Source organism: Bradyrhizobium sp. AZCC 1721, from assembly GCF_036924715.1.
Taxonomy (GTDB): domain Bacteria; phylum Pseudomonadota; class Alphaproteobacteria; order Rhizobiales; family Xanthobacteraceae; genus Bradyrhizobium.
In genome coordinates, this window is the sequence record NZ_JAZHSB010000001.1 from 737,991 (window position 1) to 794,594 (window position 56,604).

At 64.3% G+C, this 56,604-nt stretch carries 53 protein-coding genes (2 of these 53 running past the window's edge); 28 read left to right on the top strand and 25 right to left on the bottom strand.

What is annotated here, in order from left to right:
- The 5 genes from V1273_RS03525 to V1273_RS03545 all read right to left on the bottom strand — a co-directional run.
- A protein-coding gene (locus tag V1273_RS03525; RefSeq protein ID WP_334408731.1) for a serine hydrolase crosses the window boundary here: on the bottom strand, positions 1-1,075 show its 5' portion. 857 nt of this gene lie to the left of the window's left edge; the window shows 1,075 of its 1,932 coding nt (coding positions 1-1,075); the start codon lies at positions 1,073-1,075; its stop codon lies off the left edge, out of view.
- 272 nt (positions 1,076-1,347) lie between these two features.
- Positions 1,348-2,274, bottom strand: coding sequence for a hypothetical protein (locus V1273_RS03530; RefSeq protein WP_334408732.1), 927 nt, complete (start codon positions 2,272-2,274; stop codon positions 1,348-1,350).
- Between the two features lie 13 nt (positions 2,275-2,287).
- Complete coding sequence (locus V1273_RS03535) at positions 2,288-3,616, bottom strand: HlyD family type I secretion periplasmic adaptor subunit (RefSeq protein ID WP_334408733.1); 1,329 nt, start codon at positions 3,614-3,616, stop codon at positions 2,288-2,290.
- The gene (locus tag V1273_RS03540) at positions 3,613-5,346 is read right to left on the bottom strand and encodes a type I secretion system permease/ATPase (protein WP_334408734.1); all 1,734 of its coding nucleotides are present in this window, start codon (positions 5,344-5,346) and stop codon (positions 3,613-3,615) included. The genes V1273_RS03535 and V1273_RS03540 overlap by 4 nt, the downstream gene beginning before the upstream one ends.
- Positions 5,347-5,474: 128 nt before the next feature.
- The gene (locus V1273_RS03545; RefSeq protein WP_334408735.1) at positions 5,475-5,765 is read right to left on the bottom strand and encodes a hypothetical protein; all 291 of its coding nucleotides are present in this window, start codon (positions 5,763-5,765) and stop codon (positions 5,475-5,477) included.
- Between the two features lie 209 nt (positions 5,766-5,974).
- Between V1273_RS03545 and V1273_RS03550 the strand changes: the two genes are divergently transcribed.
- The 7 genes from V1273_RS03550 to V1273_RS03580 all read left to right on the top strand — a co-directional run bounded on the left by V1273_RS03550 (position 5,975) and on the right by V1273_RS03580 (position 14,262).
- Positions 5,975-7,225, top strand: a complete 1,251-nt coding sequence (locus V1273_RS03550; protein WP_334408736.1) for an NAD(P)/FAD-dependent oxidoreductase — start codon at positions 5,975-5,977, stop codon at positions 7,223-7,225.
- Positions 7,226-7,487: 262 nt separating this feature from the next.
- A complete protein-coding gene (locus tag V1273_RS03555; RefSeq protein WP_334408737.1) occupies positions 7,488-8,393 on the top strand; it encodes an ABC transporter permease in 906 nt (301 codons plus the stop codon).
- Positions 8,390-9,271 carry an ABC transporter permease gene (locus tag V1273_RS03560; protein ID WP_334366312.1) on the top strand — a complete coding sequence of 294 codons (882 nt, stop codon included), beginning with the start codon at positions 8,390-8,392 and terminating at the stop codon, positions 9,269-9,271. Before V1273_RS03555 ends, V1273_RS03560 begins: the two co-directional genes overlap by 4 nt.
- Positions 9,268-10,245, top strand: coding sequence for an ABC transporter ATP-binding protein (locus V1273_RS03565; protein ID WP_334383930.1), 978 nt, complete (start codon positions 9,268-9,270; stop codon positions 10,243-10,245). Before V1273_RS03560 ends, V1273_RS03565 begins: the two co-directional genes overlap by 4 nt.
- A complete protein-coding gene (locus tag V1273_RS03570) occupies positions 10,242-11,192 on the top strand; it encodes an ABC transporter ATP-binding protein (protein WP_334366314.1) in 951 nt (316 codons plus the stop codon). Before V1273_RS03565 ends, V1273_RS03570 begins: the two co-directional genes overlap by 4 nt.
- Positions 11,193-11,236: 44 nt before the next feature.
- Complete coding sequence (locus V1273_RS03575; RefSeq protein ID WP_334408738.1) at positions 11,237-12,766, top strand: ABC transporter substrate-binding protein; 1,530 nt, start codon at positions 11,237-11,239, stop codon at positions 12,764-12,766.
- A gap of 452 nt (positions 12,767-13,218) precedes the next feature.
- Entirely contained in the window at positions 13,219-14,262 is a 1,044-nt protein-coding gene (locus V1273_RS03580; protein WP_334412162.1) for a serine hydrolase, read from the top strand.
- Between the two features lie 19 nt (positions 14,263-14,281).
- On the opposite strand, the gene V1273_RS03585 is transcribed toward V1273_RS03580, so the two are convergent.
- Together V1273_RS03585 and V1273_RS03590 are read right to left on the bottom strand one after the other, a co-directional pair.
- Complete coding sequence (locus V1273_RS03585; protein WP_334408739.1) at positions 14,282-15,757, bottom strand: amidase; 1,476 nt, start codon at positions 15,755-15,757, stop codon at positions 14,282-14,284.
- Positions 15,758-15,883: 126 nt separating this feature from the next.
- Entirely contained in the window at positions 15,884-16,060 is a 177-nt protein-coding gene (locus V1273_RS03590; RefSeq protein WP_334408741.1) for a hypothetical protein, read from the bottom strand.
- A gap of 166 nt (positions 16,061-16,226) precedes the next feature.
- Between V1273_RS03590 and V1273_RS03595 the strand changes: the two genes are divergently transcribed.
- Positions 16,227-17,033 carry a transglutaminase-like domain-containing protein gene (locus V1273_RS03595; protein ID WP_334366319.1) on the top strand — a complete coding sequence of 269 codons (807 nt, stop codon included), beginning with the start codon at positions 16,227-16,229 and terminating at the stop codon, positions 17,031-17,033.
- A gap of 62 nt (positions 17,034-17,095) precedes the next feature.
- Positions 17,096-17,344: a hypothetical protein gene (locus V1273_RS03600; RefSeq protein WP_334408742.1), complete on the top strand. Its 249-nt coding sequence runs from the start codon at positions 17,096-17,098 to the stop codon at positions 17,342-17,344.
- 70 nt (positions 17,345-17,414) lie between these two features.
- Here V1273_RS03600 and V1273_RS03605 read toward each other — a convergent pair whose 3' ends face one another.
- Positions 17,415-17,738: a hypothetical protein gene (locus V1273_RS03605; protein WP_334408743.1), complete on the bottom strand. Its 324-nt coding sequence runs from the start codon at positions 17,736-17,738 to the stop codon at positions 17,415-17,417.
- Between the two features lie 268 nt (positions 17,739-18,006).
- Here V1273_RS03605 and V1273_RS03610 point away from each other — a divergent pair, with 268 nt between their 5' ends.
- The 3 genes from V1273_RS03610 to V1273_RS03620 all read left to right on the top strand — a co-directional run bounded on the left by V1273_RS03610 (position 18,007) and on the right by V1273_RS03620 (position 19,304).
- Complete coding sequence (locus V1273_RS03610) at positions 18,007-18,249, top strand: hypothetical protein (protein WP_334408744.1); 243 nt, start codon at positions 18,007-18,009, stop codon at positions 18,247-18,249.
- A gap of 387 nt (positions 18,250-18,636) precedes the next feature.
- On the top strand, positions 18,637-18,834 hold the full coding sequence (locus V1273_RS03615) for a hypothetical protein (protein ID WP_334408745.1): 198 nt from the start codon (positions 18,637-18,639) through the stop codon (positions 18,832-18,834).
- A gap of 335 nt (positions 18,835-19,169) precedes the next feature.
- Positions 19,170-19,304 carry a hypothetical protein gene (locus V1273_RS03620; RefSeq protein WP_334366323.1) on the top strand — a complete coding sequence of 45 codons (135 nt, stop codon included), beginning with the start codon at positions 19,170-19,172 and terminating at the stop codon, positions 19,302-19,304.
- Positions 19,305-19,403: 99 nt separating this feature from the next.
- Here the strand turns inward: V1273_RS03620 and V1273_RS03625 are convergent, their stop codons facing one another.
- The gene (locus V1273_RS03625; RefSeq protein WP_334408746.1) at positions 19,404-20,372 is read right to left on the bottom strand and encodes a VOC family protein; all 969 of its coding nucleotides are present in this window, start codon (positions 20,370-20,372) and stop codon (positions 19,404-19,406) included.
- A gap of 952 nt (positions 20,373-21,324) precedes the next feature.
- Positions 21,325-21,690 (bottom strand): nuclear transport factor 2 family protein, encoded by a 366-nt coding sequence (locus V1273_RS03630; protein WP_334408747.1) that lies wholly within the window; start codon positions 21,688-21,690, stop codon positions 21,325-21,327.
- A gap of 261 nt (positions 21,691-21,951) precedes the next feature.
- Between V1273_RS03630 and V1273_RS03635 the strand changes: the two genes are divergently transcribed.
- Positions 21,952-23,085 (top strand): alpha/beta fold hydrolase, encoded by a 1,134-nt coding sequence (locus tag V1273_RS03635; protein WP_442894059.1) that lies wholly within the window; start codon positions 21,952-21,954, stop codon positions 23,083-23,085.
- A 70-nt stretch (positions 23,086-23,155) separates the two neighbouring features.
- On the opposite strand, the gene V1273_RS03640 is transcribed toward V1273_RS03635, so the two are convergent.
- Together V1273_RS03640 and V1273_RS03645 are read right to left on the bottom strand one after the other, a co-directional pair.
- Positions 23,156-23,506, bottom strand: coding sequence for a RidA family protein (locus tag V1273_RS03640; protein ID WP_028347975.1), 351 nt, complete (start codon positions 23,504-23,506; stop codon positions 23,156-23,158).
- 122 nt (positions 23,507-23,628) lie between these two features.
- The gene (locus tag V1273_RS03645; protein ID WP_334408748.1) at positions 23,629-25,287 is read right to left on the bottom strand and encodes an FAD-binding dehydrogenase; all 1,659 of its coding nucleotides are present in this window, start codon (positions 25,285-25,287) and stop codon (positions 23,629-23,631) included.
- A gap of 287 nt (positions 25,288-25,574) precedes the next feature.
- Between V1273_RS03645 and V1273_RS03650 the strand changes: the two genes are divergently transcribed.
- The 6 genes from V1273_RS03650 to V1273_RS03675 all read left to right on the top strand — a co-directional run bounded on the left by V1273_RS03650 (position 25,575) and on the right by V1273_RS03675 (position 30,928).
- Positions 25,575-26,045, top strand: a complete 471-nt coding sequence (locus V1273_RS03650) for a hypothetical protein (RefSeq protein WP_334383924.1) — start codon at positions 25,575-25,577, stop codon at positions 26,043-26,045.
- 102 nt (positions 26,046-26,147) lie between these two features.
- A complete protein-coding gene (locus V1273_RS03655; RefSeq protein ID WP_334383923.1) occupies positions 26,148-26,399 on the top strand; it encodes a hypothetical protein in 252 nt (83 codons plus the stop codon).
- Positions 26,400-26,422: 23 nt separating this feature from the next.
- Entirely contained in the window at positions 26,423-27,013 is a 591-nt protein-coding gene (locus tag V1273_RS03660) for an SCO family protein (protein WP_334383922.1), read from the top strand.
- A 180-nt stretch (positions 27,014-27,193) separates the two neighbouring features.
- Complete coding sequence (locus V1273_RS03665; RefSeq protein WP_334369124.1) at positions 27,194-28,021, top strand: transporter substrate-binding domain-containing protein; 828 nt, start codon at positions 27,194-27,196, stop codon at positions 28,019-28,021.
- 189 nt (positions 28,022-28,210) lie between these two features.
- The gene (locus V1273_RS03670) at positions 28,211-29,854 is read left to right on the top strand and encodes a lysine--tRNA ligase (RefSeq protein ID WP_334408749.1); all 1,644 of its coding nucleotides are present in this window, start codon (positions 28,211-28,213) and stop codon (positions 29,852-29,854) included.
- 291 nt (positions 29,855-30,145) lie between these two features.
- A complete protein-coding gene (locus tag V1273_RS03675; RefSeq protein ID WP_334383920.1) occupies positions 30,146-30,928 on the top strand; it encodes a class II aldolase/adducin family protein in 783 nt (260 codons plus the stop codon).
- A gap of 317 nt (positions 30,929-31,245) precedes the next feature.
- On the opposite strand, the gene V1273_RS03680 is transcribed toward V1273_RS03675, so the two are convergent.
- Together V1273_RS03680 and V1273_RS03685 are read right to left on the bottom strand one after the other, a co-directional pair.
- A complete protein-coding gene (locus V1273_RS03680) occupies positions 31,246-31,581 on the bottom strand; it encodes a mismatch-specific DNA-glycosylase (RefSeq protein ID WP_334366331.1) in 336 nt (111 codons plus the stop codon).
- Between the two features lie 10 nt (positions 31,582-31,591).
- Positions 31,592-32,242 (bottom strand): S24 family peptidase, encoded by a 651-nt coding sequence (locus V1273_RS03685; RefSeq protein ID WP_334408751.1) that lies wholly within the window; start codon positions 32,240-32,242, stop codon positions 31,592-31,594.
- Positions 32,243-32,427: 185 nt separating this feature from the next.
- Between V1273_RS03685 and V1273_RS03690 the strand changes: the two genes are divergently transcribed.
- Both V1273_RS03690 and V1273_RS03695 read left to right on the top strand, forming a co-directional pair.
- Positions 32,428-32,772 (top strand): DUF952 domain-containing protein, encoded by a 345-nt coding sequence (locus V1273_RS03690; RefSeq protein ID WP_028347984.1) that lies wholly within the window; start codon positions 32,428-32,430, stop codon positions 32,770-32,772.
- Complete coding sequence (locus V1273_RS03695; RefSeq protein ID WP_334366333.1) at positions 32,769-33,866, top strand: quinone-dependent dihydroorotate dehydrogenase; 1,098 nt, start codon at positions 32,769-32,771, stop codon at positions 33,864-33,866. The genes V1273_RS03690 and V1273_RS03695 overlap by 4 nt, the downstream gene beginning before the upstream one ends.
- 170 nt (positions 33,867-34,036) lie before the next feature.
- Here the strand turns inward: V1273_RS03695 and V1273_RS03700 are convergent, their stop codons facing one another.
- From V1273_RS03700 to V1273_RS03720, 5 genes are all read right to left on the bottom strand, one after another.
- The gene (locus V1273_RS03700) at positions 34,037-35,359 is read right to left on the bottom strand and encodes an MATE family efflux transporter (protein ID WP_334408753.1); all 1,323 of its coding nucleotides are present in this window, start codon (positions 35,357-35,359) and stop codon (positions 34,037-34,039) included.
- Positions 35,360-35,361: 2 nt separating this feature from the next.
- On the bottom strand, positions 35,362-36,096 hold the full coding sequence (locus tag V1273_RS03705; RefSeq protein ID WP_334408754.1) for an MBL fold metallo-hydrolase: 735 nt from the start codon (positions 36,094-36,096) through the stop codon (positions 35,362-35,364).
- A 24-nt stretch (positions 36,097-36,120) separates the two neighbouring features.
- On the bottom strand, positions 36,121-36,423 hold the full coding sequence (locus V1273_RS03710) for a DUF6460 domain-containing protein (protein ID WP_334408755.1): 303 nt from the start codon (positions 36,421-36,423) through the stop codon (positions 36,121-36,123).
- Positions 36,424-36,519: 96 nt separating this feature from the next.
- Complete coding sequence (locus tag V1273_RS03715; protein WP_334408756.1) at positions 36,520-38,400, bottom strand: cisplatin damage response ATP-dependent DNA ligase; 1,881 nt, start codon at positions 38,398-38,400, stop codon at positions 36,520-36,522.
- Complete coding sequence (locus tag V1273_RS03720; RefSeq protein WP_334412164.1) at positions 38,397-39,434, bottom strand: ligase-associated DNA damage response exonuclease; 1,038 nt, start codon at positions 39,432-39,434, stop codon at positions 38,397-38,399. The genes V1273_RS03715 and V1273_RS03720 overlap by 4 nt, the downstream gene beginning before the upstream one ends.
- A gap of 150 nt (positions 39,435-39,584) precedes the next feature.
- On the opposite strand from V1273_RS03720, the gene V1273_RS03725 reads away from it, so the two are divergent.
- The 4 genes from V1273_RS03725 (at position 39,585) to pdeM (ending at position 45,390) form a co-directional block, all read left to right on the top strand.
- On the top strand, positions 39,585-40,511 hold the full coding sequence (locus tag V1273_RS03725) for a class I SAM-dependent DNA methyltransferase (protein WP_334408757.1): 927 nt from the start codon (positions 39,585-39,587) through the stop codon (positions 40,509-40,511).
- A gap of 107 nt (positions 40,512-40,618) precedes the next feature.
- Positions 40,619-41,848: an ABC transporter substrate-binding protein gene (locus tag V1273_RS03730; protein ID WP_334408759.1), complete on the top strand. Its 1,230-nt coding sequence runs from the start codon at positions 40,619-40,621 to the stop codon at positions 41,846-41,848.
- 257 nt (positions 41,849-42,105) lie between these two features.
- Positions 42,106-44,667 (top strand): ligase-associated DNA damage response DEXH box helicase, encoded by a 2,562-nt coding sequence (locus tag V1273_RS03735; protein ID WP_334383910.1) that lies wholly within the window; start codon positions 42,106-42,108, stop codon positions 44,665-44,667.
- A gap of 51 nt (positions 44,668-44,718) precedes the next feature.
- Complete coding sequence (pdeM, locus tag V1273_RS03740) at positions 44,719-45,390, top strand: ligase-associated DNA damage response endonuclease PdeM (protein WP_334408760.1); 672 nt, start codon at positions 44,719-44,721, stop codon at positions 45,388-45,390.
- A gap of 194 nt (positions 45,391-45,584) precedes the next feature.
- Here pdeM and V1273_RS03745 read toward each other — a convergent pair whose 3' ends face one another.
- Complete coding sequence (locus V1273_RS03745) at positions 45,585-46,448, bottom strand: LysR family transcriptional regulator (protein WP_334408762.1); 864 nt, start codon at positions 46,446-46,448, stop codon at positions 45,585-45,587.
- A 97-nt stretch (positions 46,449-46,545) separates the two neighbouring features.
- On the opposite strand from V1273_RS03745, the gene V1273_RS03750 reads away from it, so the two are divergent.
- The 3 genes from V1273_RS03750 to V1273_RS03760 all read left to right on the top strand — a co-directional run bounded on the left by V1273_RS03750 (position 46,546) and on the right by V1273_RS03760 (position 49,706).
- Positions 46,546-47,469: a DMT family transporter gene (locus V1273_RS03750; RefSeq protein WP_334408763.1), complete on the top strand. Its 924-nt coding sequence runs from the start codon at positions 46,546-46,548 to the stop codon at positions 47,467-47,469.
- A gap of 11 nt (positions 47,470-47,480) precedes the next feature.
- Positions 47,481-48,263, top strand: a complete 783-nt coding sequence (locus V1273_RS03755; protein WP_334383907.1) for an MBL fold metallo-hydrolase — start codon at positions 47,481-47,483, stop codon at positions 48,261-48,263.
- Between the two features lie 84 nt (positions 48,264-48,347).
- Positions 48,348-49,706 (top strand): NRAMP family divalent metal transporter, encoded by a 1,359-nt coding sequence (locus tag V1273_RS03760; protein WP_334408764.1) that lies wholly within the window; start codon positions 48,348-48,350, stop codon positions 49,704-49,706.
- A gap of 94 nt (positions 49,707-49,800) precedes the next feature.
- Here the strand turns inward: V1273_RS03760 and V1273_RS03765 are convergent, their stop codons facing one another.
- From V1273_RS03765 to V1273_RS03785, 5 genes are all read right to left on the bottom strand, one after another.
- Positions 49,801-50,583 carry a TIGR02186 family protein gene (locus V1273_RS03765; protein WP_057846220.1) on the bottom strand — a complete coding sequence of 261 codons (783 nt, stop codon included), beginning with the start codon at positions 50,581-50,583 and terminating at the stop codon, positions 49,801-49,803.
- Entirely contained in the window at positions 50,580-51,506 is a 927-nt protein-coding gene (locus V1273_RS03770) for a sulfite exporter TauE/SafE family protein (RefSeq protein WP_334366346.1), read from the bottom strand. The genes V1273_RS03765 and V1273_RS03770 overlap by 4 nt, the downstream gene beginning before the upstream one ends.
- A 290-nt stretch (positions 51,507-51,796) precedes the next feature.
- On the bottom strand, positions 51,797-52,456 hold the full coding sequence (locus tag V1273_RS03775) for a hypothetical protein (RefSeq protein WP_334408765.1): 660 nt from the start codon (positions 52,454-52,456) through the stop codon (positions 51,797-51,799).
- Between the two features lie 346 nt (positions 52,457-52,802).
- Positions 52,803-56,183, bottom strand: a complete 3,381-nt coding sequence (locus tag V1273_RS03780; protein ID WP_334408766.1) for a hypothetical protein — start codon at positions 56,181-56,183, stop codon at positions 52,803-52,805.
- Between the two features lie 190 nt (positions 56,184-56,373).
- Positions 56,374-56,604, bottom strand: the final stretch of a protein-coding gene (locus tag V1273_RS03785) for a PadR family transcriptional regulator (RefSeq protein WP_334408767.1). It continues 366 nt past the right edge of the window; 231 of the gene's 597 nt are visible here — the last part of the coding sequence; the start codon falls outside the window, past its right edge; the stop codon is at positions 56,374-56,376.

Consider the following 56,604-nt stretch of genomic DNA (forward strand, 5'->3'; position numbering starts at 1 on the left):
AGCCAGCCTGAGGCCCGACAAGGCCGCTGGCAATGCCGGCGAAGCGGATATCAGGCGGCAGCGAGTTCGTGGTCATCAGCCGCACAGTTGCCGATGAAAGGATGCGGACGCCGTCGAGCTCGCCGCCATTGAGCAGCATCTGGCAGAACCGCAGGTAATCGGCGGCCGTCGACACCAGTCCACCGCCGCCCGAGAACAGTTTCGTCGGCTTGGTGACGTCCGCCATCACGCTGTCCGGCGGACCGCCCCAGCCGCTGGCGGGCGGATCAACCAGGCGGGACAGCTTGGCTTCGGGCACGTAAAAGCCGGTGTCGATCATGTCCAGCGGCTTAAACAGGCGTGCCTCCAGGAATTGGTCGAACGGTTGACCGGAGGCAATCTCGATGACGCGCGCGAGCACATCGACGGAGTGACCGTATTCCCAGACCTCGCCCGGTTGATGAGCAAGTGGAAGCTTGGCCAGCCCGGAGACGAAGTCGGCAAGAGTTTTGTCCCGACGCCAAACGCCGGCATTGCCGTAGAGGCTTTTATATAGTTGGTCCACCTTCGTGCCACCGACGCCGTAGACCAGTCCGCCGGTATGGCGCAGCAGATCCAGCACCGTCATCGGGTGCTTCTGCGGCTCGCGGGCGAGCCCTGTCTTGCCGGTCACCGGGTCTTTCTTCTCGACGGCGACCACCATGTCCTTGAGTTCGGGAATATATTGGTGAACCGGGGCGGCAAGGTCGAGCCTTCCCTCCTCAACCAACATCATGGCCGCGACGCTGGTGACCGGCTTGGACATCGAAGCGATCCAGAAGATTGCATTGGGCTGGAGTGGGATTGTCTTGGCTTTGTCACGAAAGCCGACGGCGCGGAGATACGCGACTCTGCCATTCCGCGCGATCGCCGCGACGCCGCCCGAGAAGGCGCCGGCATCGACCTGCGACTGCTGCCAGGCTGCGATCCGCGCCAGCCGCGATGACGAGAAGCCGAGTGCTTCCGGATCGCTCACCGGCCCAGCGTCGTGTGCACGGGCGGCGGTGGTGAGGCAAAGCATCAACAGTGCGGCGAGAGGGCGGTGCAGGCGCTTCATCGGAGAGCTCCTTTGCGGCAGTGTGCAGCCGGCCGCCACTTCCGGCGTGTCGTTGTATCTACGTATCTACCCAGACTACGACGGCCGGGCGCGCGCTCACGCAAAACGCATCGTTCCGGGATTGGTCGAGAGGGCCGCTGTGAAGGGTAACTGGACCATTCTGCAGAATCACCACGACGTCGGCAAGTGAGTTCGCAGCGTGGGCTCGCAGGCTATCTCGCAGCCGCGGCACCTTGCGAGCTGAGATCGCCGCTTATGGCGCCGTCGCTGTCTCAGAAATGATGGATCCCCAGCGCCGAGAATGCGCCGTCGTGCGGCTCATGGCCGTCCATCGTCGGCTGGCCGAGAAAGCCGAGCTGCAGCGGGATCGGATGTAGCAGCGAGGTCGGAATCGCGCCCGCAGTGTCGAGCAGCGGTATGTCGTGCTGCGCGGCGCCGGAGAAATCCGTTGTGCTGGATGTCGGGCCGGAAAGGTTCGTCGTCGGCGGCTCGATCAGGCCGGTGGCCGGCGCGTCCTGGATCAGGCCGGTGAGCGTGCCGGTCAAGCCGTCGAGGAGATGGCTCGCGGTGCCAGTCACGGTCGTCGTCAGTTGGCCGACGGTGGCACTCACGCTTGCGATCGTACTCGATACCGTTGCAAGCGCGGTGTCGACGATGCCGGTGAGGCTGTCTGCAAGGTTGTGAACGGACGCGCCAAGATCGAGTGACGGTGATGCGATGCTGCTGCCGGACGGCGCGCTGCCTGCGCCTGCCGATGGCGCGTGATCCAGAGCTGCGCTGAAGCTCGATAGCACGGGCGTCGATGTAAAAGCCTGCGCGGCGAGCACGTCGCCTGATGGAGCTTCGGCGAGCATCGCGGTCGTATCTTGCGGCGTGTTCGTTGGCGTGGCGTCGGCGTGGACCGCAGGCGAAAGGTCGGCCGCAGGAGGTTCGATCACGCCGGCATGCTGGTCGTCATGGCCGGGTCCGGGATCGGCCGGCTGCCGCGCGGCCGCGACAATATCTGCCGGAGGCGGGTGCAGGGCAGCCGGCTGCGCCGCGCGGGCTTCCCCCTCGTGCTCCAGGCGGTGCAGCGCGGTGTCGGCATCGTTGAGCAGGCCGAGCAGCATGGTGGCGAAAGCAACCGATTCGGTTGCCGCGAGATGACGGCTGCGCTCGGCTTCGTCAGAGCGGCGGGCGTTCTTGACGGCGTCGGCCATGACCATCTCCTCCTCAGCGCTCGCGGAACGCGCGGGTGATCTCGTCGCGCAACGGACCGAGCAGATATTCGAACAGGGTGCGCGGACGTGTCGGCACGATCACCTCGGCCGGCATGCCGGCCTGCAGATCGATGCGCGACTTCTTGACGTCGTCGGGATCGAGCGCGACCTCGACGGCGTAATAGCCTTGCCCGGATTTGTCGTCGGTCAGGCGGTCGGCGGAAACCGTGTGCACGGTGCCGTAGAGCCGGGGACGCTCGATATAGTTGACGCCGGTGAGTTGCACCTCGGCGCGGTGGCCGACGGCGACGTCGTTGATATCAGAGAGCTTCAGTTTTGCGGAGGCGATCAGCGGATTATCGGTGGGCACGATGTCCATCAGCCGCGCGCCGGGCTGGATCACGCCGCCCTCGGTAAAGACGTCGAGGCCGACCACCGAGCCGGTCGCCGGCGCCGTGATCCGCGTACGGACCAACACGTCCGTGGCGGCGTCGATCTTGGGCGCCAGTTCCGCGAGCTTGTTTTCGCATCCGCGCAACTGGTCAGTGATCTCGCTCATCCGTGCGCGTTCCACCCTGGCGATCTCGAGGTCGTTCTGCGCGATCTGCTGCTGCATGCCGGCGATGCTGGCCTGCTGCGCGCCAATATCGGCCTTCAGCCGGGCGTCCTCGCGCTGCAAAGCAAGGATGCGGGTCTTTGGCGTATAGCCCTGCGCGAACAGATGCTGCGCGCCGTTCATCTCGTCGGTCAGCAGTTCCCGCTGTTTCTCGGTGCCGGCAAGCTGCGCCTGCGTGCCCGCGATCTGCGCTTCGAGCTCCTTGGTCTTGCCGCGCAGCACCGCTGTCTCGGCGGCGAACTGGTGCTTTCGCGCCGCCATCATCGCGGTCTCGTTGGCCATGGCCTGGCGCGCCGCGGATAGTTCGCTGCGCGCGCGGAGATGTTCGTCGAACTCCGGCGCATCTTTTCGGTCGCGCTCGGCGACCAGCCGTGCGCGCGCGGCGAGCGCAGCGTCACGATCGGCCGTGAGCACGTCGAGCTTGGCGCGCGGGTCGCTGTCGTCGAGCCGGATCAGGAGCTGACCTTTTTCGACGCGCGCGCCGTCGCGCACGGTGAGCTGGCGCACGACGCCGCCATAGGGGTGCTGCACGCTCTGCCGCCGCCCCTCGACCTGGAGGTTGCCGCTTGCGATCGCTGCGCCGGAGATCGGCGCGAGCGTTCCCCACATCGTCATCGCGGCAAGGAACGCCGCCACCACGCCGGCACCCAGCAGCGCCGGCCGCGAGGGACGTGCGTAGCGCGCACGGTCGCGCATCGGGGCGAAGCCGTCGCCGATCGCCGTCATGACGCGCGCCCCGCGGCGGCCTGCTGGAGCGCGTGGTAGACCTCACCCGGCGGACCCAGCATGTCGAGCATGCCGCCGCGCAACACCATCATGACGTCGACGATGTCGAGGATGGTGGTGCGGTGGGTGATCACGATGATGGTGGCACCCTCGCTCTTGGCCTGCAGCAGCGCCACCTTCAGCGCCTCTTCGCCGGGAGCGTCGAGATTGGCGTTGGGCTCATCGAGCACGAGCAGCGGCGGGCGGCCGAGCAGCGCCCGCGCCAGCGCCAGACGCTGGCGCTGGCCGCCGGACAGGCCGACGCCGCCGGGACCCAGTCGGGTATCGTATTGCTTCGGCAGGTCGAGCACCATCTCGTGAATGCCGGCGCGTTTGGCGGCGTCGATGATCTCGTCCGTCGAAGCATCGCCGAAGCGAGCAATGTTCTCGCGCACGGTGCCGGCGAACAGGCCGACGTCCTGCGGCAAATAGCCGACATGGCGGCCGAATTCGAGCGGGTCCCAATGGCTGTAGTCGAGCCCGCCGAAGCGCAACCGTCCATCGGCAGGTAGGATGGCGCCCACCAGAAGGCGAGCCAGCGTGCTCTTGCCGGAGCCGCTCGGGCCGACGATGCCGAGCGCCTGGCCGCCGCCAAGCTCGAAGGTCAGGTCCCTGATGACGGGCTCCTTGCGCGCCGGCAACAGGCAGCGCAGTTCGCGGACCTCGATGGTGTTGCGCGCCCGCGGCACGATGGTGTGTGGCGGCGTCAGGTCGATCTCGCCGAGCAGCTCGCGCACTTCCGCATAGGCCTCGCGGGCGCCGATGAACTGCTTCCAGGTGCCGACCGCCTGTTCCACCGGGACCAGCGCCCGGCCCATCACGATGCTGGCGGCGAAGATGGTCGCCGGCGTGATGGCGTGGTCGATGGCGAGCCAGGCGCCGGTGCCGAGCATCAGCGATTGCAACAGCAGGCGGAAGAAGCGGATGGAAGAGGTCATCACCGCGTTCTTGTCGCTGGCAAGCGCCTGCTGCACCAGCATCGACGAGCGCTGGCTCTGCCAGTTGCGCTCCACTGCCGGCTGCATGCCCATCGCGCGGATCACGTCGGCGTGGCGCAGGATGTTTTCGGTGAACACATAGGACTGGTTGCCTGCGGCTTCGGCTTCCTTCATCGGCTCGCGGGTCATCACCTCGTTGAGACCGGCGAGGCCAAGCAGGAGAACCGCGCCAATGGTCGCGACGATGCCCAGCAGCGGATGGATGAAGAACAGCAGCATCAGATAGATCGGAATCCACGGCAGGTCGAACGCGAAATAGATGCCGGGGCCGGTCACGAAGGTGCGGAACTGATCGAGATTGCGCAATTGCTGCGCGCCGCGCGATGCGCCGCGCTGCGCCGAGCGCACCACCAGCGCCTCGAACACGCGTGCCGATAATTCCATGTCGAGGCGGATGCCGCAGCGGATCAGGATGTACGAGCGCACCGCATCCAGCGCCGCCATGGTGAGCAGAGCGATCGCCAGGATCAGGGTGAGGAGGACGAGCGTGGAGACGTTCTCGTTGAGCAGCACGCGGTTATAGACCTGCATCAAATAGAGCGGCGAACTCAGATAGAGCAGGTTGATGGCGCTGGAGAACAGCCCGGCCCAGAGGAATTGCGGCCATAGCGCGACCAGCGCCTGGCGAACGTCATCGATCCGTCGCGCCGGGGCGACGGAGTCGTCAAGGGCGGTCAGCATGCCCGTAGGCATTCGGCAATCACCTTAAGCGAGTTGACACGATGCTGCGCGATCCACTCGTGCAGTGAGGCAATCGAGACGTGGCGTGGGGATGCGCTCCCCACGCCGCGCAGTTTTGAAATGTCCGAACTCAACTGGAGTTAGGCGAGGCCGTGGAGCAGGCCACCGACATCGAGATGGCCGACATCGGCGCTGGCGCCGATCAAGGTCGGTGCGGAAACCGAGGCGTCGACACCGTTGAGCCCTGCCGAGACGTCGATGCTCGGGTTCGTCTCAACTACTGCGCCGAGATCGAGCGTGTGCGACAGGTCCGCCGTGCCGCTGGCGCTGGCAGAAGCGCTACCGCTGGCGCTGGCGCCGCCAAGTACGCCGGTGGCGGTTCCGAGCAGGCCATCGACGGTACCAAGCAGGTTTCCGAGTAGTGCAGCCATATAGTCAACTCCTATGAAGGTTGGCTGGAATGCGACGAACGTCGCGCTGCAAGAAGCCACGGGCGTCAGAAAGGTTGCGGACTCACATGCGGCGTTTTGGTGATGATTTGTTGGGAAGGGAACTTTCCGGTGTTGCCGGTCGGCGGTGGTCCGACCATGATGTGAAGTCTCCTTTGTAAGATCTCCTTGGGAAGGTGTTTGGAAAGGCGATGCTGGAAGATAAAGCGGATGTCGTGGTGCTCGGCGCGGGCATCGTCGGGGTATCGACGGCCTTTGCCGCGCGGCAGCGCGGGATGTCGGTCGTACTCGTCGATCGGCGCGAGCCAGGCAGCGAGACCTCATACGGCAATGCCGGCATCATCAGCAGCGGCTCGATCACGCCGCTCAATAATCCATCGCTGTGGACGTCGCTGCCGAAATACCTGACCAACCGCCATGCGGCATTGCGTTGGAATCCGCTTTGGGCGGTGAAGAACGCGGGCTGGGTTGCGCGCTTCTTGGCCAATTCGGCCGCGTCGCGACTTCGGCCGCGCGCGACCGCGCTGCACGGGTTAATCGATGCATCGGCGAAATTGCATCGGGAATGGATCGTGCAAGCGGGAGCGGGACATCGCATTCGCGAGACCGGCTGGCTCAGGGCGTGGCGCAGCGATGCGGTTCTCGCGGCGAAGCAGGAGCAGGCCAAACTGGCTGAATACGGCATCGCCAGCGAATGGCTCGACCGCCAGGCCATCTCCGCGCTCGAGCCGGATATTGTGCCCGTTTATAAAGCGGGCCTGCTGCACACCCAGACCGCCTCGGTCGACTCGCCAGGCGAGGTGGTCAAGGCCTATGCGCGGATGTTCGCGAACGCCGGCGGCCAGGTGAGGCAGGCGGACATCAAGGCGATCCTACCCGACGGCAATGGCTGGCGCGTGGTGCTGGTCGATGGCGAGATTTCGGCGCGGCATGTGGTGGCCGCGCTGGGACCCTGGTCTGCGGATCTGTTGCGGCCGCTCGGCTATCGCGTGCCACTCGCCTTTGAACGCGGCTACCACCGCGAATTCAAGCCGAACCCGGTGCGTGCGTTGCGGCGTCCGATCTATGACATCGACGGCGGCTTCATCATGACGCCGATGGAGCAGGGCATCCGCGTCACCTCAGGCGTCGAACTGACCGATCGCGATGCGCCCTCCTCGTTCGACCAGCTTGACCAGGTGGTTCCGCTCGCGCGCGGCGTCGTGGAGTTCGGCGACGCTGTCGGCGATGCATGGCGCGGCTCACGGCCGACGCTGCCCGATAGCCTGCCGATGATCGGACCAGCGCCTCGGCATGCCGGCCTGTGGCTTGCCTTTGGCAACCAGCACATCGGCTTCACGACCGGTCCCGCAACCGGCGCCGCCATTGCCGCCATGATTGGCGGCGCGTCGCCGCCGTATGACGTTACGCCGTTCGCGCCGGCTCGCTACATTCGAGACTGAGCTGGCGCACCCGGCGCCAAACTGGACTCGTTCGGACTCTTTTGACCGCAAAAGTTGCACCGGACCGGGTGCTTGTCGCATGATTGCAGCCTGCAATGGCACACACATTGCATCGTCGCAACAGGCAGGCGTCGCGTTGGGAAATCGTTGCAATCGTCCCTTGCATGGGACGACAGTTTGGTGACACTTGCCCTTGCTTCGCCGACCCGAGGCATGCGCCTGCGCGCCGGTCGGCGCTGGAGTTTGTTGATGTTGCGTCTGATTGCCGCGGCGTCTTGCTCTCGGTGTGCTGGTCGCGCTGACCGTCATGACGCTTGCATTCCTGCTGACGCGGCTGTCCGGCGACCTTGCGGTTTCGATCGCGGGCCCGCAGGCGACGCAGGCCGACGTCGAAATCGTGCGCAAGGCCTACGGCCTCGACCGCCCGCTCTATGTCCAGTTCTTTGCCTGGACCGGCCGCGCCATGGTCGGTGATTTCGGCCAGAGCTATTTCTTCAAGGACAGTGTGGCGAACCTGATCCAGAAGCGGCTGCCGATCACGCTGACGCTCGGCCTGGTCGGCTTAAGCCTCGCCTTGCTGATCTCGCTGCCGCTCGGCATCCTGGCGGCGCTGCGCGAAAACACCTGGATCGACCGCGGCGTCACCCTGTTCACGATGGTCGGGCAGGCAGTGCCGAGCTTCTGGCTGGCGCTGATTCTGATGATCGTGCTCGGCCTGCAGCTCGGCATCCTGCCCATATCAGGCACCGGCACCTGGCAGCATTTCGTGATGCCCGGCATCGTGCTTGCCTTCACCGCGATCCCGGCGCTGACGCGGCTGACGCGCTCCGGCATGATCGAGGCGATGGCCTCCGATTACATCCGCACCGCCCGCGCAAAAGGCCTGTCGCGGGCGCGCATCATCTTCAAGCACGCGCTGCGCAACGCCGCCATTCCCGTGGTGTCGATCGCGGCGGTCCAGCTCGGCTTCATGCTGGGCGGCTCGATCGTCATCGAAACGGTGTTCGCGCTGCATGGCGTCGGCTATCTCGGCTGGGAGAGCATCGCCAAGAACGATTTCCCTGTCGTGCAGGCGGTGGTGCTGGTGCTGGCCGTGTTCTATATCGGCCTCACGCTCTTGGCCGACATCCTCAATGCGCTGCTTGATCCGAGGCTGAGGACCGGATGAGCGAGCCGATTGCCATTCAGGCGCCGCAGCCTTCGAGCATAGGTAGCTCGCGCATCGGCGCCGCCGGCTTTGCGATCGGGATTGCCATCGTCGCGATCGTCGTCGCGGCGGCGCTCGTCGGCAACGCGCTGGTGCCGCAGGATCCGTTCACCCAGGACCTCGGCAATCGCCTCAAGCCGCCGTTCTGGATGGAGGGCACCCAGCCGGGCCACTGGCTCGGCACCGATCAACTCGGCCGGGATTATCTCGCGCGGCTGGTCTATGGCGCGCGCATTTCGCTCCTGATCGGCATCATGACGGTGATCACGTCGGGGCTGATCGGCATCACGCTCGGCGTGCTCGGTGGGTTTTTCGGCGGCCGCGTCGACGATTTCGTGCTGTTCGCCATCACGACGCGATTGTCGATCCCTGTCGTGCTGGTCGCGCTTGCGGTGGTCGGGCTGATGGGATCGGGCCTCGGGCTCGTCGTCGCCACCCTCGGGCTGTTGTTGTGGGACCGCTTCGCGGTCGTCGCGCGCGCGACCACCATGCAGGTTCGCAACCACGACTACGTCAGCGCGGCCTGGTGCGCCGGCGCCTCGATGCCGCACATCCTGATCAAGGAGATTTTGCCGAACATCGCGAGCCATCTTGCCGTGGTGGCAACGCTAGAGATGGCGCTGGCCATCCTGCTCGAGGCTGCCCTTTCGTTCCTGGGGTTGGGCGTGCCGCCGCCGCTGCCGTCCTGGGGGCTGATGATCGCCGAGGGCAAGGACTACATGTTCTTTTCGCCCTGGGTGATCATGATCCCCGGCGTAGCCCTGGCAGTTTTGGTGCTCGGCATCAATCTGGTCGGCGACGGACTGCGCAATCTGCTCGGCGCGGAGCGGCTGCGATGAGTGCGCTCTTGGACGTGGAGGAGCTTCAGGTAACGTTCGGCCGCACCGCGGCGGTGCGCGGCGCCTCGTTCCGGGTCGAGAGGGGCGAGACTCATTGCCTGGTCGGCGAGTCCGGCTGCGGCAAGTCGGTGACCGCGCTGGCGGTGATGAGCCTGCTCGCCCGCGGCGGCCAGCGTTCGGCGAAACGGATGCGTTTTGCCGGTACCGACCTCACATCGCTGTCGGACCGCGAGATGGCGCGCCTGCGCGGCAACCGCATGGCGATGATCTTTCAGGAGCCGATGACCAGCCTCAATCCGGCCTTCACCATCGGTTCGCAGATGGCGGAGGTGATGACGCGCCACAAGGGCGGCTCGCGCGCGGCGGCCCTCGACCGCGCCGCCGAATTGATGGGCCGCGTCGGCATCACCGCACCTGGCATGCGGCTCGGCCAGTTTCCGCACCAGCTCTCCGGCGGCCTGCGCCAGCGCGTGATGATCGCGATGGCGCTGATGTGCGATCCGGAACTGTTGATCGCCGACGAGCCGACCACCGCGCTCGACGTCACCGTGCAGGCGCAGATCCTGCGGCTGCTCGCCAATCTCAAGCGCGAGCTCGGCCTCTCGATCCTGCTGATCACCCATGACCTCGGTATCGTCGCGCGCGTCGCCGACCACGTGTCGGTGATGTATGCCGGCGAGGTCGTCGAGCGCGCGCCGACTGCGGACCTGTTCCGCGCGCCGCAGCATCCCTACACCCGCGGTCTTCTGTCCTGCGTGCCGGTGCCCGGCCGCGTGCAGCGCGACCGGCCGCTCGGCTCGATTCCCGGCGTTGTGCCGGCGATCGGGCCAGGCTTTGCCGGCTGCGCCTTTCGCTCGCGCTGCGCCCACGCCAATGAAACGTGTACACGCGCGATACCGCGGCGTCGGACGGGCGATGCGCACGATTATCTTTGCCGGCTCGAGCCGGACTGGGCGGAGCTGCAACCCGCATGACCGCCGCGATCGAGGTCGAGAACCTGCGGTGCGAATTCCGCGTCCACACCGGACTGATGTCGGCGGAAAAGCGCGTGGTCGCGGTCGACGATGTCACGTTCAGCGTGCCGGCCGGTAGCGTGCTCGGCATCGTCGGCGAGTCCGGATGCGGCAAGTCCACGCTGGCCCGCCTGATCCTCGGGCTGCTCAAGCCGACGGCGGGAACCGTGCTGGTCGATGGCAAGCGGCTGTTCGACCTCGACCGCAAGGCGCGGGCGCGATTGATCCAGCCGGTGTTCCAGGATCCGTTCGCCTCGCTCAATCCGCGCCGGCGCATCAAGGATATCGTCGCGCTGCCGCTTGCAGCCCAGGGCACTTTCTCGCGCGGCGAGATCGAGCGCCGGGTCGGCGGCATTCTCGAGCGCGTTGGCCTGTCGGCCGCGATGGGCGAACGCATGCCGGCGCAACTCTCCGGTGGGCAACGCCAGCGCGCGGCGATTGCCCGCGCATTGGTGCTGGAGCCGCGGATCGTGATATGCGACGAGCCGACCAGCGCGCTCGACGTCTCGGTGCAGGCGCAGATCCTCAATCTCCTGGCCGACCTGCGCCGCGACCTCGGGCTCACTTACCTTTTCATCAGCCACAATCTCGCCGTCGTCGAGCATGTCGCGAGCGAAGTCGCGGTGATGTATCTCGGCCGTTTCGTCGAGCGGAACGAAACCGACGCGCTGTTTCGCAAGCCCCGCCACCCCTACACCCAGGCGCTCCTGGAAAGCGTGCTGACGCCGGAGCCGGGCAAGGGCGTGCCGGACATTGGTCTCGGCGACGCCATGCCGGATCCGTCCAATATTCCGCCGGGCTGCCGGTTCAACCCGCGCTGCCGCATCGCGGTCGAGCGCTGCCGCCATGAGGCGCCAATGCCCATGGTCCGCCCGCCCCAGGGAATGGTAGAGTGTCATCTGGCATAGGGCGTGCTTCACGCCGCCTGTAAACGCGAATGATGGAGGGCAATATGCGTATGCAAAACAAGCTCGGCGCGGCCATTCTGGCCGTGGTTCTATCGGGAGCCGGTGCGTTGCCCGCTTCCGCGCAGAAATCCGCCGACACGCTGCGGATCGTGATGCGCGACGCGCTGCCCAACATCGATCCCTTCTACAACAATTTGCGCACCGGCGTGGTGATGCACCACCAGGGCTGGGATGCGCTGGTCTACCGCAATCCCGATACGTTCAAGCTGGAGCCGCTGCTCGCAGCCGAATGGAAGCTGCCGGATCCGACCACGATCGAGTTCAGCTTAAGGCCCGGCGTCAAGTTTCATGACGGCAGCCCGTTCACGGCCGACGACGTCGTTTACACCATCAATATCGTCGCCGATCCGGCGAGCCGCGTCTCGACCCCGTCGAATTACAACTGGATCGACAAGGCGGAGAAGACCGGCGACCTTTCGGTGCGCGTCAAGCTGAAGCGGCCGAACCCGGCGGCGCTGGAATATTTCGCGCTGGTGCTGCCGATCTATCCCAAGGCCTATCGCGAGAAGGTCGGCGCAGAAGGTTACGCCAAGGCGCCTGTCGGCGCGGGTCCCTACAAGGTGACGAAGGTCGAGCCCGGCGTCTCCATCGACTTCGAGCGCTTCGAGGACTACTGGGCCGGCAGTCCCAAGGGGAAGCCTGCGATCAAGAAGATGAGTGTGCGCTTCGTGCCGGATGCCGGCACCGAGATGACCGAATTGCTCGCCGGCCGCGCCGACTGGATCTGGAACATGAACCCGGACCAGCTCGAGCCCGTGAACCGGATGCCGCATCTGCAGGCGGTGCGCAAGGAATCGATGCGGATCGGCTTTCTCTCGATGGATGCGGGCGGCCGCACCGGCGCCGACAATCCCCTGACCAAGCTCAAGGTGCGGCAGGCGATCTGGCACGCGATCGACCGCAAGGCGATCGCCGACAAGCTCGTCACCGGTGGTAGCCGCGTTCCGGCTGCGCCCTGCTTCCCCTCGCAGTTCGGCTGCGATGCCGAAGCCGCGGTGGCCTACACCTACGATCCGGCCAAGGCCAAGCAGCTTCTCGCCGAGGCCGGTTATCCCGATGGATTCGACGTCGAGCTTGCCAGCTACGTGCTGCCGCAATGGGGCTCCTCGGTGCAGAACTATCTGCACGCGGTCGGCATCCGTGCCAAGCTCAACCAGCTCCAGACCGCGGCGCTGATCCAGCGCGCCAAGGCCGGCGAACTCAGGATGTATCTCGGAAGCTGGGGCAGCTATTCGATCAACGACGTCTCGGCCATTCTGCCGAACTACTTCGATGGCGGCGCCGACGACTATGCGCGCGATTCCGATGTGCAGAAATGGCTGCTTCAGGGCGGTTCATCCATCAACCCGGAGGTGCGCAAGGAGGCCTATTCGGCGGCGATCAAGAAGATCACCGAGCAGGCCTACTGGGCGCCGCTGCACACCTATGTAACGACCTACGGCCACTCCAAGCAGCTCGATTTCACGCCATACCCGGACGAACTGCCGCGGTTCTATCTGGCGAAGTGGAAGTAGAGCTGGCGGGTTGCCCGGAGAAAGCAGCGATGGAGCGGGATGACGATTCGAAGATCAGTCATCCCACTCCACACCATCAAGCGGGCAGCACGCCCAGACTGACTGCAACGAACGCAGGTCCGTTGACGGCGGCGTGCAGGGCGATGTCCACGGTGGCGTTCCTTGAAAACTTCGGAGGGCGCTTCATCAAATGACCGTGTCCTTGAGGAGCGATTGCAGGAACAGCGCGTTTCGGTTGGGAGCATAACCCGGGGATCACCACTACCGCGCGGACCTGTCATGTTGTTTCCATCAATCATCGCATCGCTCGGCTGACAACAGCGGCTGGCGATTTCGCGGTACATCTCCAAATGGCAACGGCTTCGATCAGATGGTGGTGTCGCGCTGCAGGGCTGACCTTTCTGCTTGCCTGCCTGTCCGGCTCGGCGCCAGTTGGCATTGCCGACCCTGATATGGAATCGCGGGTTCGAGACCTCGTGGCAGGCCACCTCGCCCCCGAAGCGACGGCTGATCATCCGGGCGGGGCCGCATCCGCAGTTTACATCGCAGGCCGCGTGGAGTTTTTTAATTACGGCTTCGCGGATCAAGCCAGGAAAACGACAATCACGTCGGACTCGCTGTTCAATATCGCGTCCATGCGCAAGGTGTTTGAAGCTACGCTGGTGGCGCTCGGAACGCTTCGTGGCGAACTGAGGTTGGACGATCCCATCGACAAATACGTCACCGAATTGCGGGGGGACTATATTCGTCGGGTCACGATCGGCGAGCTTGCAAGCCATACGTCCGGCCTGCTGCTGGCAACGGATCATCCGCCCTGGCCCAACGAGACGTACTCGTTGGCCGAGTTTCTCGACATGCTCAACGCCTGGACTCCCCATGCGGGCGAGCAGCCGGGCAGGCAGCGCGTCTACACGCACGCCGGCTATGTGCTGTTGCAGCTCGCGCTCGAGCGTCGGTATGGGCTTCCAATCAAGGAACTGGTCGAAACCCGCATCCTGAAGCCTCTCGGCATGAACTCGACGCTGCTTCCGGACCGCGGGCCGGACAATCGCGCCATCATGAGTCCGGAGTTCATGCAGCGCGCCGTCCAGGGCTATTCCGAGGACGGAACGCCAATCGGGCCGCCGGGTAACCAACAGAGCTATTATCATTTCGCCGGGACCGGACAGATGTTCTCGTCGGCGAGGGATCTGGCGATCTTCCTTGCTGCCTGTGTCGACGGCAGAGCGATCGATCCGCAGTTGCGCGAAGCCTTGCAGATCACGCAGCGCGAGATGTTCCGTGTGAGCGAGATGTTTGGACAGGCGATGGCCTGGGAGAATGTCGACGTCGACGGGATAAGCATCGTCGACAAGCCGGGCGGTCTCAACAACGCATCGGCCTATATGGGGCTGGTCCCCGCGCGAAAGATCGGCATGCTCCTGCTCGCCAACCGCGCCAACTTTCCGACAGAAATGGCTCGCTACCGTATACTTCCGGCGCTATCCCGAATGTAGATGGTGCCGAGCGCGCCGTTCAATCGCTCGTCACATGCACGCCAGCCCTTTGCCCCGCATTCCACTTGCCGCCGATCGCGCGCTCGATCTGCGCCGCGAGCTGCAACAATAAGCCGTCATTGGCCTGCTTGGCGATGGCCTGGATGCCGAGCGGCAGACCGTGCTCGTGGGTGGCAAGCGGCAGCGAGATCGCCGGGATGCCGCAGAGATTGGCGAGCGGCGTAAAGGCAAAATTGCGCCAGAGATTGCCGAACCAGTCCAGCACGTCGGGATTGTCGCTGATCGTGAGATACTCGGTCGTGCCGACCTTCGGCGTCGGCAGCGCGGTGATCGGCGTTAGTATAATATCCCACTCCTCGAAGAACGCGCCGAAGCCGCGCGAGGTCGTGTTGAACACCGCCTGCATGCGCGCTCGGTCCGCGTAGGACGTGTGCCGGCCACGCTCCCAGATCCGGATGTTGATCGGCTCGATCAGATCTTCCGGCGGCTGTTCTAGGCCGCGCGCCGCCAGCATGTTGGAGATGACGACGGAAAAGTTGCTGATATAGCAGGTGGTCTGCGCCGCGAAGGCCTCACCATAGTCCAGATCCGGCAGGGCGTAATCGACATCATGGCCGAGGCCCTCGAGAAAGCGCCCGGCTTTCTGCAGCTCGGCTGCGATATGCGGTGTCGCGCGATAATCACCCCACTGATACGACAGCGCGATTTTCAGCCGGGCAGGATCGCGTGTGATCATCCGCGTATACGGCTCCGGCGGACTCCAGAACGGCATGAATTCGCCCGGCGCCGGACCGCGGCAGGCGTCGACGAAGGCCGCGGTATCGCGCACCGTGCGCGACTGGCAGCCTTGAATCGAGACCAGCCCGCTCAAATCGGAGAGGAGCGGCGACAGCGAGAACACGCCGCGCGAGACTTTCAGCCCGATATTGCCGTTGACGCCGGCGGGAATCCGGATCGAGCCGCCGCCGTCGGTCGCGTGCGCGATCGGCACCGCGCCGGCGGCGACCATCGCAGCGCTGCCGGCCGACGATCCGCAGGTGGTGTAGTCGGTATTCCAGGGATTGCGCGTGACATAGACGGCGGGATTGTCGGCCGAGCTGCAGACGCCGAATTCCGGCGTCGTGGTGCGTCCGATCACATTGAGCCCGGCTCCGCGCATCTTCTTGGTCATGAATGTATCGGCCGTGGCGCGATTGCCGCGCATGTAGAGCGAGCCCATCTCCTGCAGCCGACCCTTCAGCGTCGGACCGAGGTCCTTCATCAGGAACGGAAGTCCGGCAAACGGACCATCGAGATTGGTACCGTCGGTGGCGGGATCTGCGACCGCATCCTCGAACACTTCGACGACGGCCGAGAGTGGGGGATCGACCTTGGCGATGGCGGCGGCGGCCTGCGCCGCCAAATCCTTGGCCGTCAGCTCGCCCTTCGCGACACGCGCAGCCAGCGCCACGCCATCGTGCTGCGCCCACTCGTCCCAGCTCATCGGCAAATTCATGCAATCGGTCCCCTCGGAAAATAGCTCGGACATTAGAACATGATTGGGAAAAGGCGGAACTGTTTTTCACCGGCCCGCAGATAGGTTCAATGTGATCTTCCCGCCGGCCGATGAGCGGCTGCGTCTTCAGGAACGGAAATCTATGCTGCGCACGATGATGCCGGGAGGAGTGCCTTCAAACTCTCGGGCCAGGAATTTGCGGGACACGCATGCGTCGATCCGGTCCTGCAGCCGCGCGAACTGTTCCTCGCGCGGATCTGCCGGCGTGCGTGGCACGCGTTCAAGATTGTTGCGGCCGAACATCTGTTTGTTCAGCTCGCCTCTCCCGAGAGCCGGGTGAGGTCGGCAATCTCAGCGCATATCGGTTTCCTTGGCGCCCGCCGCATTTGGTCGAATAAGCCAGTCAACGCCTTGTATTCGCTGGCTTCGTAGCCACTTCGAGCAGGCAGCTGCCGGAAAGGGCTTTCGAGTGAAGATTCGCGTCGGATTCGAAATGATCTACGATTTCCCGCAGCCGACGCCGATGATCATGGTGCTGGGCACGCACTTCACCCGTGCGTCCGACATCATCGTGCCGGATTTCCTCACCACCGACCCAGTCGTTGAGATCACCCCCTACCGCGACATGTTTGGCAATTGGTGCAGCCGCATGGTTGCGCCCGCCGGCCGCGTGCGTCTTGCGGCCGACGGCGTCGTTCGCGACAGCGGTCTGCCAGATCCGGTGTTTACTTCCGCCGTTCAGCACGCGATCGAGGATCTGCCCGCGGACACTTTGGTCTATCTGCTCGGCAGCCGTTATTGCGAGACCGACCGGCTTTCGGAAATCGCCTGGCAATTGTTCGAGAAGAAGCCGCCGGGCTGGGCGCGAGTCCAGGCGATCTGCGATTTCGTCCATCATCACATCGCCTTCGGATATGAGTATGCTCGCGCCAGCAAGACGGCGTGGGAGGCTTACCAGGAAGGCAAGGGCGTCTGCCGCGACTACGCCCATCTTGCCGTTGCGTTCTGCCGCTGCATGAACATTCCCGCGCGCTATTGCACGGGCTATCTCAGCGACATCGGCACGCCAAAGCCATGGGCTGCAGGCGATTTCGCCGGTTGGTTCGAAGCCTATGTCGGTGGGCACTGGCGTACTTTCGATCCGCGCAGCAACGTGCCAAGGATCGGTCGCATCCTGATTGCGCAGGGGCGCGACGCTTCCGACGTGCCGATCACCCAGACCTTTGGGCCAAACACATTGGTCGGCTTCAAGGTCTGGACCGACGAGGTTGCGTGACGACGGTCGCCGCGCATCGACCTGCTTGATTTGAACTGCGACCAATCGGGAAAGGAACTCGGATGAAAACGACTCTCGCCGTGCTGGCACTATGCGCATTTGCGCCGGGCGCTCTTGCCGCAGCGCCAGAGTGCCGCGCGATCGAAAACGCCAATGCGCGCCTGTCGTGCTATGACGCCACGTATCCTCCGAAAATGGAAAAATCCGTAGTCTCTGAAAAAGACTCGTCGCGAGCCGCCTACAAAGATCCCTTCAGCGCAGAAGACGCCAAGACCAACGCCAAGCTGAAGAATATCTGCCGCGGTTGCTGAGATGGAGGCGCCCCGGCCGGTAGAGGGCTTTTTCTTCGCACAGGCGATAACGGCGCGACAGCCAGCTTTGCTAGCTCAACAATGTACGCACCCTCATGGCGGCATCGTGGATCTCGACCTGAAGCATCGGATAAGCGGTCTTTAGCTTTCGACCGGCGACCTCGGCAGCCTCGATCGCGTCAAACTCCGACTTGAAATGGCCGTCGACAATCGTCGCGAATCCTTCGGTCGGAGGCCTGTCGGCCCGCACTGATTTCTTCGGTTCTGGCTCTTCAACTGAAAGCAGGGGTTTCTTCATCATTATTCCTTTCGCGTTCACCGCGATTATTTGATCTGCGTGGAAGCTGGTTTCAAAAGCCGCGGCTGGCGCATCGTGATGCGTGTCCTCCGTCATTGCGGCGTTACCACTGGACAATAACTGCTCCAGCGATCAGGAGACCAAGAACAACTGGTACCAGGATTGGAGGTACCAGCCACTCTCGCAGATCGAATTGTTGGCTGGTGGACACATTAACCGCCCGTCGTGTGGCGGGAGTACAAGACTCTCAGTCACCGATAGCAGCCAATGAAGGGGCGGTGATGCGTATAGCAGACGCTCTTTCCATGACGATGTCGAGGGAAATCCCAACGCGCGGTGCGACCCGCACTCCTAAGGAGAGCCCATGGCTCGCGAAACAAGCTACTTCGTTCAGGCATTCGATGCCGGCCGGGGAGGAAACCTGAAAGCGGGCGTTCCGATAGCCTGCAAAACGGCAACTGGCGCGCTTCGCACCGCGCAGCGGCTGGCCGAGAGCAAGCTCGGTGTTGTTGCCTTCTCATCCACCGGTGACCCTGAGATGGGCGACTATGACGACGAGCCGACGGTCATCTTCCGCAAGGGAGAGCTGCCATCGGCCTTCGACTGAGATAGGTCCGGCAACTTTCCGCGGATCGGGCCATGTAGATCGCCTCGAGTTGGACGCGACGGGACTACGTCAGCGTCCCTTCCGTGGTCGCGCTCGAGGTTGGGATCTCGAGGTTGGGATAAGGTCAAGTGCGAGCATCGCCACCGGCAGGCGCTCGCGGTTGTCTCCGCGGCGTTTTAGCGCTCGCTATTGCCGCGACGCGAGCCTAGAGTTGATTATCACCGCGTTTCCCACGGCGTCTATCGGTGATTGAGGGCTAGCAAAGCTCACGCCCGACGAACGGAGCGCTTTTGTTGTCCCAAGGTTGCTTGGCTGCCGACCGGACCGTCCCGCTGGCAATCGTTCCGCCGCTTCTTCCATTGTTGGTATCGGCCGTGGCATTCCTGCATGGATAGGACGAGCGGACTGCATTACCTGATCAGCGGCAACAATCAGTTTGGCCGGGTCAATCTTAGCCGTGCGGCGGCGCGGGCTGCCGTCAAGAAGGCAAAGGAGCTTTTGCAGGAAGGTTATTTGGACGTGAGGATATCCACGCCCCGGGGCCGGATCCTGTTGTCTGATGAGTTCGATCAGCTTGAAGAATAGCGGGGCGCCCACAACAGGTCCGGGAGGCAAGCCATGAGCAGACCCTTCAAGACCGCCGATGAGCTCCAGGATATGATTGTCGAGCAGGCAAGGATTCTCCATGGTCCCTGGCCTTCGGGGATGACGATGTTTGTTTTCGACGATGCTTACGGATGGAGCGCGAGCATCAGTCGGCCAGCGTCAGAGGGCGACAATTTCTATCGCACCCGCACGCTCGATTTGGTCAGGACGTTGAAGGTCAGATATGATCTAGACGCGCCTCGGCTCTAGTCGACGACGATACCTAGCCGAATCTGCATTGGTTTCGGCATCACCATCAACCCACGGAGATCGACATGGCTAAAGGCGAGCAAAGAGGCAATCGGGAAGCCAAGAAACCCAAGAAGGAGAAGATCAAGGTAATTGCTGCAGCACCGAGTCAGAAGGCCGGAGGCTGGCAGCCAACCTCAGGTTCCGGCAAGAAGAAATAAAGTTCGGTGCTCATTGGTGGGGAGAAACTGGATCTTCTCCCGCGGGTGCATGGCCTATGGGGGCATGCTGAACGGGTTAACCGACGATCGCACCCAGCATCAAACCCTTATCAAACGCACCTTCGTCCCCCAGGGATCGGCCGTCTCGATGCCGTTCGTAATCGCTGCTGCCGGCGCGCCCGCCTGTCGCAGGCGCTGCTGCTGGGCCTGCAGGATTTCCTCCGATGCGACCTCGAGCGAAAACCATGCAAGTCCCGTGGCCGCATCATCCCGCCGGCCGGCGCCGGCGCTCTGCCAGACATTGATGCCGAGGTGATGGTGATAGCGCCCCGACGACAGGAACGCGGCGCCGGTGCGCTTGCGAGTCGGGTCGAAGCCGATGGCGCCGCCATAGAAGCGGTCGGCCTGTTCGAGGTCGCCGACGCGCAGGTGCATGTGGCCGATGCGAAGGCCGTCGGGCGCCCCGGCATAGTTGGAGATGCGCGGATTCGTCAGCGTCAGCAGACCGTCGATATCAAGCGGGTCGGTCGCCATCGCGACCGTGCCGCCATCCCATTTCCAGCTTTCGGGCGCGCGGTCGGCGTAGACCTCGATGCCGTTGCCTTCGGGATCGTCGAGATAGACGGACTCGCTGACGAGGTGATCGGCAAACCCGGAGAGCGGCACCTTATTCGTTGCGGCGTGCACCAGCCAGCGCGCGAGATCCTTGCGGGTCGGCATCAGGAAGGCGGTGTGATAGAGGCCCGCGGCATTCCGCGCCTCGCTGGCAGCGCCCGCGCGCAGGGTGAGATCGAGCAGCGGCACGCCGCCCGCGCCGAGACGGGCGCCGGTAGCCGTGCGCTGCAAGATGGTGAGCCCGATGGCGTCGCGATAGTAATTGGTGACGAGATCGAGGTTACGCACGCGCAAGGTCACCATGCCGATCCGCATCGGCGTACGGTTGGCGAAGGTCGGCCCGGCAGCGCCGTCAGCCGCTCCTTCCGCCAGCGCTGCCGCCGTGGCGGCCGCGCTCAACGACGAGGCGCCGGCCAGGTGAAGGAGGGTGCGGCGGGTCAGGTCGATGCTCATGACAGCTCCGTTTCTCGATCGGCTCAGCGAAGCAAATCCCGCGCCGGTTCTATGCTCCGCAACGTCGCAACAGGGGCCGGCCGGACCATCGTTGCAGCAGAACGTTTTGCTCCGAGCAAGCTATTTTTCAGCCACCCCACGGTGCCTGATTTGCCTAGCGCGCAAGCGCAATCACGATGCACTGCTGCGACAAATCAACACGACAGGCAAATCACTTCCGATTTTCCGAAATCGTGTCAAGCCCGGGAATCAAAAAATATTCCGCTTCACGTGAGAGGCAAATCAGCCGCATAACTCCGCCCGTCTCACCCATTGAGGGGCGCTCGCGATCGTCACGAACGTGCGGTGGGATGCGATGGACGCTGAATGCGCGATAGACGTTGCGCGCCTGACGCGTACGGCGAAGTCGTGTGGTTCGGGCACCGCGGTGCCGGCGTTAAGCTGCGTGAAACTATTTGCGCAGCGACGGAGGCAAAAGAGCCGTTCTCCGGGGAGCACGAAGTAAGCCGTAAAGCCATTGCGCAGGGAAGGCCGGGATGCTCCCGCTGTACCTGTATGCTCGTGTGCGTGTTCTTGATGCGCAATGGCACACGAGACCGCGGGTGCAGCAAGCACCCGGTCTTCCCTGCGCCCTCTGAATGGAGAGGGCGGGAAGTTACAGCAAACCTCGGGCGCATCGTGCCGCGAGAACGCGGAGTCATGTTTGTATCGCCTATCCCCATCTCCGTCGTCCCTGCGAACGCAGGGACCCATACGCCGCGGCGGATATTGTCTTGCGCGGATGGTCGACGACTTTCCCTCAACGATCAGCAGCGGTGGTTATGGGTCCCTGCGTTCGCAGGGACGACAAGTTGAGGGGTTCTCGCCTCTATTGCGTCGTCCCTGCTTCGCGGAGCCTGTCGTCGGGCTTCGCCGAAGGCGACACCCGGTGGCGGAGACGACGGTCGGCCGGCTACGCCGCCGCCGGCACCTGATCGAGGAAGCCGGTGATGCTGCGGATGCGGCCGTCGCGGAGGACTGCGAAATCCGTTCCCTTGATCGGGCTGTCGCCGCCGTCGGGGCCGAGGCCCCAGGAGAAGCGGACGTGGTCGCCAAAGCCATTGGGCTCGCCGATCAGCCTGAACCTGAAATCCGGAAACTTTTGCTGCACGCCCGCGATCAGCGCGTCCACGCCGTCATGGCCATCGCCCGACATCAGCGGGTCGACATAGCGGGCGTCACTGGTCCAGTTCTGGCTGAGAATTTCGCGGCGGCGGCTTGGCGCCCGCTCGTTCCACAGATCGATGTAGCTGCGGGCAATCTTGTTGACGTCGGTCATCATGCTCTCCTTCGTTCCGGCCGAATGGGCCGGCTGACCGACTATCGAAAAATCCGACGCGCCAATCGATTACCTCAGAGGTCAAGGATTTCGATTTTTGGCAATCATGCATCTTGCGGATGCGGTGCTGACCTATTTCCGACGATCGATCAGGCTAGGGCCTGCGCCGGATCTGGCGTAAAAGCATGCGACCTCGGCTCTTGCCGTCCTCACCATGGTGGGACGATCAATCGGGGAACGGGTGTGGCAGAGAAACCCAAGATGCCGGAGACGACGGAGCAGCATGCGGGCGCCGATTGGGCGCAGCAGGTATGGCTGTGGCCGCTGGAAGCGACGCGATTGGCGCTCGACAGCTACGCGCAATGGTTCGCCGATCCCAAGCCCGCGCCTTCCCGCGCCCCGGAGCAGATGCCGCTGGCCTGGACCACGCCAAACGTCGTGGCGCTGCAACTTCCGTCGATGCGGCTGCGGGCGTTTTCGCGAGGCAATGCGGGGCAGCCGGTGCTCGTTTGCGCGCCCTATGCGCTGCACGGCGCGCTGGTCGCGGACTTCGCGCCGGGCCACAGTTTGGTAGGAGCGCTGCAACGAGACGGCATGAACCGCATCTATGTCACGGACTGGCGCTCGGCCACGCCGGAAATGCGCCATCTGTCGATCGACAATTATCTTGCCGAACTCAATGTGGCGATCGACGAGATCGGCGCGCCGGTCGATCTTGTCGGCCTGTGCCAGGGCGGGTGGCTGTCACTGGTCTACGCCGCTCGTTTCCCCGGCAAGGTGCGGCGGCTGGTGCTCGCCGGTGCGCCGGTCGATGTTTCCGCGCCGTCAGAACTCTCGAAGATGGTGGCCGCACTTCCGCATGCGGCTTTCGAGCAGATGGTGCAGCAGGGTGAAGGGATCGTGAACGGCGAGCACATGCTGCGGTTCTGGAACATTCCATTCAGCCAGCATGACGTCGAAGCCGTGCTGCAAAGGAATCTTCGCGATGGATCGGACGAGGCGCGCATGCTGCTGGACCGTTTCAAGCGCTGGGATCGTGAGACGCTGGATCTGCCGGGAGCCTATTATCTCGAGGTGACCGGCCGGGTTTTTCGCGAGAACCAGATCGCTGAAGGGCGTTTCGTCGCGCTCGGCCGCAGGATCGATCCTGCTGAGGTGCGCGTGCCGGTCTTCCTGCTGGCGGGAGAGAACGACATCGTCGTCCCGCCCGATCAGGCGTTCGCAACCGCGCGGCTTTTGGGCGCGCCGCAAGCATGGCTGGAACGGGCCTCCGAGCCATGCGGTCATCTCAGCCTTTTCATGGGGCGCAGGGCCTTGCGCCATTCCTGGCGCCGGATTGCCCGGTGGCTTCAGGCTGATATCGGCGATGTCGCGGGCGCACGGATCAGCGCGTGAGAGGCAGATGAAAATGCCCCGGATTGTGCCTGCAATCCGGGGCAACAAGACGGTTAGCGGCTGACCGACGTTACTTCGCCGCGACGACCATGATCTCGACGTTGTACTGCGGGGCGGCGAGCTTGGCCTCGACGGTCGCGCGCGCCGGCGTGTTGCCGGCCGAGACCCAGCCATCCCACACCGCGTTCATCTCGGGAAAGGTCTTCATGTCGGTGATGTAGATCGTGGCCGACAAGAGCTTCGACTTGTCGGTGCCGGCCTTGGCGAGATGGCCGTCGATGATCGAGAGAATGTCCTGAGTCTGCTCGGTCACGCTCTTGCCGGCGGCCTTGCCGGCAACGACGCCGGCGAGATAGACGGTGTTGCCGTGGACGACGGCCTGGCTCATGCGAGGTCCGGTTTCGAAGCGCTGGATGGTCATATTGTTTCTCCTGATAGGGGGCGGCGGTTACTTAGCGCGCTCGTGTCCCATGCGCCACTGCGTTATTTGCATTGAGATTGGAGCCGCCATGCCGCGACAAGCCCGGCCATCACGTCGAGAAATCAGGAAGCCGCTTTTGCCGCCGCGCGTCCCGCATTCCTCCCCGAGAACAGGCAACCGCCGAGGAAGGTGCCTTCCAGCGAACGGTAGCCATGCATGCCGCCGCCACCGAATCCGGCGGCTTCGCCGGCGGCGTACAGGCCCCTGATAATCTCGCCGTCGGTGCTGAACACGCGCGAGTCGAGGTCGGTCTCGAAACCGCCCAGTGTCTTGCGCGTCAATATGTTGAGCTTCACCGCGATCAGCGGGCCGTGTTCGGGGTCGAGAATTTTGTGCGGCTTTGCGGTGCGGATCAATTTGTCGCCGATGTAGCGGCGCGCATTGTGCAGGTTCATTACCTGCGCGTCCTTGACATAGGGGTTGGTGATCTCGCGGTCGCGCGCCTCGATCTGCGCCTTGATGTGATCGTGCTTGAGCAGGTCGTTGCCGGCGAGCGCGTTCATCGCGCTGACGAGGTCGCCGAGATTGTCGCGCACGATGAAGTCGGCGCCGTTCTGCTTGAATGCTTCCACCGGCGCCGGTGCCCCCTTGTTGGTGGCGCGCTTGATCGTCATGCGCCAGCTCTTGCCCGTGAGGTCGGGATTCTGCTCGGAGCCGGAGAGCGCGAACTCCTTTTTGATGATGCTCTGGGTCAGGATGAACCACGAGTAATCGTAGCCGGTCGACATGATGTATTGCAGTTGGCCGAGCGTGTCGGAGCCGGGGAAGAGCGGCGCGGGCAGGCGCTTGCCCGTGGCGTCGAACCACATCGAGGAGGGGCCGGGCAGGATACGGATGCCGTGGCGCGGCCAGATCGGGTTCCAGTTCCGGATACCCTCGACATAGTGCCACATCCGGTCGCGGTTGATCAGCCGCGCGCCGGCGGCCTCGGTGATGCCGATCATGCGGCCGTCGACATGTTCGGGCACGCCGGAGATCATGAATTTCGGCGGCTCGCCCAGACGCTTCGGCCAGTTCTGCCGGACCATGTCGTGATTGCCGCCGATGCCGCCCGAGGCGACGATCACGGCGTGCGCACGCAGCGTGAAATCGCCGATGACCTGGCGCGATGAGCTCTTGCCGCGCTCGACGCTGTCGGGCTCGAGCACCGAACCGCCGACCCCTTCGACCGCGCCGTTCGCCATCATGAGTGTGTCGACGCGGTGGCGGAACTTGAACGTTAACCGGCCATTTTTTTGCGCTTCGCGCGCACGGCGCTCGAACGGCTCGACGATGCCGGGGCCGGTGCCCCAGGTGACGTGAAAGCGCGGCACCGAATTGCCGTGGCCCATCGCGTCATAGCCGCCGCGCTCGGCCCAGCCGACCACCGGAAAAATACGGTGGCCCATCGCGCGCAGCCATTCCCGCTTCTCGCCGGCCGCGAACGCGACATAGGCTTCCGCCCATCGCTTCGGCCAATGGTCGTCGTCGCGGTCGAAGCCCGCGGTGCCCATCCAATCCTGCAAGGCAAGATCAAACGAATCCCTGATGCCCAGCCGGCGCTGTTCGGGAGAATCGACCAGAAACAATCCGCCGAACGACCAAAAGGCTTGTCCGCCAAGGCTTTGTTCGCCTTCCTGGTCGACGACAATGACGCGTTTGCCGGCGTCTGCGATCTCCGTCGCCGCGACCAGTCCCGCCAAGCCACCGCCGACCACAATTACGTCTGCATCGTCAGCCATCGTTTCCTCCCCCACGCCGTTTTTGATTCAAGCCCGCGTCCTCGCGCGCGGTCAACGGCAAACGGATTCTTGCCTGCGGCTGCGTCGCCATCTCGGCAAGAGTCGTTTGTTCCAGTTTGGGACCTTTACGCGCAGAGGGTGCAGCGGCCAAGCAACACTTAATTTGAATTTGTTTTGACCTGCTGTGGCTGCCTAGACAAAATCACGATCTCAAACGACGCTACACCACGTCTTGCATCACGAAGACGATCAGATTCGGTTTCGATATTTTTGAACTGGGGCGGGATATGAAGCTGGTGACGGGGTTGCTTGCCGCGGTGCTGCTGCTGGCGGGAATGGGGGCGAGCCAGGCGGTGGTGCGGATAGCCGACGATCGCGGCGGCCGGATCGGCACCTATGTTGACAGATACCAGGGCTTACGCACCTCAGGCGAAACCGTGATCATCGACGGCCTGTGCGCCTCGGCCTGCACCATCGTGCTCGGCGCGGTTCCCCATGACCGGATCTGCGTTACCTCGCACGCCAATCTCGGCTTCCATGCCGCCTGGGATTTCGGCGCCAACGGCCGTGCCATCACCAACCCCGAAGCAACCCAGATGCTGTATTCGATGTATCCGCCGCCGGTACGGAGGTGGATCGCGGCGCGCGGTGGCCTGACCCAGCGCATGCTCTTCCTGCGCGGCAAGCAGCTTCAGGCGATGTACAGGCCCTGCTATCTCGACGCCCAGGCCTCCTCGAACAAGCCTGCCTCGCGCTGAACCAGCGCAGCCGTTTCGCCAAAAAGTAACGCGGTGGCCGGGCCCGTCCCGGCCATTTGCTTTTGGTGCACCTCTCGCCCGACTTGCCCTCCGCATGACGTGATGTTGGGCACGGCCATTCCGCTTGCCTGCACCGGGAACTGCCCCTATCTGAATCCCATGGTTCAGCCGATTTCCACGCAAGTCCGAACGATGGCGGCGGCCCCGCGTCAGGGCCGGGTCGCGTCCGTGATCGTCTGGAGCGCTGCCGGCCTCGGTGCGCTGGCCGTGCTCGGCGCGGCTGCATTGTGGTTCCATTACGGCACCACGGTGTTTTTCGAAATGATCGCCGCCGGCATCTCGGCCTGCTTCTGACCGGGCAATAAGGAATTCCTGACATGGACCGGACCATTCGCCCGCTGGTGATTATCGCTGCCTTCGCCGCGAGCCTCGCGGTCGGGCTGACGATCATGCTGTGGGCAATGGGCGGCTTGCGAACCGTCACGGCGCCGGCCGCGATCGGCGGACCGTTTCAACTGACCGACCAGGCCGGCCAGACCGTCACCGAGCAGAATTTGAAGGGCAAGCCGACACTGATCTTCTTCGGCTTCACCCATTGCCCAGACGTCTGTCCGACCTCGCTGTTCGAGATTTCGGAAGTGCTGAAGGCGATGGGCAAGGACGCCGACCGCGTCAACGCCTGGTTCGTCTCCGTCGATCCCGAGCGCGACACGACGGCCGCGATGAAGGACTATCTCTCCAGCTTCGACCCGCATTTGAAGGGGCTGACCGGCAATCCGGAGGCGATCGCAAAGGTGCTCTCGGCCTACCGGGTCTATGCAAAAAAAGTCCCGCTCAAGGACGGCGATTACACCATGGATCACACCGCGCTGATCTATCTGATGGATCGCGATGGCAATTTCGTAGCGCCCTTCAACCTGAAACGGACACCCGAGGAAGCCGCTAAGGATCTGAAGCGCTATCTCTGAGCGGCAAGCTGGCCGAGGAGCGAAAACGGCCTCGCATCGCGGGCCGGATGGTCTATAAGGCCGTGAAATTCCGCAAAGCCATTGCCGCAGATGTCATATCTTAACGTCCAGTTAACCAATGCAAGACTGTATCGAACCATCAGCGCGTGGCTGGTCGGGCTGTCGATCGTGTCCGCGTTGATGGCTGGCGGCGGTAATGCGGCGCAGGCGCAAACCCAACCCCGCACCGCGGTCGAGGCGGCCCCGCAGGCGGTGCCCGGCTTCTGGGACCCGCGGCGGCGCCCGGACCGGCCCGACATGTCGCGCCTCACGGTGATCCGGTTCCTGACCGAGACCGATTACCCGCCGTTCAACTTTACCGGCCCCGACGGCAACCCCGCCGGCTTCAACGTCGATCTGGCGCGGGCGCTGTGCGACGAGATCAAGATTTCCTGCACCATCCAGATGCGCCGGTTCGAGACGCTGGTCGATGCGATCACAAGCAATCGCGGTGACGCCATTATCGCCTCCATGGCGGTGACGCCGGCCTTGCGCGCAAGGCTCGATTTCACCGATCCCTACTACCGCGCGCCGGCGCGCTTCGTGTCGCGGCGCGATGCCGTGATGCCGGAGGTCCGCCCGGAATATCTCGAAGGCAAGAAGGTCGGCGTCATCGCCGGCACTTCGCACGAGGCCTATCTGAAGGCGATGTTCACCGACGCCGAGATCAAATCCTACCCGAACGACGACGCGCTGCGGCTGGCACTCAGGCGGAGCGAGGTCGACTTCATCTTCGGCGATGCGATCTCGCTGGCGTTCTGGATTAACGGCACCGATTCCGCCGAATGCTGCGCCTTTTCCGGCGGGCCCTTCGTTGAGAGCCGCTATTTCGGCGAAGGCATCGGGATTGCGGTGCGCAAGGGCAATGATCTGCTCCGGACGTCCCTGAACTGGGCGCTGTTCCGGATCTGGGAAAAAGGTCGCTTCACCGATCTGTGGCTGCGGTATTTTTCGATTAGTCCGTTTTAGCGGAGTCATTCCGGGACGCGAAGCGAACTATGATGTGCAATTGCGCATCTGAGAATCTCGAGATTCTCAGGGGGGCAAGGGCGCCCCAGAGTTCGATGCTTCGCATCGCCCCGGAACGACGGCTCTGCCGTCATTTTGCATTTTGCCGCGGAGGCGCTAGTTTCCGCAGCTTCCACAGAGAGCCTTTAAATGTCCGTCATCGACCTTGCCGCCAGCCCGAGCGATTTGCGCGCGCTCGCCGAACAATCCAACGCCTGGCCGTTCGAGCAGGCCAAGGCCATTGTCGCGCGGCTGAAGAAGAACCCGAAGGAGGAGGTGCTGTTCGAGACCGGCTACGGTCCCTCGGGCCTGCCGCATATCGGCACCTTCGGCGAGGTCGCGCGCACCACCATGGTGCGCCACGCCTTTCGCGTGCTGACCGAGGACAAGATCAAGACCCGGCTGCTCGCGTTCTCCGACGACATGGACGGCCTGCGCAAGGTGCCGGACAATGTGCCGAACAAGGAGATGCTGGCGTCACATCTCGGCAAGCCGTTGTCGCGCATACCAGATCCGTTCTCCAACGAGCATCCGTCGTTCGGCGCGCACAACAATGCGCGGCTACGCGCGTTCCTCGATACGTTCGGCTTCGACTACGAATTCGCCTCGTCGACCGACTACTACACGTCGGGCCGGTTCGACGCCGCGCTGCTGCGCATGCTGGAACGGCTCGACGCCGTCATGAAGATCATGCTGCCCAGCTTGCGCGAGGAGCGCGCGGCGACTTATTCGCCGTTCCTGCCGATCTGCCCGCGCACCGGCATGGTGTTGTATGTCCCGATCATCGAGCACGATGTGAAGGCCGGCACCGTCTCCTATGACGATCCCGAGACCAAGGAGCGCGTCACGGTCCCCGTCACCGGCGGGCATTGCAAGCTGCAATGGAAGCCTGACTGGGCGATGCGCTGGTTCGCCCTCGGCGTCGACTACGAAATGGCCGGCAAGGACCTGATCGACTCCGTGAAGTTGTCGGGCAAGATCTGCTCGGCGCTCGGCGGCACGCCGCCGGAGGGTTTTAACTACGAACTCTTCCTCGACGAAAAGGGCCAGAAGATTTCGAAGTCGAGGGGCAACGGGCTCACCATCGACGAATGGCTGCGTTACGCCTCGCCGGAATCGCTGTCGCTGTTCATGTATCGCGAACCGAAGGCGGCGAAGCGGCTCTATTTCGACGTCATCCCGCGCAACGTCGACGACTACCTGCAGTTCCTCGACGGCTTCACGCGGCAGGATGCCAAGCAGCAGCTCGCCAATCCGGTCTGGCACATCCATTCCGGCAAGCCGCCGAAGGCGGATATGCCCGTCACCTTCCAGCTCCTGCTGACCTTGGTGTCGTCGTCGAATGCGGAGAACGCTGAAACGCTGTGGGGTTTTATCGGCCGCTATCGTCCGGGCGTCACGCCGCAGACGCATCCGAAGCTCGACGCGATGGTCGGCTACGCCATCAACTACTATCGCGACTTCGTGGCGCCGACCAAGAAGTTCCGCGAGCCGACCGACAGCGAACGCGCCGCGCTGCAGGATCTGCGTGACGCGCTGTCGCAATTGCCGGCGGGATCGAGCGCCGAAGACATCCAGAACGTGGTTTATGAGATCGGCCGCCGCGAGCCGTTCCTCGATCCTGTCAAGAAGGGCAAGGACGGCCGGCCGGGCGTCTCCCTCGACTGGTTCAACATGCTCTACCAGGTGCTGCTCGGCCAGGAGAAGGGCCCGCGCTTCGGCTCGTTCGTCGCGGTGTACGGCGTATCGAATGCGATCGCGATGATCGACGGCGCGCTGGCAAGGAGTGCGTAGCTCTTTCCGTCGTCGCTTGCGAAAGCAGGGACCCATAGCCACAGGCCGATGTTATCGGCTTCGCTGTGGCTCCAGCTTGATGCAAGCAACGAACGTCTGTGGTTATAGGTGCCGGCTCAAGGCCGGGACGACGCCGGAGGGCTTGGCTGCTGCCGCGGACCCGCAAACCGGGATGGCAGGTCCGCCGCAATTTCAGCCATGGCGGCGCCGGATTGCGCTACACTAGTGTGCATAACAGTCGTCAAAGCCTCCACCGAGGGGCGGCAAATAAGCGGATCAGGGAGAAAGCTCATGCAGTTCAGGGTTTCGCCACAGACGCTCAGCGAGTACAGCGCCGAGGAATGGCAGGCGCGGGTCGATCTCGCGGCCGCGCACCGGCTGGCCTTCATCCAGGGATTTTCCGAAGGCATCTTCAACCATCTGACCTTCGTGGTGCCGGGCAAGAGCGACCGCTACTACCAGATTCCGTTCGGCACGCATTGGTCCGAGGTCACCGCGTCCTGCTTCATGGAAGTCGGCATCGACGACGGCGAGGTTAAGAGCGGCGAGGGCGAGGTGGAGCGGTCCTGCTATTGCATCCATGCGCCGATCCACAAGGCGCTGCCGCAGGCGAAAGCTGTGTTTCACACCCATATGCCGCATGCCAGCGCGCTGACGCGGCTAGAAGATCCCCGCATCAAGGAAATCGGCCAGACCGAGGTCGGGCTGTCAGGCGCCATCGCCTATGACGACGAATATACCGGCCCGGCGCTCGATCCCGCCGAAGGCGCGCGGCTCGCAAAAGTCATCGGCGACAAGACCGTGCTGTTCATGGCCAATCACGGCATCTCCACCGTCGGCGCCACCATCGCGGAAGCCTATGACATGCTGTATTACGTCGAGCGTGCCGCCCAGGTGCAGATCTACGCGATGTGGACCGGGCAGAAGCTGAAACAGTTGCCGGCGCCTGTGGTGGAGAAAACCAAGCGCGATTATAAGGACGAGCATCTCTACAAGGGCCCGACCCCAGCGCAGCGGCATTTCGATGCGTTGAAACGGATGCTGGATCGGAAAGAGCCTGATTACGCGACGTAATTCTCCGTCGTCCCCGCGAAAGCAGGGACCCATACGCCGCGGCCTGCGGAAAGGGCAGGCTGTGAGACGCTATTCTTCGCCATGAGCATTTGTGGTTATGGGCCCTGCGTTCGCAGGGCGACGCTGTGGTGAAATCAGCGGCTTGCCCGCGCGCCCACCGTTCTCACCTCATCCGCAAACTGGTGCCAGATCTCCGGGCGCCAGCTTCCATTTGCGGCACCTGAAGTCGACGGTAGTATCCACACCCTGGTATCGCCGATCAGCTCCAACTGCTCGCCATAGTCCCGCTTGCCGTCGAAGAATTTCTGCCCCGCCGTCTAGCTGGTGAACGCAAGGAATTGCGGACGGAATGTCGCGATTGCATTGCGCAGCCGGGCGCGATCCGCTGCCGTCAATTTGGGAAGCGTGGCGCGGTCCATCCCCGCGCCCGCTTTCACCAGATCGGTCAGGCCGATCCCATGTCGCAGCAGACTGCGATATTGATTTGGCCACAGCAGCTCCGGCGTCAGCCCCGTCTCGTGCAAGATCGCCCAGAACTTGTTTTGCCGGTGCGCGTAGTAGGCCCGCTGGGCAGCGGACGTCGTCCCGGCGGCGGTTCCGCACAGCACGATGCGAAGAGAATGTTGCAGGAGGTCGCTCAGCACGTCCGGCACGGCGGCAATCCTACTGGCTCGCCCATACGATCCGGGCGATCCAGGCGACGTCGTCGGCCTCAAGCGTGCGATCGGCATGCGCCGGATTGAGCGACTGCAGTTCCAGGGTCTTGGTGGTCCGGCGCTTCAATTCCTTGACCATCACTTCGCCATCTGACGTCTTGAGTACCACGCGGTCGCCGCGCCGGATCGGTGTGCCCGGCGACACCACGATGATGTCGCCGTCGCGATAGGTCGGCTTCATCGCGTCGCCCGAGATTTCCAGCGCGTAGGCATGCTCGTCGCTGGTCGACGGCAGCGCCACCTCGCTCCAGCCCTTGCCGGCGGGAAAGCCGGAATCGTCGAAATGGCCGCTGCCGGCCTGCGCCAGGGCGAGCAGCGGCAGCGACTGCTGGCTGCGCGCGCCGTCGCCGATCAATTGCACGAAGGTCTCGACCGACGAATTGGTCGCGGCCAGCGCTTTGGAAACTGATTCCGTGGACGGCCAGCGTTCACGGCCGTCCGCGGCGATGCGTTTGGATTTGTTGAACGTGGTGGGGTCGAGGCCGGCGCGCTTGGCAAGACCCGAGGGTGACATGCCGGCACGTTCCGCCAGCCGGTCGATCGCGGTCCAGATCTGGCTGTGGGTCAGAATGCGTTGCGCCTTGGCCTGTCTGGCCATCGAAAATCCCTGAAGCGATCTAGGAATTATTGCCTCATTTGGCCGGTTTGCGCAATTCTTCCAGCCGAAGTCTGTGACCGAAGCGCTTGAGTTAGGCGCGGGCCGCCTTTACGGTCGGCCGCCAGCCCGGCCTTTTCCGGGAAAATCCCAAAAGACTCAACGACAAGCAGGAAGTCCGGATAGCCGTGCCCACGATCTATAAAATCACTCCCGCCTCGGCTTGGCGCGAGGCCGAACGGCAGGGCGTCTACCGGGGAAGTAGCGACGATCTGCGTGACGGCTTCATTCATTTTTCGACCGCGTCCCAGGTCGCCGAGACCGCGCGCAAGCATTATTTCGGCCAGACCGGGCTGTTCCTGGTCGCGGTCGACGCCGACGCGCTGGGGGATGCGTTGCGCTGGGAGCGTTCGCGCAACGACGAACTGTTTCCGCATCTCTACGGCGAACTCGATCTCGGCGCGGTAACCGGCATTCTCGATATGCGCGCGCGGTCCGATGGCACGCACGACATTCCGGAGCTCCTCCCGTGATCCGCGCTTTCGACGCCTTCTCGCTGCCGCTGTTGCGCTGGTTCGACCCGGAGGACGCGCATCGCATGGCCATCCAGGGCCTGCGGCTACTGCCGTTGGTCAAGCCGCGCGCCGACGACCACAAACTGGCGGTACGCGCGTTCGGCCTGAATTTCCCCAATCCGATCGGCATGGCCGCGGGCTTCGACAAGAGCGCGGAAGTGCCCGACGCGCTGTTGCGGCTCGGTTTCGGCTTTGTCGAGATCGGCACGGTGACGCCGAAACCGCAGGGCGGCAATCCGCGGCCGCGGCTGTTTCGGCTCGAGCGGGATGAAGCCGTGATAAACCGCATGGGCTTCAACAATGACGGCGCCGAAGTCGCATTGCGCCGGCTGGCGGCGCGCGCCCACCATGGCGGCATTATCGGCGTCAATGTCGGGGCGAACAAGGATTCGTCCGACCGTGTGGCCGATTATGTCAAGCTGATTGAGACCTTTGCACCTGTCGCGAGCTATTTCACCGTCAACGTCTCCTCGCCGAACACGCCGGGCCTGCGCAATTTGCAGCAAGCGGCAGCGCTCGACGAACTGCTCGCCAAGGTGATCGATGCGCGCGAGCGGGTGCGGAAGAATGCCGGGGATTCGCCGGTGCTGCTGAAGATCGCGCCCGATCTCAGCCTCGCCGAACTCGACGACGTCGTGCACATCGCGCGCTCGCGCCGCGTCGACGGCATGATCGTCGCCAACACCACGCTGGCTCGCCCTTCGATCCTGCGCGAACAGGCCCGTGCGAAAGAGCAGGGCGGATTGTCGGGACGGCCGCTGTTTCGACTATCGACCCGCATGGTGGCGGAGACTTATGTCCGCACCGAGGGCGCGTTTCCGTTGATCGGCGTCGGCGGCATCGATTCCGGCGGCGCAGCGCTGACCAAAATCCGCGCCGGCGCCAGCCTGATCCAGATCTATTCGTCGCTGGTCTACAAGGGACTTGGTCTCGTCGACGACATCAAAAACGATCTCGCCTCGACCTTGCTGCGCACGGGGCGTGATTCGCTGTCGGAGATCGTTGGTGCCGACGCCGCGACGATTACCGCCGAGGACTGGCCGGTGAGATGATCTCGTGCCCCGGACGCAGCGCAGCGCGTAGCGATGCGCGCTGCTGAGCCGGGGCCCATGCGTGCTGCGAAAAAGAGTGGGTCCCGGCTCAGCGACGCGTCACCATAGCGCGTCGAAGACGCGCGTGAACGCGCTTATGGTGCCGCATCGCGTCCGGGACATGAGACAGCCTACCCAAACGACTTTCTCAAGAGTGCCGGATACCGCAGCGCCTCTAACCCACCGCGCGCGGCGTAATGAATCAGTAGCGCGCCCCACAGTCCGGCATTGCCAAACGACCGCAGCGCAAACCACGCGGTGAGGAAGATCACCAGCGAAGCCACCATCAGATTGCGCATGTCGCGCGCCCAGGTGGCGCCGATGTAGATGCCGTCAAAGGCAAAGGCGAACACGCCGAGCAACGGCGCAAAAATCACGAACGGCAAATAGTCGCGCGCGATGCGCCGCACCTCCACGCTTGTCGTCATCATGTCGACAAACGCGGGCCCGAACAGCAGGAAACAGGCGGCGACCGCGAGCGCGAAGCCAAAGCCCCACATGACGACGAGCTTGACGGCGCCGGCGAAGGCCGCCTTGTTGCGGGCGCCATAGGCCCGGCCGCAGAGTTGCTCGGCAGCGTTGGCGAGGCCATCGAGGAAAAAGGCGCCGAACAGCAGAAAATTGTTGAGCACGGCATTGGCGGCGAGCGTCAGGTCGCCGGCACGTGCACCCTGTGCGGTGAAGAACAAGAACGCCGCGATCAGCGAGGCGGTGCGGATCATGATGTCGCGGTTGACCGAGAGCATGCGCATCAGCTTGGCCGGATCGAACAGCATCGCGCGGGAAACCCCGAGTTGCCCTTTCGAAAGCCGGCGGGCGATCTGCAATCCGAGCATCAGGCCTGCGGCTTCCGCGATCAGCGCGGCGATTGCGGCGCCGGCAATTCCGAAGTCGAGCGCCAGCACCAGCACGACGGTTGCCGCCACGTTGATGAGGTTGATCGTGATCTGCGTGCCGAGCGCCAGCTTGGCCCGGGCCTGTCCGACCAGCCATCCCAGCACCACGTAATTGCCGAGCGCCAGCGGCGCTGACCAGATCCGGATAATGAAGTAGGTTTTCGCCGCGCGCGTGACGCCCTCACTGCCACCCATCGTGTTGAGCAGAACGGTGGCGAGCGGGATCTGCAGAGCGATCAGCGCCGCGCCGACCAGTGCCGCCACGATCAGCCCGCGTGCCAGGATGGCGCGCAGTTCCGATGTCTCGCCGGCGCCGAGCGATTGTGCCGTAAAGGCGACCGTGCTCATGCGCAGGAATCCGAACAGCCAGAACATGCAGTCGAACAGCACCGAGGCCAAGGCCACGCCGCCGAGCAGCGTGGCGTCGTCGAGCCGCCCGATGGCCGTGGTCGAGACGATGCCGATCAGCGGCGTGGTCAGGTTTGCGACCATCGCGGGACCCGCGATGGCAAACACCTGTGCTGTCGTGACTTTCGATGGAACTAGCGGCGAGTGCATGCCTAGAGCTCGACGACCATGCCGTCTTCGGCAGCGGTATAGGGCAGTTCGCCCAGCCGCCCGAGCATGTCGTCGCTCATGTGCGTGAGCACCAGCCGTTTCGGGTTGATCTCGGGCAGATGCGCTGCGAGCGTTTTCAGGCTCAGATGGTTCTTGACGATCTTGTCAAAGTAATACGCCTCAGCGATGAACAGGTCGGCGTCGCGCGCCGCTGGGATCAGCGTCTCCGTCCACTCGGTGTCGGCGCTGTAGGCGATGACGCGGTTCTCCGCCTCGACGCGATAAGCCAGGAATGGCCCACCGGATTCGCCATGAACGACGGGATAGGGCGTGACCTTGACCTCGCCGAACGTGCGGCTTTGCTCCGGTTCAAGCGCGACAACCGAGAGATCAAAACGCTGTTTTGTCTTCGATGAATGCTCGAACAGCGCTTCCATCAGGCTGGCGAGTTTTGTCTCGATCCCTTGCGGGCCGGCAATGACGAGCGGGCGGGAGCGACGCGTGAACTGCGCATCCAGCAGCAGGAACGGCAGGCCGCCAAAATGGTCGCCGTGGAAATGCGTGATCAGGATTAGATCGATCGCATCGCGCGCAATGCCGAGCCGCTTCAGCGCCGGCAGCGACGACGCGCCGCAATCGATCAGGAAGTTAACGCGGTTACCCGTGACGTGGAAGCAGGTGTTGTGCCTGCCACCGGACCCGAACGCATCGCCGCAGCCGACAAATCGCAATTGCATCGGCTGCCACCGCCCAATGAGTAACTATCGCCCGCGCGGGGCGCCGAACAGCCGCGACAGCAGCCAGATCGGGACCACGATCACAGCGCCGAGCAGGAAGTAGCGCCACAGCCAGTTGACGGCGTCGAAGCCGAGATCCCACAGCCGCTGGAACAGCATGCGGATGCTGTGCACGATATTCCAGGGATCGAAGCCGATGGCGGCGAGCACCACGCCGACCAGGATCGACAACAGGATCAGCCGGAACGCCACCGACAGCGGCGAGCCGCCGAGAAAACGATACAGGCCGTCATTGTTGGCCGGCAGGTCTCTGACGTCGTTGGGCATCGGTTTCTCCTCGCGGGTCGTGCGCATTATAGGCACGGCGGGGCACATGGGGAACCCGCTCATATCAGTCAATGGCCGCCATGCGCCTGCGGAATGTTAATTTGCCGTCACATCCTTCAACATCCGTTCCAGCGTTTCCAGCCGGTCGGCCTCACGCGGCGGCTTGTCCCAGCGCAGCCGGCTGATGCGCGGAAACCGCATCGCGACGCCGGATTTGTGCCGCGGCGAGCGCGCCAACCCCTCGAACGCCACTTCCAGCACCAGCCCCTGGTCCGGCTCATGCACGACATGGCGGACCGGGCCGAATTTTTCCGTGGTGTTGCGGCGGACGAAGCGGTCGATCTGCAACAGTTCTTCATCGGTGAACCCGAAATAGGCCTTGCCGACCGGCACCAGTTGCTCGCCGTCCTCGCCCGAGGTCCAGACGCCGAAGGTGTAATCCGAATAATAGGACGAGCGCTTGCCGTGGCCGCGCTGCGCATACATCAAGACGGCGTCGATGATGTGTGGATCGCGCTTCCATTTCCACCACTGGCCCTTGGGCCGGCCCGGCAGATAGGGCGCGTCGCGGCGCTTGAGCATCACGCCCTCGACGGCATCGGCATCTTGGCCGGCGCCGGCGCTGGCGGGGTCGGCGCGCGCGGCCATCAGCGCCTGCCAGCTATCGAAGGCAATGGTCGGCGACAGATCGATGCGCGGGTCGTCCAGCTTGCGGACGAACACTTCAAGATGCGCCCGGCGCTCGATAAACGGCAATTCGCGCAGGTCGTTCTCGTCGTCGCCGAGCAGGTCGTAGGCGCGCAGGTGAATCGGAAAGTCCTTGGTCAATTTCGGTGAGACGACCTTTCGATTGAGCCGCTGCTGCAATATGTTGAAGGTCTGCACGCGGCCATCGCGCAGCACCAGCAGTTCGCCGTCGATCGCGCCGGGCAGATGCAGCGACGGCAGGAGGTCGGGAAAGCTGTTGGTGATGTCCTCGCCGGTTCGCGAGTAGAGCCGCGCCTGCATGTGCCCGCGCTCATCGCGACCGCTTACTGCCTGCACGCGAATGCCGTCCCATTTCCATTCCGCGATGAAATCGGCCGGATCGAGACTGGCGAAATCCGTATCCTCGATCGCATGCGCCAGCATCACCGGGCGGAACGGCGCCGGATCGCGGTTGACCGGTTTTTCGCCGCGACCTTCCAGCCAGGCGAACAATTCGAGATAGGGCGGGGCGAGCCCCGGCCAGATCAGCTCGATCTCGTGCGGATCCTTGTCGCCCAAAGCCGCTGCGGCCGTTTTCGCCAGCCGCGCCGAAATCCCGATCCGCATCGCGCCGGTGACCAGCTTTAGCAGCGCCCAGCGGCCGGTCTCGTCGAGTTCGTCGAGCCAGCGCGCGAGCTGGCTTGGCAGTTCGGTCTTGCCGAGCGTGCGAAGGGTAACGACGACTTCACTCAGTGTCGGAGGCGGAGGGTTGTTGTGGTGGCTGTGTGGGTGCGGGCCATTATTGACACCGCCCGTGTGGTACCCCTCTCCCTGACCTCGAGAGCGAGCTTCGCTCGCCTCGGACCCCGCAAGGGGGGAGGGAACGGAGAGAGTCTTGTTTGTGGCCTTCGATCTGACATGCGGTGACAGCCCAGCACGCAACTGCGCTCCCTCCCCCCTTGCGGGGGAGGGCGGGGGAGAGGGGTGGCCCAGCAAAGATTGCCCGTCGCCAACCCCGCCCTTCGGCCACATCAGCGCGACCGTTTCCGAGAGATCGCCGACATAATCATAGGACAGTCCGAACAACACCGGATCGGTACGATCCATGATCAGGTCCCGAACGAGCCCCGGCTTGGCGTGCTTGAACGACAGCGCGCCGGTCAGCGCCGCCAGCGCGTAGCCGCGGTCGGGATCGGGCGTGTCGCGGAAATAGGCCGTGATCAGCCGCAGCTTGTTGTTGCGGCCGGGCTCGTAGGCGAGTCGGTCAAGCAGTTCGGCAAAGCGGTTCATGTCTCGGCCTCGTCGGCCGCCACCACCTCGTGTTCCTCCTCATCACCGTAGCCGACCAGATCGAGCGGCCGCGCGGCAAGCCCGCGCGCCCTGCACCAATGCACCAGCGCGTCTTCCTGGCCGTGCGTGACCCAGACCTCGCCAGCGCCGGTGGCCGCGATGGTGGCGGTCAGCCCGTCCCAGTCGGCGTGGTCGGATATCACCAGCGGCAGTTCGACGCCGCGCTGGCGGGCGCGCGCCCGCACCCGCATCCAGCCCGAGGCAAACGCCGTGACCGGATCGGGGAATCGCCGCGTCCAAATGTCAGAGGTAGCCGTCGGCGGCGCCAGCGTGATGGTGCCGGCGAGGTCGGCCTTCTTCATGCCCTTCACCAGCCGCAGCTCGCCGAGCGCGATGCCGCGGCTCTCATAGTAGCGCGTGATCCCTTCCATCGCGCCATGCAGATAGATCGCCGCGTCGTAGCCTTGCTCGCGCAACAGCGCGATCACGCGCTGCGCTTTGCCGAGCGAATAGGCCCCGACCAGATGCGCGCGTTCCGGAAACAGCGCGACGGACGCGAGTAGCTTTTTCACCTCATCCGCCGCATCGCCATGGCGGAACACCGGCAGGCCGAAGGTGGCTTCGGTGATGAAGACGTCGCAGGGCACGACTTCGAATGGCGTACAGGTCGGATCGATCGCGTCCTTGTAGTCGCCGGATGCAACGATGCAGAGGTCCTTGCAGGAAACGGCGATCTGCGCCGAGCCCAGTACGTGGCCCGCCGGGTGAAACTTGATCTTGACGTCGCCAAGGCGCACCTCTTCGCCATAGCTTATCGCCTGCGTGCTGCGCGCAAAATTGTCGCCATAGCGCAGCCGCATCATGTCGAGCGTTTCCTGCGTGGCGAGCACGGCGCCATGGCCGGGACGGGCGTGGTCGGAATGGCCATGGGTAATCACGGCGCGCTCGACCGGGCGAACGGGATCGATATGGAAGCCGCCCGGCTTGCAGCATAGGCCGGCAGCAACTGGCAACAGGATGTCGTGCGGACGCATCCGGCTTATATAGGGCGTCTCCCCGCGATGTTCAGCCGTGTGATGTCTAGCTGTCATGCGCGGGCTTGACCCGCGCATCCATCTTTTGAAGAGTCTGCTTTTTGTGATGGATGGCCGGGCCAAGCCCGGCAATGACAAGCTTGGGAACCCATGCCTGCCCGCCTGTTTCTGTCTTCCGGCGATCTGATGGCCGACCGCCGGTTCGAATTCGCGCGCGATCTGCAATTGAAGGGCGATCTTGCAGCCGCTGCCGATCTGCTGATGCAGGCGATCGAACTAGCGCCGAATTTCACCTCCGCCTGGTTCACGCTCGCCGATATCCGCGAGCAGCTCGGCGAGCATGACGCGGCGATCTCGGCGTTTCGCCAGGCCCAGGCCAGCGATCCCGGCGACCGCCGTGGCGCCGGACTTCGATTGATGCGGCTCGGCGCCGAACCGTTGACCGGCATGCCGCAGGCCTATGTGCAAACGCTGTTCGATCAATATGCGCCGCGGTTTGAATCCTCGCTGGTGGACGATCTCGGTTATCGCGGCCCGGCACTGTTGTTCAAGGCGGTGCTGGCGGTGCGATCAGCCACGCGCAAGCCGGCGTTCTTCAAGCGCGCGATCGACCTCGGCTGCGGCACCGGGCTGGCGGCGTCGGCGTTTGCCAGGGAGGTCGATCATTTCATCGGCGTCGATCTGTCGCCACGGATGATCGAGCGGGCGCGCGCCACCGGCCTCTATGCGGAGCTGGAAGTCGCCGACATGTTGCAGGGCCTGCGCACAAGGAGGGAAGCCAGTGCCGACCTCATCCTTGCCGCGGACGCGATGGTTTATGTTGCTGACATCGCTCGCGTGCTGGCGGAAGCAGCGCGCGTGTTGGTGCCGGGCGGTCTCATCGCCTTCACCACGGAGACCCATGACGGTGAGGGTGTCAGGCTCGGGCAGGGCCTGCGCTACGCGCACGCCGCGGCTTACGTGCGCGCGGCCGTCGAGGGGGCCGGCCTGCAATTATCCCGCCTCGAAGAATTATCCGCCCGCAACGAGGATCATGCGCCGGTTCCTGGCCTGGTCGTCGTCGCCGCGAAAACTTGAGTCTAGGCGCTACGCACACCGCGAATGGTGGGATTGCGTGCGACATGTCAGCTATTGCCAGGGACGCCGGAATGCCTGATCAAAGCTCCCATAAGGGAGAAATAACAATGAACAAGAAACAGACTCGCCGTGAATTCGGCGCCACCGCGCTCGCTGCCGCTTTTGCATCAACGCTGCCCGCGCCATTCGTTTGGGCCGCGGAGAAAAAATACGATCCCGGCGCCAGCGACACCGAAATCAAGATCGGGCAGACCGTGCCGCATTCCGGTCCCGGCTCGCTCTACGGCGTGCTCGGCCGTGTCGGCGAAGCCTATTTCCAGATGCTGAACGAGAAGGGTGGCATCAACGGACGCAAGGTGAAATTCTTCACCATGGACGACGCCTACAGCGCGCCGAAATGCGTCGAGGCGACGCGGCGGCTGGTTGAGCAGGAGGAAGTGCTGGCGCTGTACGGCTCGCTCGGCACCGCGCCGCAGACTGCCGTGCACAAATATCTCAATTCAAAGGGCGTGCCGCAATTGCTGCTCAATACCGGCGCGTCGAAATGGAACGACCCGAAGAACTTCAAATGGACCATGGCGGGCCTGCCGCTCTATCCGACCGAAGCGCGCATTCTCGCCCGACATGTCGTGAGCGTGAAGCCGAACGCGAAAATGGGCATCCTCTACCAGAACGACGATTTCGGCCGCGATTTTCTCGGTCCCTTCAAGAAGGTGCTGGCGGATGCCGGCGGTACCGCCAAGGTGATCATGGAGCAGACCTACGATCTGACCGAGCCGACGATCGATTCGCAGATCATCAATCTCTCTAAATCCGGCGCTGACGTCTTCTACAATATCTCGACCGGCAAGGCGTCGTCGCAGTCGATCCGCAAAGTGGCTGAACTCGGCTGGAAGCCGCTGCACCTGCTGTCGGCGGGATCGACCGGCCGTTCAATTCTCACCGCCGCCGGCCTCGAAAACGCAACCGGCATTGTCGCCATCCGTTACGCCAAGGAAGTCGGCGTGCCGCGCTTCGAGAAGGACCCGGACGTGATGGCGTTCGAGGAGTTGCGCAAAAGATATTTGCCGAACGTCGACCCTGATAACACCATCGCCTTTGCCGGCTACGGCCAGGTCGCGTCGATGGCGGAAATCCTGCGCCGCTGCGGCGACGAACTCACCCGCGCCAACGTGCTCAAGCAGGCCACGACGCTGGCGGGCTTCCATTCGCCCTATTTCCTCGATGGCGTGAACTACAGCTACACGCCGGAGGACTACACGCCGATGAAGACGCTCTACATCTCGATCTTCAACGGCAAGGACTGGGACATCTCCGACAAGCCGGTGACGGAGTAGGAGGCGGACGGCGTTCCCCGGATGCTGCACAGCGCCAGCAGCGCGTTTACGCGCGTCTGTTGACGCGCTATGCCTTGCGGCGTGGTGCGCTGCTGATCCGGGGTCCACAATGCTGCGGCAGGTCCCGGTTCTGCGGCGCAGCGTTGCACGCTGCACCGCGCCCGGGACACGAGACGAGCGGGGCGAGGTGACTTGCCAGGCCCTCGACGAACCCGCTCCAACGGCTTACTTCTCCTGGTGTGCCGTCGCTCGATCCCTTGCCCCTCACGCCGCTTGAAACGGCTGCGTTGCTGCCCGACCGCTTCCGGCGCTGGTTCGCCGCGCGCGGCTGGTCGCCGCGCGAGCATCAACTCGCGCTACTGTCAAAGGCCAGCGACGATCGTTCGGCACTGCTGATCGCCCCAACGGGCGCCGGCAAGACGCTGGCCGGCTTCCTCCCGACGCTGGTGGAGCTTTCGCGCCCTTCCGTCCAACGGCGCGAGGGCACGAAAAGCCTCATGTCCACCGGCCGCAGCGTCAAACGCACCGGCGGTCTCCACACCCTCTATATCTCGCCGCTGAAAGCGCTCGCAGTCGACATCGCGCGCAACCTGGAAGCGCCGATTGCCGAGATGGGGCTGCCGATCAAGGTCGAGACCCGCACCGGCGACACGCCGGTGTCGCGGCGGCAACGGCAGCGGCGTTATCCGCCGGATGTTCTGCTGACCACGCCGGAACAACTGGCGCTGCTGCTGTCGTCCGACGACGCACCGTTTTTGTTTTCGTCGCTGAAACGCATCGTGCTCGACGAACTGCATGCGCTCGTCACCTCGAAGCGCGGCGATCTGTTGTCGCTTGGCCTGGCGCGGTTGTGGCGCCTGGCGCCAGAGATGCGCGCGATCGGACTATCCGCGACGGTAGCCGAGCCGGAATCGCTGGCGCGGTTTCTGATGCCGCAGCGCGACGGCAAGGACGTGTCAGCCGATATCGTCGTGGCCGGTGGCGCGGCGGCGCCCATCGTCGAGATGCTCGACACAAAGGAGCGGTTGCCCTGGGCCGGCCATACCGCGCGCCATGCGCTCGGCGAAATGTATGACCTGATCCGGCGCAACAAGACCACGCTGATCTTCGTCAACACCCGCAGCCAGGCTGAAATGCTGTTCCAGGAATTCTGGCGCATGAACGACGACGGCCTTGCCATTGCCTTGCATCATGGCTCGCTGGACGTCGCCCAGCGCCGCAAGGTCGAGGACGCGATGGCGGCGGGAAAGCTGCGCGGCGTGGTTTGCACGTCCTCGCTCGATCTCGGCATCGACTGGGGCGATATCGATCTCGTCATCAATGTCGGCGCGCCGAAAGGTTCCTCGCGGCTGATGCAGCGTATCGGCCGCGCCAATCACCGACTGGATGAACCCTCGCGCGCGGTCCTGATCCCGGCCAACCGTTTCGAGGTGCTGGAGTGCCGCGTCGCGATCGACGCCATTGCGGAGAATGCGCAGGATACGCCACCGTTGCGTACTGGCGCGCTCGATGTGCTGGCGCAGCACGTGCTCGGCTGCGCCTGCGGCGAGCCGTTTTTTTCCAACGAACTCTATGCGGAAGTCCTGACCTCGGCGCCTTATTCCTTGCTGACGCGAACCGATTTCGACGATGTCGTCGATTTCGTCGCCACCGGCGGCTATGCGCTGAAGACCTACGAACGCTTTGCGCGCATCAAGCAGGACAAGCAGGGTCGCTGGCGCGTCGCCAATCCAAAAGTGCGGCAGAGCTATCGCCTCAACGTCGGCACCATCGTCGAAGAGACCATGCTGAAGGTTCGCCTGGTGCGCTCGCGCAGCGGCGGGTCCGGCTCGACCGGTGCGCTCGGCCGCGGCGGGCGGATGCTGGGCGAGATCGAGGAAGCCTTTATCGAAGGCCTCGTGATCGGCGACACGTTTGTGTTCGGCGGTGAAGTCGTGCGCTACGAGGCATTGGCCGAAGATCAGGTCTATGTCTCGCGTGCCAACGACAAGGACGCGAAAGTGCCGTCCTATATGGGCGGCAAGTTTCCGCTTTCGACCTATCTCGCCGAGCGCGTGCGCAAATTGCTCGACGACCGGCGCGCGTGGAATGCGCTGCCCGATCAGGTGCGCGACTGGTTATCGTTGCAGAGGGATTTTTCCCGCGTGCCGGCGGTGCAAGAACTGCTGATCGAGACCTTCCCCCGCGGCAACAAGCATTATCTCGTCTGCTATCCCTTCGAGGGCCGGCTGGCGCACCAGACGCTCGGCATGCTCTTGACACGGCGGATGGAGCGGGCGCGGGTGCGGCCGCTCGGCTTCGTCGCCAACGAGTATGCACTTGCCGTATGGGGCCTCGGCGATATGTCGTTCATGATCCGGCACGGCAAGCTCGATCTCAACGCGTTATTCGATCCGGACATGCTGGGCGACGACCTCGAGGTGTGGCTCGCCGAATCCGCATTGATGAAGCGTACCTTCCGCACCTGCGCCATCATCTCCGGCCTGATCGCGCGGCGCTTCACCGGCGAGGAGAAATCCCGCCGCCAGGTGCTGTTCTCGACCGACCTGATCTACGATGTGTTGCGCAAACATCAGGCGGACCACGTGCTGTTGCGCGCCGCCCGCGCCGATGCCGCGACAGGCCTGCTCGATCTCAAGCGTCTGGGTGATATGCTCTCGCGTATTCACGGGCGAATCAGCCATCGGGAACTCGAACACGTTTCGCCGCTCGCCGTTCCCGTGATGCTGGAAATCGGCCGCGAGTCAGTTTATGGCGAAGCAGGCGATGAGTTGCTGGCGGAGGCCGCCGACGAACTCGTCAAAGAGGCGATGGGATAAGCGGGAAGGCACGTGACGGCAGGGGCGCAGTCTTCGGGAGACGATCAACAGATGCGCGCCTCGAAGGTCATGGTTGCCGACGTGACGTTCCGCGCCGACCTCTCCGGCGCGCTGTTATGGCAGGAGCAGCGCCTGCTCGTCGTCTCCGACCTGCATCTGGAAAAAGGCTCCAGCTTCGCCGCGCGCGGCGTGCTGCTGCCGCCTTACGATACCGTGGCGACGCTGAGCCGGCTCGCCGCCGTGATCGCGCGGCACGACCCGCGCATGGTGATTGCGCTCGGCGACAGTTTTCACGATCGCGACGCGCATCGGCGGCTGTCGGCGCCGGATCGCGACGCGCTCTCGGCAATGCAGGCGCGGCGCGACTGGATCTGGATCTCGGGCAACCACGATCCGGCGCTGCCGCCCGACCTCGGCGGCACTGTGGCGAACGAAGTCGCGATCGGGCCGATCGTGTTCCGCCATGAGCCGACGGGGGCGGCGGGTGAAATCGCCGGCCATCTGCATCCCAAGGCGCGCGTCGCCACAAGGGGGAGATCGATGGAACGGAGGTGCTTTGCCAGTGACGGCGAGCGCGCGGTGATGCCCGCTTTCGGCGCCTATACCGGGGGCCTGAGCATCCGCGATCCCGCGTTTGCGAAGATTTTTCCGACGCCAGGCCTGATGGCGCATGTGCTCGGCGACAACCGTGTGCACGCGATTGCCGCGTCAAGGTGTTATTGAGCATTTGATGCGGGGCGTTTCTTACCTCTCCCGCTTGCGGGGTCGAGACGAGCGAAGCTCGCTCTTAGGTCGACGCGCTCGAAGAGCGCGGCGGGTGGGGGTCTCTCCCGGAATTCGAACATCTGTTATGCGGCACCACCCCCACCCCGGCCCTCCCCCGCAAGCGGGAGAGGGAGCGCACCTCCCGTGCTGCTCTACGCCGCCTTCGCGTCGACGCTGTCGCAGAACTCGGCGAGGCGGTCGGCGAGCCGCAGCGTTGCGGGGCTGGCGTCGGGCGAGGCCACCAGCGCCAGTTCGGTCTTGTCGATCGGCGCAAAGCCGTCCTTCGCCGTGAGCACGCGATGGCCGGCCTGGATCGCGATGTCGGAGAGAATGCTCAATCCCAATCCGGCAGCGACTGCGGCCTGGATGCCGGCAAGGCCGGAAGAAGTATAGGCCATGTGCCAGGATCGCCCCGCGCTTTCCAGCGCATGGATCGCGCGCGCACGATAGAGGCAGCCGGCAGGAAAGCCGATCAGCGGCACCGAGCCAGCGTCGATATCGATCGGATGGGTTTTGCTGGTGACCCAATGCACCTTCTCCGGCCACACCGCGATCGCGCCTTTCTCGCCGGCGTCGCGCTTGAGCAGCGCCAGATCGAGATCGCCGCGTTCGATGTCGCGCCTGAGATACGTGCTCTGGTCGGCGCGCACATCGAGCCGCAGGCCCGGGCGCGAGCGCGAAAACGTCGCCAGCAACTTGGCAAGACGATAGGCGGCGAAATCCTCGGGGATGCCGAGCTTGATCGCGCCTTCGCTTTCCGGCCGGGCCACCACGTCGCGGGCTTCCTCGGCGAGCGACAATAGCCGCCGCGCGTAGGACAACAGCCGCTCGCCGGCCTCCGTCGGCGTCACGTCCTTGCCGTTGCGGTTCAACAGCGGCTGGCCGACATCGTCTTCCAGCCGCTTGATCTGCTGGCTGACGGTCGATTGCGTGCGGTGGACGCGCTCGCCGGCGCGGGTGAAGCCGCCGGCATCGACCACGGAGACGAAGCTGCGCAGCAGTTCGAGATCGAGCATGTGAATGCTCCATTTATAAATCCACTGATCATCAGTTTATCATTTAATTTCCAAATATCAAGGCGCGGCCCTAGATCAGGGGTGAAGGAGACTATCCATGTCGCTCGCCCCTTCGGTCGCGGTCCCTCGCGCCGGCTTCAATCTGTTACCGCTCTATATCGGCCTGTTCTGTCTGCTCTGGAGCTTTGCTTTCGTCGCCGGCAAGGTCGGCGTCACCGACTGTCCGCCGCTGATCCTGCTCACAGCGCGATTTTCGCTCGCGGGAGTCCTGATCCTCGGCATCACGGCGCTGCGCGGCGAGGCATGGTCCTCGCTGACCTGGCGCGACGCCGGAATCTTCGCCATCCTCGGCGTCGCAAACAACGCGCTCTATCTTGGTCTCGGTTATACCGGGCTGCAGACGGTATCGGCCGGCCTCGGCGGCCTGATTGTCAGCGCCAATCCGGTTTTCACTGCTGTGCTTGCGGCATTGTTTCTCGGCGAGGCGCTGACCTGGCGCAAGGTGGCGGGACTTTTGCTCGGCATCTCCGGCGTCGCCTTCATCGTCTGGCACCGCATGTCGGTCGGCACGGACAGCTTTCACGGCATCCTGTTCACGCTGGCCTCGCTGGCCTCGATCGTCCTCGGCACCATCCTGTTCAAGGTGCTGGCGCCGAAAGGGAGTCTCTGGGTCGGCAATGGCGTGCAGAATCTCGCCGCGGGCGTCGTGCTGCTGCCGTTTGCGTTCTCGCTTTCCAGCCTCAGTGACATCGTGCCGAGCGCGCGGCTCGCCGGCGCGTTCGCTTTCCTCGTGCTCGGCGGATCGATCCTGGCTTACCTGCTCTGGTTTCACCTCTTGAAGGTCTGCGGCGCGACGGCCGCGAGCGCCTATCACTTCCTGATGCCGCCGCTCGGCATGCTGTTCGCCTTCCTCGTACTCGGCGAGCACATGGAGTTGCGCGACCTGCTTGGCATCGTTCCCGTAGCGCTCGGCATTTATCTGGTGACACGTCCCGCTGCGGCTGCAGTTCAATCTTCGTAAGGAGCAACTCAATGACAGTTACCATCACCCTGATCGGCGGCCCGACGGCGCTCATTGAACTCGACGGCTTCCGGCTGCTGACTGATCCGACGTTCGACGAGCCCGGTGCCTATCAACTGCCGCATGTAAAACTGGAAAAGCTGGTCGGTCCCGCCGTTAGCGCGCATGATGTCGGCGAGGTCGATGCCGTGCTGCTCAGCCACGACCAGCATTCGGACAATCTTGACCATTCCGGGCGCGATTTTCTCAAATCCGCCAAGCGCGTGCTGACGACGGAGGTTGGCGCAAAGCGGCTCGGCGGCCATGCCGAAGGCTTTGCGCCGTGGGCGTCGACCGAATTGACCGGCAATAACGGTCATTCGCTGACCATCACCGCGACGCCCGCGCGTCACGGCCCGGCGGGAATCGAGCCGCTCGCGGGCGACGTGATCGGCTTCGTGGTTTCGTCGAGCAAGCCGGGCAGCCGTCCGATCTACATCAGTGGCGACACCGTCTGGTACGACGGCGTTGCCGAAGTGGCGAAGCGGTTCAAGGCCGGCGTGGTGCTGCCGTTCGCGGGCGCGGCGCAAACCCGCGGCCCCTTCCACATCACGATGGACACCAACGATACGATCGAGACCGCGCGCGCATTCCCGGATGCGGTGATCGTGCCCGTACATACGGAAGGCTGGAAGCATTTCCGCCAGAGTGCGGACGATCTGCGCGCCACCTTCGACACCCTGGGTTTTGGACCGCGGTTGCGAATTCTGGAGCCGGGCGTAGCGACGGTTATCGAGCCGCTAGGCGCTGCGTGACGGACCACCAGAAGGCAACGGACAAGCTCGTGGTCTGGAACCTGTTCCAGTCAGGTTCGTTGTCGCCGGGGCTGGACCCTTGGCATGTCAGTTCGCAACAAGTCGCATCGGAAGCGCCACGCGCATACGGGAACCGGAAACAACAAACCGGCAGCGCAGGCCAAGGCACATCGTTCGTTTCGCTTCCGTGATGCGCTGAGAGCACTCGGGCCGGGCCTGATCACTGGCGCGTCCGACGACGATCCGTCGGGAATCGGCACCTATAGTCAGGCAGGCGCACAGCTCGGTTACGGCATCGGCTGGACCATGCTGCTGACGTTTCCGCTGATGGCGGCGATCCAGGAAATCTCCGCGCGCGTCGGCCGCGTCACTGGGCATGGTATCGCAGGCAACGCGGGCCGGCATTATTCGCCTTGGCTGCTCAATGTAGTGGTGGCGCTGCTGTTCATTGCCAACACCATCAACATCGGCGCCGATCTCGGCGCCATGGCGGACGCCACCAAACTGCTAATCGGCGGCCACAGCATTTTCTATGTGTTGTTGTTCGGCGTGACCTCGGTCGCGGCGCAGATCTTCCTCGACTACAGGCGTTACGTGTTGGCGCTCAAATGGCTGACGCTCAGCCTGTTTGCCTATGTCGCCGCGCTCGCCTTTGCCAAGGTTCCGTGGGGCGAGGCGCTCGCCGGCATTCTCATTCCGCGCCCGGCCTGGAGCCTGGAATATTTCACAACCATCGTCGCCATTCTTGGCACCACGATCTCGCCCTATCTGTTCTTCTGGCAAGCCTCGCAGGAAGCCGAGGACCAGCGCGTCGACAAGGCGAAGCGGCCGCTGGTCGAAAAGCATTACGGCGCCCAGAAGGAATTCAATCGCATTCGCGCCGACACCATCGTCGGCATGGCGTTCTCCAACCTGATCGCATTGTCGATCATCGTAACCGCCGCGGCGACGCTGCATGCGGCCGGCAAGACCGATATCCAGAGCTCGGCGGACGCGGCCGAAGCCCTGCGTCCGATCGCCGGCGCGTTCGCTGAAACGATTTTTGCGCTCGGTATCGTTGGCACAGGCCTGCTGGCAATTCCGGTGCTCGCCGGCGCCGCCGCCTATGCGGTCGGGGAGGGACGGCGATGGCCGGTCGGGCTCGCGCGCAGGCCCAAGGCCGCCGCCGCGTTCTACGCAGTGCTGGCGCTCTCGGCTGGCATAGGTATCGCGTTGAACTTCACGCCGATCAATCCGATCTCGGCGCTGTACTGGAGCGCGGTCATCAACGGCGTGCTCGCCGTGCCGGTGATGGTGCTGCTGATGCTCATGGCCCGCCGCAGGGACGTGATGGACCGCTACGTCATCAAGGGGCCACTCTATTGGCTGGGATGGCTGTCCACTGCGGCGATGCTGCTCAGCGTCGTCGCGATGGGAATGGGGTTTTTTGCCGGGAGATCGTAGGATAGGTGGAACGACTTGTCCGCCGTAGCTCGACTTGTCCGCCGTAGCTCAACGAGCGTAGGCGGAAGCGATACCCGTCCTACGCATTGACGCCTCAATCCTTCCGGAACACGATCGATGCCATCCATCCCGTCATCAGCGCCATGAACGCCGTGACGAGCCCATAGACAAACCCGTTCTGGCGCGCGGTCGTCGCGACGAACTGTTCAAAGCCGACTTTCACGATTTCGAACGCAGTGTCGGTCTTGGCCACCAGCGCGCCTTCGGCGAACAGCTTGATCTCGACATTATAGAGACCGATCGGCACCTCCGCAGGCAGCGGAATGCCGGTGCGGAACAGCGTCGGCGTCAGGAATGTCACCGCCGAGGTCTCCTCGCGATAAAGGCCATGCTGCTTGCGCAGCCGCACGAAGGCGCTGCGGAACGCATCGTCCGGCACGACGTCGGCGTAGTCGGGCCCGACGCGCTGGGTGAGCAGCACGTTGTTCAGCCCGAGCTGCTGCCGCCGCTGCACCTCGGGCGAGGCGATGGCGTCGAACGGGCGGTTGGAAAACAGCGCCAGATAGGTCGGCACCTGGAGAAACTGCCGGGAGTCGGTGTTGATCCAGATCCCGAACCGGCGCTCCTTGCGGCGCGTCACCATGTCGGCGCGCGGGCCGGCAACCGTCACCACGAGATCGTAGGTGCGATTGGCCGGCGTGCTGGCGTCCTTCTCGACCGAACCGAACAGCACCAGCTCCTCGCCGGAATAGTTCGGCGTCACGGTGACGCGATGGTTCGATACCGAAACGATTAGCCGTTCCGCCCGAACCGGCGACGCCGCAAGCACCGCGGCCAGCGCAAGCCATCCGAGCGTGCGGGCCAGGCGTGCGGTCATCCCGTCACTCCCGTTTCCCGGACGGTGAAGAGATCCTCGGGCCGGATCACCAGTTCAACGGCGAAACGAATGCCCACGGCGAGAACCAGTAGCCCGAGCAGCAGCCGCAAATGCTCGCCGCGGATTTTCTGCCCCGCGCGGGCGCCGAACTGGGCGCCGGTGACGCCGCCGACCATCAGGATCAGCGCCAGCACCGCATCGACCAGATGATTGGTCACGGCATGCAGCATGGTGGCGAACACCATCGTGACCAGGGTGAGCACCATTGAGGTGCCGATCACGGTCGAGGTCGGCACCCGCAGCACATAGATCAGCAGCGGCACCAGGATGAAACCGCCGCCGATCCCCATCACGGCACCGATGAAGCCAATGACCAGGCCGATCACGACGACCGGAATGACGGACAGATAGATTTTCGAGCGCTTGAAGCGCATCTTCAACGGCAGGCCGTGAATCCAGACATGGCTGCCCGGGCGGCGCGTGGTGACCGGACCGCCGCGGCGGGCCCTGAGCAGCGCCCGCAGGCCTTCCCAGAACATCAGGCCGCCGACGGTGGTCAGCAGGATCACGTAAGACGTCGCGATCATGAGATCGAGCTGACCGAGCGAGCGCAGCAGCGTGAAGGTCCAGACCCCTAGCGCCGTGCCCAAACTGCCGCCGCTCAGCAGCACCACCGCCAGGACCGGATCGATGGCGCGCCGCCGCCAGTAGGAGATCGCGCCGGAGAACGAGGACGCCGCGATGTGGCTGGCGACCGAGGCGACCGCGACCGCGGGCGCAATGCCGACGAAGATCAACAGCGGCGTCATCAGGAAGCCGCCGCCGATCCCGAACATGCCGGAGACGAACCCGACCGCCGCGCCCATCGCCAGGATGAGGAAAACATTGACCGGAATGTCGGCGATCGGGAGGTAGAGCTGCACGCGCGTCTGCTTTTGTAGCTTTGCCGCAAGAGACGGCCGAGGAGCCGTTCAGGGCATGGTTTCTCTTGTATTTGTGTGTTTGCCGGCAGTGGAAATCCGGTTCGCGCATGCACCTTTGCGTGCGCAGGGCCGGTTCCCGCGCCTTTGCATAACTGAATTCGGCAGCGTGAGGGACTAAAAATGCCCGGCAAGGCAAATTTTTGCCGTACGTGCGCGTGTCTCAGCACGTTGAAACGCTGTTACAAAATCCGGAAAGCCAGTCTGTTCGTGGGGGTCGGCACTCGGCCGGCTCAGGGCTTTCCGAGCTGGTCGGTGACGAGGTTCATCGCCAGCGCCTGCTTGGGGCTGAGCCAGCGAATGTCCCTGGTCTCGGACATCGCTTCCACGATCGAGGATGAAACCCCCATTTTGGTCATGTAGCCCAACACCGCGCCTGATATCCGCTGGGCCTCTGCGACGGGATCGCTCAGGGGCTTGGTCGTGACAAACCGATGAACGCCCAATGCCGAGCCCAATACGCCGTAGCGGGCCTTGCCGCCGGCATAGGCCAGCACGCAGGCGCTGGCGCAGTAACCGGGCTTGATGCGGCCCGCAGCGTCGGCGGCGCCTACCGCGGTCGCTAGCCCCCGTGACCGGATGATCTCACCCATGATCACGGCCTGGTTCAAATCACCGCCGGGGGAGGCCAACAATACGATGTCACCGGGTGCGAGGTTGGCCTGGTCCAGCCTACTGCGAAACCAGCTCGCCGCGGCGGGGCCGATCGTGCCGCTGACGAACAGGGCGCGGCGCCCCCGGCTCGAACCGTCGAGGTGGAGCGTATCGATCACCTGGGATGTCAGGCTTGGCGAGACATACTGGTCCTTCCAGTAGTGCCAAGCCTCCGGTTGCGACAGGTCCCGGTAGGCGCGAATGCAGACGCCGGCAACCAGCAGGATGAAGATCGCCACCGTCCAAAACTGCCATTGGCGCCGGGGTGGCCGGGGCGGGCGGCGCCGGCGCCTGACCGGGCGGGAGGCGCGGTGGCGCAACCGCAGGGCCCGTCGGCGAGCGGCGGAGGCGATTTTCCCCGTTCTGGCTGTCGTCGGCTGACAATCGATCCTCTTTGCGAGCCGGATCCGTTCAAGATCAGGCTGACCAGAAGCACTAATACGAATTTATGGCCGAGGATATGGCGGCAATGCCGGCAGGCGCTTAGACCGTTTTCGAGCGAAGTGGACACCGGTTCGCGTCAAGAAAACGCGTCAAAACAAAAACCTAGAGCCCGGTTCTGCTTCAATCAGAACCGAAATGGCTCTAGTGAACGGCGGCGGTGCGCTTGGTCGTCGCAGCCGGTTTGGCGGCGGGCTTGCCCGTGGCAGGTGCGGGCGGCGAATCCCAGCCGCCGGCGGGTGACGCCACGTTAACGGCCTCGTCGGGCTGTGGCTCCACGGTGAAGGTCTGGATTGCAAGCTTGGCCGCTGCCAGCGACTGGGCGTCGAGGCGCTTGGCAACATCGTCGCGCTTGCGGCCGGCATCGGCATCGCCCTGGGCGGCTGCGAGGCTGAACCATTTGAAGGATTCGGCGAGGTTCTGCTCGACGCCGATGCCGCGGGCATAGAGGATGCCGAGGTTGAACTGGCTGTCGGCGACGCCGCGATCGGCGGCCTTGCGGAACCAGATCGACGCGCTCTTGTAATTGGCACCCTTGCCGCCGCCATCGGCGTCGAGCACGGCCAGATTATGCATCGCCTTGGCGCTGCCGCGCTCGGCCGCCTGCAGGTAGTAACGCCGCGCGATATCCAGGTCCTTCTTCACGCTCATGCCCTTCTCGTAGAAGGTGCCGAGCCGGAACAGTGCGGGCACCACGCCGGCCTGCGCCGCGCGGTCGTACCATTTGGCGGCCTCGTCGAGGTTCGGGGCGACGCCCTTGCCTTCGGCAAAGCGCACACCGACCTCGTAAGCCGCGGCAGGGTCGCCCTTCAGCGCGGCGGCGCGCAGCACCGGCCCGCCGATACCATCGGGCAACCGCTCGCTCGACGGCACCGCGATCATCGCAAGCTTGGCGCCGCTGGCCGGCATCGCCTGGATCGCGCCGGTGATATCGCTGGCCATAACCGGGGATGCCATGGCCTGCGGCGGAGCTGCGACCCGCGCGCTGTCCAGCGTGTTCGGCGCCGAAGAATTGTTCGACTGCTTCTCGACCGGCGTCGGCGAGATCATCGAGGGCGCCTGCGGCGCGGGGATTGCGGGTGCGGGCCTGGCGCTGCTCTCCGAGGGGGCGGGGGCCCGCGCCGGTGGGGCCGGCTCTCTGGGCTGCTCCATCATCGGCAGTTGCAGCACGCTGCCGGTATCCAGCAGCGTCATCGCCATCTTGAAGGTGCCGAGCACGATCACGACCACGCTCGCGCCGACCAGCAGCGAGCGGATCTTGGAGGAAATGTTCGGCGCGTTCTTGTCGCCGGCCTTGGCCTTGTCGCCGCCCTTGTCCTTCGATGCGACCTTCGCAGCCGAACGTCCGGCTTTCTCGGGCGGGGGCGCGGCGGCTGCGGCCTGCGCGGCGCGGCGCGCGGCGGCAATGAAGCTCGATGAGCTGACCGGCTCCTTCGGTGCGGAAGCAATCTCGCTGATCGCGTTTTCGGAAGCGGCTATCCGTTCCGATGGCGAAGCGACGCGCGGCGGCGGCCGCGTGCCGGGCTCGAGCGGGTGATCCGGCGGCAATTCAGGCGCGATCGCGGCGCGCGGTGCGGCGGCATGCGGCTCCAGAATTTCGCTGATGGCCCGCGGCGGTAGTGGCGGCGCGACCGGCGCGACTGGCTGCACGGCGTGGAATTCGCGCGGGGCGGCGGCAAAGGGCTCCGGAGCATTCCCCTGCATCGCGGCAGGGTTGGGCAATTCCGGCTTCGTTTGCTGCGGATAGGTCATCAGCGGCGTGGTCGGGCGGGGCGCTTCCTCGCGCGTTTCGGCCGTTGCAGGCGGAGAGGCGGAGGTCGCCGGCGCACCGCGAGCCCCGCGCAGATCGCCTTCGATCATCGACAGGCGATCGACCACATGGCCGAGCGTGTTGTGAACGGTCTCCAGCGAGTCCTGCGTGCGGCGGTCGGTTTCCGACTGGCTGAAGCGGATATCGGATAGTTCGCGCTTGACCAGATCGACGATGCCGGAGTCCGTCGGCTGCGATGCACCGCCGGAGTTGCGGTTGGATTCGGCGAGCGCGACCAGGCTGGCGTGCTGGCGTTCGAGAGAACGCAGAATGTCGTGCAGGCCTTCCTCGACCCGTCCGAGGTCGATGGCGGGTGCGGCGGCGGAACGATCGTTGGAGGCTTCCAGGCGCTCCAGGAGATACGAGACGCGTTGTTCGAGATGGGCAAACGCCGACGCATTGTCGTCGCCGGCCGGAATGCGGTCGAGCCGCTCCGACAGCGAGCGCAGCGCGTTCTCGACATATTCCGAATTCTCGCTTGCGGCCGGCGGCTGTCGGGATTCTAGCGTCGAGGTCAGCGCGGCCAGGCGCTGTTCGAGAATGCCGAAGGCATCGCTGTTGCCGTCAAAGCGGGAAAGCTGGTCGACCTTGGCCGACAGCGTGTGCACGTCGTCGGCGAGCCGGGCCAGCGCGTCGTTGGAGGCGACGTTGGAGACGATCCCGCGCAGCGCCGCGATCGCGCTTTCGAGCTGTTGCACCGTCGACGGATCGTCGTTCGCGCGCAGGATCAGGTCGAGCTTGGCGCCGAGATTGTGGATCGCCTCGTCATAGCCGGTGAGCTGCTCGGCCGGCGTCAGCGAGCGCAACGCTTCGCGGATTTCGCTAAGGGCGCGCTCGATGTTGGCCAGCATCTGGCCGTCGGTGCCGTTATAGCGGCTATCGTCGATGCGGCGGGACAGCGAGCGGATTTCGTTCTCGAGCGATTCGATCTCCCGGCGCGGCACCGCCTCGGTGATGGCCTGACGGATTTCGGCAAGCTCGCTGCGGAACGCCGCGATCGACTGTTCGATATGATCGGGACGCTGCAGTGCCTCGATCTGGCTCGTGATCTTGATCAGGTGCCGTTCGAGCGAAGAAAAGTCCGGTCCCGCAGGCGCGGCATGCGTCACTGGCTGCACAGATTTGGGCTGCGCAGAATGGGGCTGGGCGGCAGGGGTCGTCGGCGCGGCATTGCGCGGCGGCATCTGGCGCGGCGTCGGAGTATCGAGTTCGTTCTGGCGCGCGGCGATTTCGGCGATCGCAAAATCCATCGAGGCCGGGCTAAGCGGCGGCGCCGGGCGATAGACCTGGGCCGCGGCACGCTCGACCAAATCGGTCTGGCGCTGCCTTTCCTGCATCTGGACCTGACGAGCCGGCACGGGATTCGAAATCTGCGACAGCCGCGCGTCGAGGCGCGAAATGGCCTCGTTGAGTTGGCGCGCCACCGTCGGCTCGCCATGAGCGGCTTCGCCGCGGACTGCAGGCCGCGAAATCTGCTCGATCTGCTTTGTGATCGAATCCAGCCGCTGGTGAATGTCGGCCACGTCGGGGATCTGGCGGCCCGGCGTCGCCGGCCGCTGACCGGAGGGCGCGCCGAAACTGGGCGGGGCCGGTTCGCCGATGGTGGAATTCAGCCATTCGTTCAGCGACATGCCGGCGCGGCGCGCAGCCGCCTCGGCCCTGTCGCGCACCGATGGATCGATGCCGTCAACACTCCACGATACGCGCGAATTCATGCTCTCGTCCGGTTCCGCTACGGCGCCCCACCCGCGCCATCAGCCTCCCCGCGCGTCCCACTGAAGAGACAATCGTATTTTCGCGCGGGTCGCCTGCCTCGGAACCGACTTTTCCGCGTTACGGTAAAGAAGGGGTTAAGGAATGGGGCGGTCGGCCCCAAAAGTTACCGGCCGGCCAAATCGGCCGGCGTTAGCCGTTGGTTTCGCGCTTGATGTCGTCCATCGGCACGACGTTCGTCCGTTCCACGCCGGGAGACAGGGCCGACAATGCTTCGACCGCCTCTTCGCACCATTCGGCCACGGCGCGCTCGTGGGCGAGGCCAATGCGAAGTCCCAGCAATTTGCCGACATCGGCCGGGGGCGCCTTGCCGTCAGGAAATCGCTTGTTGAGCAGGCGTTCGTAGCGGGCGAAGCGGTCGCG

Excerpts from the sequence above, each read along its gene's own strand:
- V1273_RS03730 (WP_334408759.1), top strand. The coding sequence starts at position 40,619 with ATGAACAAGAAACAGACTCGCCGTGAATTCGGCGCCACCGCGCTCGCT.
- V1273_RS03685 (WP_334408751.1), bottom strand. The coding sequence starts at position 32,242 with ATGGCCAGACAGGCCAAGGCGCAACGCATTCTGACCCACAGCCAGATC.
- V1273_RS03720 (WP_334412164.1), bottom strand. The coding sequence starts at position 39,434 with ATGCGTCCGCACGACATCCTGTTGCCAGTTGCTGCCGGCCTATGCTGC.
- V1273_RS03605 (WP_334408743.1), bottom strand. The coding sequence starts at position 17,738 with ATGACGGAGGACACGCATCACGATGCGCCAGCCGCGGCTTTTGAAACC.
- V1273_RS03780 (WP_334408766.1), bottom strand. The coding sequence starts at position 56,183 with ATGAATTCGCGCGTATCGTGGAGTGTTGACGGCATCGATCCATCGGTG.
- V1273_RS03535 (WP_334408733.1), bottom strand. The coding sequence starts at position 3,616 with ATGACGGCGATCGGCGACGGCTTCGCCCCGATGCGCGACCGTGCGCGC.
- V1273_RS03750 (WP_334408763.1), top strand. The coding sequence starts at position 46,546 with ATGTCGCTCGCCCCTTCGGTCGCGGTCCCTCGCGCCGGCTTCAATCTG.
- V1273_RS03640 (WP_028347975.1), bottom strand. The coding sequence starts at position 23,506 with ATGACCATCCAGCGCTTCGAAACCGGACCTCGCATGAGCCAGGCCGTC.
- V1273_RS03560 (WP_334366312.1), top strand. The coding sequence starts at position 8,390 with ATGAGCGAGCCGATTGCCATTCAGGCGCCGCAGCCTTCGAGCATAGGT.
- V1273_RS03725 (WP_334408757.1), top strand. The coding sequence starts at position 39,585 with ATGCCTGCCCGCCTGTTTCTGTCTTCCGGCGATCTGATGGCCGACCGC.
- V1273_RS03665 (WP_334369124.1), top strand. The coding sequence starts at position 27,194 with ATGGCTGGCGGCGGTAATGCGGCGCAGGCGCAAACCCAACCCCGCACC.
- V1273_RS03580 (WP_334412162.1), top strand. The coding sequence starts at position 13,219 with ATGGAATCGCGGGTTCGAGACCTCGTGGCAGGCCACCTCGCCCCCGAA.
- V1273_RS03575 (WP_334408738.1), top strand. The coding sequence starts at position 11,237 with ATGCGTATGCAAAACAAGCTCGGCGCGGCCATTCTGGCCGTGGTTCTA.
- V1273_RS03590 (WP_334408741.1), bottom strand. The coding sequence starts at position 16,060 with ATGTTCGGCCGCAACAATCTTGAACGCGTGCCACGCACGCCGGCAGAT.
- V1273_RS03705 (WP_334408754.1), bottom strand. The coding sequence starts at position 36,096 with ATGCAATTGCGATTTGTCGGCTGCGGCGATGCGTTCGGGTCCGGTGGC.
- V1273_RS03610 (WP_334408744.1), top strand. The coding sequence starts at position 18,007 with ATGGCTCGCGAAACAAGCTACTTCGTTCAGGCATTCGATGCCGGCCGG.
- V1273_RS03765 (WP_057846220.1), bottom strand. The coding sequence starts at position 50,583 with ATGACCGCACGCCTGGCCCGCACGCTCGGATGGCTTGCGCTGGCCGCG.
- V1273_RS03550 (WP_334408736.1), top strand. The coding sequence starts at position 5,975 with ATGCTGGAAGATAAAGCGGATGTCGTGGTGCTCGGCGCGGGCATCGTC.
- V1273_RS03700 (WP_334408753.1), bottom strand. The coding sequence starts at position 35,359 with ATGCACTCGCCGCTAGTTCCATCGAAAGTCACGACAGCACAGGTGTTT.
- V1273_RS03755 (WP_334383907.1), top strand. The coding sequence starts at position 47,481 with ATGACAGTTACCATCACCCTGATCGGCGGCCCGACGGCGCTCATTGAA.
- V1273_RS03565 (WP_334383930.1), top strand. The coding sequence starts at position 9,268 with ATGAGTGCGCTCTTGGACGTGGAGGAGCTTCAGGTAACGTTCGGCCGC.
- V1273_RS03540 (WP_334408734.1), bottom strand. The coding sequence starts at position 5,346 with ATGCCTACGGGCATGCTGACCGCCCTTGACGACTCCGTCGCCCCGGCG.
- V1273_RS03670 (WP_334408749.1), top strand. The coding sequence starts at position 28,211 with ATGTCCGTCATCGACCTTGCCGCCAGCCCGAGCGATTTGCGCGCGCTC.
- V1273_RS03615 (WP_334408745.1), top strand. The coding sequence starts at position 18,637 with ATGGATAGGACGAGCGGACTGCATTACCTGATCAGCGGCAACAATCAG.
- V1273_RS03655 (WP_334383923.1), top strand. The coding sequence starts at position 26,148 with ATGTTGGGCACGGCCATTCCGCTTGCCTGCACCGGGAACTGCCCCTAT.
- V1273_RS03625 (WP_334408746.1), bottom strand. The coding sequence starts at position 20,372 with ATGAGCATCGACCTGACCCGCCGCACCCTCCTTCACCTGGCCGGCGCC.
- pdeM (WP_334408760.1), top strand. The coding sequence starts at position 44,719 with ATGCGCGCCTCGAAGGTCATGGTTGCCGACGTGACGTTCCGCGCCGAC.
- V1273_RS03630 (WP_334408747.1), bottom strand. The coding sequence starts at position 21,690 with ATGACCGACGTCAACAAGATTGCCCGCAGCTACATCGATCTGTGGAAC.
- V1273_RS03545 (WP_334408735.1), bottom strand. The coding sequence starts at position 5,765 with ATGGCTGCACTACTCGGAAACCTGCTTGGTACCGTCGATGGCCTGCTC.
- V1273_RS03620 (WP_334366323.1), top strand. The coding sequence starts at position 19,170 with ATGGCTAAAGGCGAGCAAAGAGGCAATCGGGAAGCCAAGAAACCCAAG.
- V1273_RS03760 (WP_334408764.1), top strand. The coding sequence starts at position 48,348 with ATGTCAGTTCGCAACAAGTCGCATCGGAAGCGCCACGCGCATACGGGA.
- V1273_RS03710 (WP_334408755.1), bottom strand. The coding sequence starts at position 36,423 with ATGCCCAACGACGTCAGAGACCTGCCGGCCAACAATGACGGCCTGTAT.
- V1273_RS03745 (WP_334408762.1), bottom strand. The coding sequence starts at position 46,448 with ATGCTCGATCTCGAACTGCTGCGCAGCTTCGTCTCCGTGGTCGATGCC.
- V1273_RS03635 (WP_442894059.1), top strand. The coding sequence starts at position 21,952 with ATGCCGGAGACGACGGAGCAGCATGCGGGCGCCGATTGGGCGCAGCAG.
- V1273_RS03570 (WP_334366314.1), top strand. The coding sequence starts at position 10,242 with ATGACCGCCGCGATCGAGGTCGAGAACCTGCGGTGCGAATTCCGCGTC.
- V1273_RS03715 (WP_334408756.1), bottom strand. The coding sequence starts at position 38,400 with ATGAACCGCTTTGCCGAACTGCTTGACCGACTCGCCTACGAGCCCGGC.
- V1273_RS03660 (WP_334383922.1), top strand. The coding sequence starts at position 26,423 with ATGGACCGGACCATTCGCCCGCTGGTGATTATCGCTGCCTTCGCCGCG.
- V1273_RS03530 (WP_334408732.1), bottom strand. The coding sequence starts at position 2,274 with ATGGCCGACGCCGTCAAGAACGCCCGCCGCTCTGACGAAGCCGAGCGC.
- V1273_RS03645 (WP_334408748.1), bottom strand. The coding sequence starts at position 25,287 with ATGGCTGACGATGCAGACGTAATTGTGGTCGGCGGTGGCTTGGCGGGA.
- V1273_RS03600 (WP_334408742.1), top strand. The coding sequence starts at position 17,096 with ATGAAAACGACTCTCGCCGTGCTGGCACTATGCGCATTTGCGCCGGGC.
- V1273_RS03585 (WP_334408739.1), bottom strand. The coding sequence starts at position 15,757 with ATGAATTTGCCGATGAGCTGGGACGAGTGGGCGCAGCACGATGGCGTG.
- V1273_RS03650 (WP_334383924.1), top strand. The coding sequence starts at position 25,575 with ATGAAGCTGGTGACGGGGTTGCTTGCCGCGGTGCTGCTGCTGGCGGGA.
- V1273_RS03675 (WP_334383920.1), top strand. The coding sequence starts at position 30,146 with ATGCAGTTCAGGGTTTCGCCACAGACGCTCAGCGAGTACAGCGCCGAG.